Annotated in this window: 38 protein-coding genes and 1 other annotated feature (2 of these 39 cut by a window edge); of the genes, 37 read left to right on the top strand and 1 reads right to left on the bottom strand. The window is 42.4% G+C overall.

Annotated features, from left to right (window positions below):
- From G586_RS0101835 to G586_RS0101960, 25 genes are all read left to right on the top strand, one after another.
- A protein-coding gene (locus G586_RS0101835) for a response regulator (RefSeq protein ID WP_035772177.1) crosses the window boundary here: on the top strand, positions 1-28 show its final stretch. The gene continues 1,577 nt to the left of window position 1, outside the view; only the last 28 of its 1,605 coding nucleotides appear in the window; its start codon lies beyond the left edge, outside the window; its stop codon occupies positions 26-28.
- On the top strand, positions 28-1,347 hold the full coding sequence (locus tag G586_RS0101840) for a sensor histidine kinase (RefSeq protein ID WP_026526319.1): 1,320 nt from the start codon (positions 28-30) through the stop codon (positions 1,345-1,347). The genes G586_RS0101835 and G586_RS0101840 overlap by 1 nt, the downstream gene beginning before the upstream one ends.
- Before the next feature lie 163 nt (positions 1,348-1,510).
- Positions 1,511-2,596 carry an ABC transporter substrate-binding protein gene (locus tag G586_RS0101845; protein ID WP_026526320.1) on the top strand — a complete coding sequence of 362 codons (1,086 nt, stop codon included), beginning with the start codon at positions 1,511-1,513 and terminating at the stop codon, positions 2,594-2,596.
- Positions 2,597-2,752: 156 nt separating this feature from the next.
- A complete protein-coding gene (locus G586_RS0101850; RefSeq protein WP_035772179.1) occupies positions 2,753-4,279 on the top strand; it encodes a sugar ABC transporter ATP-binding protein in 1,527 nt (508 codons plus the stop codon).
- Between the two features lie 3 nt (positions 4,280-4,282).
- Positions 4,283-5,371: an ABC transporter permease gene (locus tag G586_RS0101855; protein WP_026526322.1), complete on the top strand. Its 1,089-nt coding sequence runs from the start codon at positions 4,283-4,285 to the stop codon at positions 5,369-5,371.
- Positions 5,372-6,412 carry an ABC transporter permease subunit gene (locus tag G586_RS0101860; protein ID WP_026526323.1) on the top strand — a complete coding sequence of 347 codons (1,041 nt, stop codon included), beginning with the start codon at positions 5,372-5,374 and terminating at the stop codon, positions 6,410-6,412.
- Between the two features lie 102 nt (positions 6,413-6,514).
- Complete coding sequence (locus G586_RS0101865; RefSeq protein ID WP_026526324.1) at positions 6,515-7,549, top strand: ABC transporter substrate-binding protein; 1,035 nt, start codon at positions 6,515-6,517, stop codon at positions 7,547-7,549.
- Positions 7,550-7,699: 150 nt separating this feature from the next.
- Positions 7,700-13,630, top strand: a complete 5,931-nt coding sequence (locus G586_RS24505) for a leucine-rich repeat protein (protein ID WP_196811528.1) — start codon at positions 7,700-7,702, stop codon at positions 13,628-13,630.
- Positions 13,631-13,642: 12 nt separating this feature from the next.
- Positions 13,643-19,312, top strand: a complete 5,670-nt coding sequence (locus tag G586_RS0101880; RefSeq protein ID WP_026526327.1) for a leucine-rich repeat protein — start codon at positions 13,643-13,645, stop codon at positions 19,310-19,312.
- 200 nt (positions 19,313-19,512) lie between these two features.
- Positions 19,513-22,083: a preprotein translocase subunit SecA gene (secA, locus tag G586_RS0101885; RefSeq protein WP_026526328.1), complete on the top strand. Its 2,571-nt coding sequence runs from the start codon at positions 19,513-19,515 to the stop codon at positions 22,081-22,083.
- 143 nt (positions 22,084-22,226) lie between these two features.
- Positions 22,227-23,369, top strand: a complete 1,143-nt coding sequence (gene prfB, locus G586_RS0101890) for a peptide chain release factor 2 (RefSeq protein WP_026526329.1) — start codon at positions 22,227-22,229, stop codon at positions 23,367-23,369.
- Between the two features lie 49 nt (positions 23,370-23,418).
- Positions 23,419-23,543: a sequence feature (ribosomal protein L10 leader region), on the top strand.
- A 23-nt stretch (positions 23,544-23,566) separates the two neighbouring features.
- The gene (rplJ, locus tag G586_RS0101895) at positions 23,567-24,157 is read left to right on the top strand and encodes a 50S ribosomal protein L10 (RefSeq protein ID WP_026526330.1); all 591 of its coding nucleotides are present in this window, start codon (positions 23,567-23,569) and stop codon (positions 24,155-24,157) included.
- A gap of 46 nt (positions 24,158-24,203) precedes the next feature.
- On the top strand, positions 24,204-24,581 hold the full coding sequence (rplL, locus tag G586_RS0101900; RefSeq protein WP_026526331.1) for a 50S ribosomal protein L7/L12: 378 nt from the start codon (positions 24,204-24,206) through the stop codon (positions 24,579-24,581).
- Between the two features lie 231 nt (positions 24,582-24,812).
- A complete protein-coding gene (rpoB, locus tag G586_RS0101905; protein WP_026526332.1) occupies positions 24,813-28,673 on the top strand; it encodes a DNA-directed RNA polymerase subunit beta in 3,861 nt (1,286 codons plus the stop codon).
- Positions 28,674-28,741: 68 nt separating this feature from the next.
- Complete coding sequence (gene rpoC / locus G586_RS0101910; protein ID WP_051204450.1) at positions 28,742-32,437, top strand: DNA-directed RNA polymerase subunit beta'; 3,696 nt, start codon at positions 28,742-28,744, stop codon at positions 32,435-32,437.
- Positions 32,438-32,658: 221 nt separating this feature from the next.
- On the top strand, positions 32,659-33,078 hold the full coding sequence (gene rpsL / locus G586_RS0101915) for a 30S ribosomal protein S12 (protein WP_026493590.1): 420 nt from the start codon (positions 32,659-32,661) through the stop codon (positions 33,076-33,078).
- 165 nt (positions 33,079-33,243) lie between these two features.
- Positions 33,244-33,714 carry a 30S ribosomal protein S7 gene (gene rpsG, locus G586_RS0101920; RefSeq protein WP_026526334.1) on the top strand — a complete coding sequence of 157 codons (471 nt, stop codon included), beginning with the start codon at positions 33,244-33,246 and terminating at the stop codon, positions 33,712-33,714.
- A gap of 51 nt (positions 33,715-33,765) precedes the next feature.
- Positions 33,766-35,883: an elongation factor G gene (gene fusA, locus G586_RS0101925; RefSeq protein WP_026526335.1), complete on the top strand. Its 2,118-nt coding sequence runs from the start codon at positions 33,766-33,768 to the stop codon at positions 35,881-35,883.
- Between the two features lie 166 nt (positions 35,884-36,049).
- Entirely contained in the window at positions 36,050-37,240 is a 1,191-nt protein-coding gene (tuf, locus tag G586_RS0101930) for an elongation factor Tu (protein WP_026525924.1), read from the top strand.
- 239 nt (positions 37,241-37,479) lie between these two features.
- Positions 37,480-38,955 (top strand): methyl-accepting chemotaxis protein, encoded by a 1,476-nt coding sequence (locus tag G586_RS0101935; RefSeq protein ID WP_026526336.1) that lies wholly within the window; start codon positions 37,480-37,482, stop codon positions 38,953-38,955.
- Positions 38,956-39,119: 164 nt separating this feature from the next.
- Positions 39,120-40,334 (top strand): LL-diaminopimelate aminotransferase, encoded by a 1,215-nt coding sequence (locus G586_RS0101940; protein WP_026526337.1) that lies wholly within the window; start codon positions 39,120-39,122, stop codon positions 40,332-40,334.
- An 85-nt stretch (positions 40,335-40,419) separates the two neighbouring features.
- Positions 40,420-42,018: a CTP synthase gene (locus G586_RS0101945; protein ID WP_026526338.1), complete on the top strand. Its 1,599-nt coding sequence runs from the start codon at positions 40,420-40,422 to the stop codon at positions 42,016-42,018.
- Positions 42,019-42,092: 74 nt separating this feature from the next.
- Complete coding sequence (locus G586_RS0101950; RefSeq protein ID WP_026526339.1) at positions 42,093-43,739, top strand: glycosyltransferase; 1,647 nt, start codon at positions 42,093-42,095, stop codon at positions 43,737-43,739.
- Between the two features lie 408 nt (positions 43,740-44,147).
- Positions 44,148-44,480 (top strand): hypothetical protein, encoded by a 333-nt coding sequence (locus G586_RS0101955; RefSeq protein WP_022760825.1) that lies wholly within the window; start codon positions 44,148-44,150, stop codon positions 44,478-44,480.
- 197 nt (positions 44,481-44,677) lie between these two features.
- Positions 44,678-45,946, top strand: a complete 1,269-nt coding sequence (locus G586_RS0101960) for a UDP-galactopyranose/dTDP-fucopyranose mutase family protein (protein WP_026526340.1) — start codon at positions 44,678-44,680, stop codon at positions 45,944-45,946.
- Between the two features lie 124 nt (positions 45,947-46,070).
- On the opposite strand, the gene fliD is transcribed toward G586_RS0101960, so the two are convergent.
- Complete coding sequence (gene fliD / locus G586_RS0101965; protein ID WP_026526341.1) at positions 46,071-47,366, bottom strand: flagellar filament capping protein FliD; 1,296 nt, start codon at positions 47,364-47,366, stop codon at positions 46,071-46,073.
- A 282-nt stretch (positions 47,367-47,648) separates the two neighbouring features.
- Here fliD and rpmG point away from each other — a divergent pair, with 282 nt between their 5' ends.
- The 12 genes from rpmG to G586_RS0102025 all read left to right on the top strand — a co-directional run.
- Positions 47,649-47,798, top strand: coding sequence for a 50S ribosomal protein L33 (rpmG, locus tag G586_RS0101970; protein ID WP_022760828.1), 150 nt, complete (start codon positions 47,649-47,651; stop codon positions 47,796-47,798).
- A 52-nt stretch (positions 47,799-47,850) separates the two neighbouring features.
- A complete protein-coding gene (gene secE / locus G586_RS0101975; RefSeq protein ID WP_026526342.1) occupies positions 47,851-48,072 on the top strand; it encodes a preprotein translocase subunit SecE in 222 nt (73 codons plus the stop codon).
- Positions 48,073-48,231: 159 nt separating this feature from the next.
- On the top strand, positions 48,232-48,756 hold the full coding sequence (gene nusG, locus G586_RS0101980) for a transcription termination/antitermination protein NusG (RefSeq protein ID WP_026526343.1): 525 nt from the start codon (positions 48,232-48,234) through the stop codon (positions 48,754-48,756).
- A 158-nt stretch (positions 48,757-48,914) separates the two neighbouring features.
- A complete protein-coding gene (rplK, locus tag G586_RS0101985; protein WP_026526344.1) occupies positions 48,915-49,340 on the top strand; it encodes a 50S ribosomal protein L11 in 426 nt (141 codons plus the stop codon).
- A 14-nt stretch (positions 49,341-49,354) separates the two neighbouring features.
- Entirely contained in the window at positions 49,355-50,044 is a 690-nt protein-coding gene (gene rplA / locus G586_RS0101990; RefSeq protein ID WP_026526345.1) for a 50S ribosomal protein L1, read from the top strand.
- 134 nt (positions 50,045-50,178) lie between these two features.
- Positions 50,179-51,594, top strand: coding sequence for a CapA family protein (locus G586_RS21430; RefSeq protein ID WP_051204404.1), 1,416 nt, complete (start codon positions 50,179-50,181; stop codon positions 51,592-51,594).
- 183 nt (positions 51,595-51,777) lie between these two features.
- Complete coding sequence (locus G586_RS0102000) at positions 51,778-52,806, top strand: glycosyltransferase (protein ID WP_026526346.1); 1,029 nt, start codon at positions 51,778-51,780, stop codon at positions 52,804-52,806.
- A gap of 126 nt (positions 52,807-52,932) precedes the next feature.
- Positions 52,933-54,066 (top strand): YncE family protein, encoded by a 1,134-nt coding sequence (locus G586_RS21435; RefSeq protein WP_051204406.1) that lies wholly within the window; start codon positions 52,933-52,935, stop codon positions 54,064-54,066.
- Positions 54,067-54,228: 162 nt separating this feature from the next.
- Positions 54,229-55,293 carry a histidinol-phosphate transaminase gene (hisC, locus tag G586_RS0102010; RefSeq protein WP_026526347.1) on the top strand — a complete coding sequence of 355 codons (1,065 nt, stop codon included), beginning with the start codon at positions 54,229-54,231 and terminating at the stop codon, positions 55,291-55,293.
- Positions 55,294-55,440: 147 nt separating this feature from the next.
- Positions 55,441-55,935 carry a COG2426 family protein gene (locus G586_RS0102015; RefSeq protein WP_035772188.1) on the top strand — a complete coding sequence of 165 codons (495 nt, stop codon included), beginning with the start codon at positions 55,441-55,443 and terminating at the stop codon, positions 55,933-55,935.
- A gap of 218 nt (positions 55,936-56,153) precedes the next feature.
- Positions 56,154-57,017, top strand: a complete 864-nt coding sequence (locus tag G586_RS0102020) for a class I SAM-dependent DNA methyltransferase (protein WP_026526349.1) — start codon at positions 56,154-56,156, stop codon at positions 57,015-57,017.
- A gap of 52 nt (positions 57,018-57,069) precedes the next feature.
- Positions 57,070-57,671, top strand: the 5' portion of a protein-coding gene (locus G586_RS0102025; protein WP_026526350.1) for an NAD(+) synthase. Its footprint extends 1,495 nt past the window's final position; the window shows 602 of its 2,097 coding nt (coding positions 1-602); its start codon is at positions 57,070-57,072; its stop codon lies off the right edge, out of view.

Below are 57,671 nucleotides of genomic sequence, written 5' to 3' on the forward strand. Positions count from 1 at the left end.
GGGCGGAGTTCGCACGGAGGAAGGCTGATGGAGTTCAAAGAAAGCAGGAAATCCAAAAAGGATAAATCCAAGCTTGCCACTCAAATAAGAATTTCATATGTTATATTGCTGCTTCCGAGCATAATTTTCATAGTATATGCTTTTTATAATCTGTGGAATGTCAATGAGCGTTACAATGATATGCTTAGTTCTGTTGTTGCAGCAAGTGAGTTCAGCCTTGATTTCAAGGAGGACTTTGATTACGAAACCTACCTTCTGATAGTTGGTAATGTGACACTTCAGGAATCCAAAATTCCCGGATATCTTTCCGATGCGAATGCAGTTGTTGACAGACTTGAGGATTATACTGATAACAAGGAGAACAGGGCACGTCTTGAGAGTGCAAAAAAATACCTGAACAATCTGAAGGTTTATATTGATCGAATTGAAGACAATATGAACTATGAGAACAGATACGAGGCGAACATCACTATCTGGGAAAATGACGTTCAGATAGTGACATCGCTACTGCAGGAGACAATAAATGAGTATGTTTATTATGAAAACAGGCAGCTTCAGACTGCTCAGCAGGAGACGAGAGCGTTCTATCTCGATATCATAAAAATCTCAACCGGTTTATTTGCATTTATTGTAATTTTCATTATGGTACTGTCTTTTTGGGGACCATTGTGGATTACAAGGCCTATCGAGGAGCAGGTAAAAAACGAGCAGAAGCAGCTGCGAAAGGCTGAGTTCGAGCTTTTGCAGGCACAGATAAATCCGCACTTTTTATACAATACGCTTGATGCCATCGTGTGGTCCGCTGAAGCCGGCAATCAAAAGCAGGTCGTAAGCATGGTCGGAAGTTTGTCCGACTTTTTCAGAAGCTCACTTAACAAAGGAAAAGAGATGGTCACCATCAGGGAGGACCTTCAGCATGTGAGAAGTTATCTGGAGATTCAGCAGATAAGGTATCAGGATATCCTGTCTTATGAGATAGATGTTCCGGAATCTATTTTTGATTATCAGATTCCCAAGATAACAGTGCAGCCTGTTGTTGAAAATGCTCTTTATCACGGAATAAAGAACAGACGCGGAGGCGGTAAGATCATAGTGACAGGCGGGGACCTCGAAGACCATATCCAGATAACCGTGAAGGACGACGGAATGGGAATTCCTGAGGACAGGCTTTCGGAGATAAGGGAAAATTTAAAACGCGATAAGCCTGAGGACAACACTATTTACGGACTCTACAATATCAATGAGAGAATCAAGCTCTCATTCGGCGATGAATATGGGGTTGGCATAGATTCCACTGTGGGAGTTGGAACGGTAGTAAATATACGTCTGCCGAAAATCTTAACTTAAATCATAAAAATCTTAACTTAAATAAAAATTACATAAAAAAATCAACTCAGGTGCATGTTTTTTTCAATGGTTTTTTTCTGCGGAAAAATTAAAATGTAATCATGTCGGGGACAGAGTGAGCCCCAAAGAGAAACTTTTTATTTTTTTTAGGAGGAAAAAAATTATGAAGAGGAAAGTATTGTCAATGATTATGGCATCTGCAATGGCACTTAGCCTTGTAGCATGTGGTGGCGGCGCTAAGACAGAAACAGCACCTGCAGCAGAGCCCGCAGCAGAGGAGAAGGCTGAGGAGCCCGCAGCTGAAGAGCCTGCAGCTGAAGATACAGCAGCAGAGGATACAGCAGCAGAGGATACAGCAGCTTCAGGCGACCTTATCAAGGTTGGTATCATCAATAACGACCCTAACGAGTCTGGTTATCGTACAGCTAACGATGCAGACCTTAAGGCTAAGTTCTCCAAGGAGAATGGCTATGATGCATCATTCGCATACAGCTTAAAGAACGACGAGCAGATCGCAGCAGCTCAGACATTCATTCAGGACGAAGTTGATTATCTTCTTCTTTCAGCAGCTGATACAGCAGGCTGGGATTCAGTTCTTCAGGATGCTCAGGCAGCAGGCGTAAAGGTAATCCTTTTCGACCGTACAATCGATGCAGATCCTAGTCTCTATGAGGCTTCAATCGTATCTGATATGGCTAAGGAAGGCGAGACAGCAGTAGAATGGCTTGCAAGCCAGGGACTTGATGAGTACAACATCATCCACATTCAGGGTGTTATGGGTTCAGCAGCTCAGCAGGGACGTTCAGGCGCACTTAGCGACAAGGCAGCAGCAGAAGACAACTGGAACATCGTTACACAGCAGACAGCTGAGTGGAACGCAGAGAAGGCACAGCAGATCGTTCAGTCAGTTATCGACGCCGGCACACCTTTCAACGTAATCTATGCAGAGAACGACGATATGGCTAAGGGTGCTGTAGCAGCACTTGATGCAGCTGGTATCTCTCACGGCGTAGGCAAGGACGTAATCATCATGGGTTATGACTGCAACAAGTGGGCACTTGAAGAGCTCCTTGCTCAGAACTGGAACTATGATGGACAGTGCAATCCTTTCCAGGCTAGCTACATCGACGAGATCATCAAGACTCTTGAGAGCGGCGGCACACTTTCTGAGAAGACAATCATCATGGATGAGAAGGGCTTCGACGCTACAACAATTACTCAGGATGACGTTGATAACTACGGAATTTAATCAACAAGAATAAAAAATATAAAATCTAATAAAAGCCTTCCCCCTCTGGTGGAGGGTGTCAGCGGAGCTGACGGATGAGGGTTTTGTATTCAGGTAAGGCGCGGTGCGGAATGTCCGCATCGCGCTATTCTTATAGAAAAAACAATGTATTAAAGGATGGAAAGAGGTAAGCCGGTGGAAGAAAACAGAGTTTTGGAAATGCGGGGCATAGTTAAATCCTTCCCGGGAGTTAAGGCTTTGCAGAATGTGGACTTTTCTCTGAATAAAGGCGAGATTCATGCACTCATGGGGGAAAACGGTGCAGGAAAATCAACTCTTATAAAGGTTCTCACAGGTGTTTACAGTAAGGACGCAGGTACGATCACTCTTGAAGGCCAGGGTGAGGTAGCAATTCATTCTCCCCAGGATGCTCAGAGATTTGGCATCAGTACTGTGTATCAGGAGATCACACTTTGTCCCAATCTTACTGTTGCTGAGAATATGTTTATAGGACGCGGAGAAGGTAAGATAACAAATTGGAAAAAAATGAACGAAGATGCTGATAAGCTTCTTCAGTCACTTGAAATCCCTGCGAAAGCAAACCAACAGCTTTCAAACTGCTCAATCGCAGTTCAGCAGATGGTTGCTATTGCAAGGGCAGTAGATATGGATTGTAAGGTACTTATCCTTGATGAGCCTACTTCATCACTGGATGAGCAGGAAGTTGAGAAGCTTTTCGGTCTCATGAGAGATCTTAAGGCAAGAGGAGTAGGTATCATATTTGTAACACACTTCCTTGATCAGGTTTATGAAGTCTGCGATAAGATCACAGTTCTTCGTGACGGTCAGCTTGTAGGTGAGTATGAAATCAAGGATCTGCCCAGAGTTCAGCTTGTTGCCAAGATGCTTGGTAAGGAGATGGATGACCTTTCAGATATCAAGGGAGAGGGCGGAAGCTACGAAGGCGCTGACGCTGACGAGCGTGTGTTTGAGGCTTCCGGGCTTCAGAGTAATGCAGGAATCAAGCCCTTTGATTTCTATATTAAAAAGGGTGAGGTTAACGGATTCACCGGACTTCTTGGATCAGGTAGAAGTGAGTGCGTAAGAGCTATTTTCGGAGCAGACAGAGTTATCAATGGTTCTGTCAAGATGCACGGAAAGGACGTTAAGATCAGTAAGCCGCTTGAAGCTATGAAGCACGGTATCGCTTATCTTCCTGAGGATAGAAAGGGCGATGGCATCATCGGTGATCTCTCTGTAAAAGAAAACATAATCCTTGCACTTCAGGTGCTTACAGGATTTTTCAAGCCCTTCAGCAAGGCTCAGGTAAATGCTTTTGCTGAGGAGTACATAAAGAAGCTGAATATCAAGACAGCTTCGGTTGATACACCTATCAAATCTCTTTCAGGTGGTAACCAGCAGAAGGTTATCCTTGCAAGATGGCTGCTTATGCATCCTGAATATCTGATTCTTGATGAGCCTACCAGAGGTATTGACGTAGGAACAAAGGTAGATATCCAGAAGCTTGTTCTTGAGCTTGCTAAAGAGGGTATGAGTGTAACATTCATTTCATCAGAAACGGATGAGATGCTCAGAACCTGCTCAAGACTGGTTGTCATGAGAGACAGAAAGGTAGTAGGGGAGCTCTCCGGAGATGACCTTACACAGAACAAGATAATGAGTACAATCGCGGGGGATAAGTAAGAAATGAGTAAACAAATGACAAAAAATGATGAGAGTTTCATCAAGAAGCTCGTTGGAAATCAGCTGTTTATTCCTGTCCTGGCACTTATTCTCCTGGCAGTAATAAACCTGATAAATGATCCTGGATTTTTCAAGATCACATTAGGAACTAACAATGCAGGTAATCCGGTTCTTTCAGGATACCTTATAACAATTCTGGATTACGGCTCAGAGCTCGGAATCCTGGCTATCGGTATGACACTTGTTACTGCTGCTTCAGGCGGACAGGATATTTCCGTCGGAGCTACAATAGCAATCGCAGGTTCAGCTATGCTGAGAGTTCTCTGCGGCGGTGTTTCAAGACCTACAGAGCTCGCAGCTCCTATCTTTGTTGCATTTATCGTAGCTTGCCTTGTTGGTATGGCTTGTGGTGCTTTCAATGGTATGCTGGTAGCGGTGTTCAAGATACAGCCAATGATTGCGACTCTGATACTGTTTACAGCAGGTCGTTCCATCGCAGCATGGATCAACAACAATGAGCTTCCTATCGTTCCGGACCCCAAGTTCGCTTACTTCGGAAGCTTCATTCCCGGAATACCGGTTCCGACAACAGTTTTCATAGTTATTGCATGCATAATTGTTATTTCGCTTGTTCTTAAGTTTACAAACCTCGGACTTTACACACAGGCTGTTGGTATCAATGAGAATTCTTCAAGACTTAACGGTATCAACCCTACATTCATAAAGTTCCTCAGCTTTGTAATCCTTGGACTTTGCGTAGCAGTTGCAGCACTTATCAAGGTCAGCAGACTTTCAACCATCAACTATTCAGTTATCGCAAAGGATATCGAGATGGATGCAATCCTTGCAGTAGCTCTTGGTGGAAATGCACTTTCAGGTGGTAAGTTCAACATGTGGGCTTCAATACTCGGTGCTTATGTAATTCAGTTCCTGACCACAACACTTTACAAATTCAACGTTCAGTCAGATGCACTTGCAGCTTACAAGGCAGTAGTCGTTATTATCCTTGTTGTATTCTCAGCTCCTACAGTAAGAGATTACATGAAGCAGCTTGCAAAAAAGGTCGCACCTGCTAAGAAGGAGGTGGCCTGAATGACTAACTCAAATGAAAAGAAAAGTATTTTCGGCAAGATGAATGATACCAACCTTCTTCTTACGATCACCATAGTTATCTTTTTCCTGATGTACATTGGTGCTATCGTATTCCAGGGCGGTGCATTCACAAAGCCTCAGATGTTCTTTAACATCTTAAATGCAAACGCAGCTCTTATAATTACAGCATGCGGAATGAGTATTGTAATGATCTCCGGCGGAATTGATATTTCAGTCGGTGGTGTAGTTGCACTGGTATCCATGTGCTGTGCGGTTTATCTTGATCACCACAATGGTAGTATTTTCGGATCAATCCTTATTGCACTTGGTATAGGTATCGCATATGGTCTGGTTCAGGGGTTCCTTGTAGCATATCTTGATATCCAGCCCTTCATCGTATCACTTGCAGGAATGTTCTTTGCAAGAGGTATGACCACAATCGTTAACACAGCACCTTTCAACGTAGCCAATGAGCAGTTCAATGCATTAAAGCTCACAAGAATCATTATTCCCGGTATGGGAACTACCAATAAAAAAGGTATCTATGTACCTGCTTATGTTGAGATCGGTGTTATCGTTGCTCTTTTAATAGTAGTAGTAATGTTTGTTGTTCTTCGTTGGTCTAAACTCGGACGCAGCTTCTACGCTGTGGGCGGCAACAAGCAGAGTGCACTTATGCTCGGTATCAATGTAAAGAGAACAAAGTTCCTTTCACACATGATCTGCAGCGTACTTGCTGGTATTGGCGGATATGTTTACTTCCTCCATGTTGGTTCAGGTTCAGCCAGCCATGCAATGGGTATGGAAATGAACGCAATCGCTTCCTCCATCATCGGTGGCACAATGCTGACAGGTGGTGTAGGAAACATCATCGGAACACTTTTCGGAGTGCTCTCACTTAGTACAATTCAGAATATTGTTTCATCAGCCGGTCTTGACCAGGCTTGGTGGACAGGTATCACAATCGCATCAATGTTATGTATATTCCTTCTGATTCAGTCAGTTGTTATGGCTCAGAAGAAAAAAGCGCTCAAGGCTTGAATATTTATAAGTTTGATTATTCAATAGTTGAAAGAAATAAATCATCTTATGCCTTCCCCCCAGGGGGGAAGTTGTCAGCAAAGCTGGCGGATGAGGGGTATCATGAAAAAGATTGCCACACTACTTACCTTACTGCTCCTGCTCCCGGTATTTTCCGGCTGCGGGAGCAGTACCATTAAAGAAGAAATTACAGAGAAGACCGTGGATGAAAATCTCATAACTGTGGGATTTTCTCAGCTTGGTGCGGAATCCGACTGGAGGAATACCAATACTGCCTCCATGCAGGAAGCTTTTACCAGAGAAAACGGTTACGATCTTATATATAAAAACGGACAGCAAAAGCAGGCTAATCAGATTACAGCTGTTAGAATGTTCATTCAGCAGGGAGTGGATTATATCGTCCTTGCACCCGCGACTGAGGCGGGCTGGGATTCTGTTCTCGCAGAGGCGAGAGATGCGGACATCCCGGTTATTCTGGTGGACAGACGAGTGGATGTCGCTGATAAGAGCCTTTATTCCTGCTGGGTTGGTTCTGATTTTGAGCTTGAAGCCAAGAAGATGACGGAATGGCTAAAGCAATTTACACAGGTCAGGAATATTGATCCCGAGGAGCTTCACATCGTTAATATCCAGGGCACCTCAGGTTCAACCGCGCAGATTGGCAGAACCAGAGGTCTTGCCAATGCCTGCAGAGAGAACGGCTGGGATCTGATGACTGAGGTTGATGGTGACTTTACTGAAAACAAAGGAAGAGAAGTCATGGCTGCCATGCTAAAGGGCTACGATAATATCAACGTTGTCTATTGCGAGAACGACAATATGGCAATAGGTGCGATAGATGCTCTGGAAGCTGCCGGAAAAAAAGTCGGTTCCAATATTAAAAATGGCGAAGTTATGGTTGTCTCTTTTGATGGTGTAAACGAATTATCCAGAGAGTATTGCAGAGAGGGTAAAATATCCTGCATAGCTGAGTGCAATCCACTCCATGGTCCGAGGGTGAGTGCTCTTATCGAGTCTCTTGAAAGAGGTGAGACACCTGAGACATTTAACTATGTTGATGAGAAAATTTTTAGTTCGCTGAGTACTGTAAAAAGCATCACAGTAGATGGTGTTACATACGAGGTTGAGAAACCCTAAAAAGTCGCTTGGTTTCTGAAAAAATTTACATTTTTCTGATGTGAATTAATTATCTTTTCGAACATAAAATAGTGTATACTAAATACGTGGTTTTCATGGAAAATCACGGGGTTACATATTATTTGTTGTAGTATTTTCATGGGAGGAAAGATGAAGAAAAAGCGGTTATTTTGGGGGCTGCTGTCAGCGTCGCTGATATGCATGACTTCTCTTGGGCCTGTCCATGCCCAGGAACAAAGTAATGAGCCTGTTCCCAGAGTTCTTCTGGACGAGGGCGAAACGGAGAATCCCACTGAAGGTCAATGTGGAGATGACCTGACGTGGAAATTGTCGGAAAATGGTACGCTGACAATAAGTGGAAGCGGATCGATGACTAACTATAGTTGGTATACGACGGCTCCGTGGTCTGCAAGTAAATCCGAGATTAGTTCAATAGTTGTTGAAGATGGCGTTACTTCTATAGGAAGCAGGGCCTTTTTCGAGTGCACTAATCTTAAGTCGTTTACGATAGCAGACAGCGTGACGGAGATTGGAGAGAGTGCCTTTAATGCCACCGGCATTGAGACTCTGGTGATTCCGGCTGGCGTAACTACCATAGGTAGCTATGCATTTAGTCAGTGTGAACAGCTTACTACAGTTACTTTTTCTGACAGTGTAACGGAAATAGGCAGTTATGCATTTAATGGTTGTACTGCTCTGACAGCTGTAACTCTTTCTGATAGTGTAGAGAAAGTTAGCAGCTATGCATTCCAGAACTGTAGTGCAGTTACTGATTTGACTTTGAATGAAGGCCTGCAAACTCTGGATTATTATGCGTTTAGAGGGTGTGATGGACTTACAGAGATAACAATTCCCAAATCATTAAAGAACGCAGGGAGTGCATTTATTGATTGCGAAAATATTGTAAAGGTCAGCTTTGCTGATGGGACAGAATCTATACCAAATAGTATATGTGAAAGCATGAAAGGACTTAAAACTGTCGCTATGCCTGATTCTGTCACAGAGATAGGTAGCTATGCGTTCAGGTATTGTAATGCTTTAGATAGTATTGAACTAAGTGATGGAATCACGAGCATCGGATCATATGCATTTGATGGCTGTGAGCTGATTACGAGTATTACATTTCCGGAGACTATTGAGAAAATAGGCTACTATTCCTTTAATGCCTGCAAAGGACTTACAGAGATAAAAATTCCTAAATCTGTAAAGGAAGCGGGAAATGCATTTGTTAATTGTGAGAATATTGCGCAGATAAGTTTTGCTGACGGAATAGAAACTATACCGAGCAGTATATGTAACAGCATGAAAGGCTTAACAACTGTCACCATACCCGATTCAGTAACAGGGATAGGAGACTATGCATTCTATAATTGTGTAGCACTGGAAGCCATTGGGCTAAACGATGGAATCACGCGCATTGGATCCTATGCTTTTGAAGGATGCGAGCTTATTGCGAGTATTACGCTTCCGAAAAATATCGAGGAAATTGGATACCATGCTTTTAGGGGATGCAAAGGTCTTACAGAGATTACTATTCCGAAATCTGTAAAGGATGCAGAAAATGCATTTACTGATTGTGAAAATATCGCAAAGATAACCTTTGCCGATGGAACAGAAACTATCCTGAACAGCATATGTGCCAATATGAAAGGCCTTACAACTGTTACAATACCTGATTCTGTAACAGGGATAGGAGACTATGCATTCTATAATTGTGTAGCACTGGAAGCTATTGGGCTGAACGATGGAATCACGCGCATTGGATCCTATGCTTTTGAAGGATGCGAGCTTATTGCGAGTATTACGCTTCCGAAAAATATCGAGAAAATTGGATACCATGCTTTTAGTGGATGTAAAGGAATTACAGAGATAACCATTCCGGGCTCATTAAAAGAGGCAGGAAGTGCTTTCAATGGCTGTGAGAATCTTACAAAAATCAGTTTTGCGGATGATACAGAAGTTATTCCGGCTGGAATTTGTTCACAGATGACTGGACTTACTTCTGTAACAATTCCTGAATCAGTTAAGGAAATAGGGGAGAGTGCATTTTATGGCACAGGTATCACCGAAGTAACAATACCTGCAGGGGTTGAGGTGGTTCCCAGATTCTGCTTCCAAAACTGTAATCAGCTTAAAAAGGTAGAAATTCTTGGTACCCTTACCGATATTGGGGAAAGAGCATTTAATGATTGTGTATTACTTGAAGGGATTGAATTTAAAAAGGGACTAAAAAATATTGGCGCCTATGCGTTTAGCGGCGATGTGCTTATCGCCGAAGTTATTCTTCCTGATGGAATAGAAAGTCTGGGTAGCAATGCTTTCAGAAGCTGTAATGCTCTTACAGAGATAACAATTCCGGGATCGTTAAAGGAAGCTCAGAGTGCTTTTGCTGATTGCGAAAATCTTACAAAGATTAATTTTGCGGAAGGTGCGGAAGTTATTCCGGCTGGAATTTGTTCACAGATGACCGGACTTACAGCTGTAACTATTCCTGATTCAGTTAAGGAAATAGGAAAAGAGGCGTTTTCCGGCACCGGTATCACTGAAATCAAGATACCGAAAGGTGTAGAGACAATTTCTGCAAGCTGTTTTAATTCATGTAAACAGCTTAAGAAGGTCGAAGTTCTTGGTGCACTTAGTACTATCGGTGATAGCGCCTTTTATGAATGCGAATTACTTGAAAGCTTTGTATTCAATGATGGTCTTAAGACTATTGGATCTTATGCTTTCTATAACAATTATCAGCTTGCAAGCATTGATCTTCCTGAGGGTCTTGAGAAAATTGGCTCCTATGCTTTTAGTGGTTGTAAGGAACTTAGTGAGGTTACAATACCCGCATCACTTTTGGAAGCAAGCAGTGCATTTAATAATTGTCAGAATCTTTCAAAGATCAATTTTGCAGAGGGAACGGAACAGATTCCAAGCGGAATGTTCGCTCAGATGAAGTCTCTTACCTCAGTTGAAATTCCGGCTTCGGTTAAGACAATCGGAAGAGAAGCTTTTGAATATTCAGGCCTTACAGAGATTACGATACCTACAGGCGTAGAGACGATTTCAGAATATGCGTTCCGTGGTTGTCAGGATCTTGAAAAAGCTGAAATTTCCAATACCGTAAAGACTATCGGATATATGGCATTTGCAGATAATAAGAATCTTGCAAAGATTTCACTTCCGGATTCAATAACTGAAATTGGCGGATATGCTTTTTCGGGTGATGCGAATACGATAATAGAAAGATTGCCTCAGAATCTCGTGACACTTGGAGAATATGCATTCAACAATTGTGAAGGTCTTCTTGAGGCTGAGTTTGGAAGCGAAATAACAGAAATTCCAAGAAACGCGTTCAATGGTTGTAAGGCATTAAAGAGAATTTTTATTCCGGATAATATTACGACCATTGGAGATCAGGCTTTTGTGAATTGCGAAAACGTCGCATCCATAACTCTTGGAAATGGTGTTACAAAGATCGGATCCTACGCATTTAACGGATGCTCTAAGGTTACAACAATCACGATTCCTAAGAACCTTACATATGCAGGTGGTAGTGGATCAAAGGGCCCCTTCGCTGAGTGTGTGAGTCTTAAGACAGTTAAGTTTTCAAATAATGCGAGAGTTATTGCTGCTAATATCTTAAGCGGTTGTGAAAATATCACATCAGTTGAAATACCGGAATCTGTAGCAGAGATCGGAAACAATGCATTTTATGGCTGTACAGCTCTCGAAAGTGTGACATTCCCTTCAAAGCTTCGCAGCATTGGAGAATATGCATTTTATGGTGATACAGCATTAAAAGAAGCGATTCTTTCGGATAAGATAACTGAGATTGGAAGATACGCATTTAGTGATTGCAGCGCTCTTTCTCAGGTGACGCTTGGTTCGTCTTTGACAATGATTCCTGAAAGATGCTTCTATGGAACAGCAATTGAAAAGGTTGAGCTTCCATATTGTGTGAGATCCATTGAAAGATATGCTTTTGCCAATAATGAGGCACTAAAAGAGGTTACAATCTACGGATTTACTTCATCTATAGATGAATCAGCTTTTGACCAGAGCGACCTCACAATTACTTGTGCGGCAGGAAGTGCTGCCAGCGCGATGGCTGAGGAAAAGGGATACACGGTTGTAACACTTACGAATGTTGAGGGAGTAGATCTCAGCGTGGATACACTTTCCCTTAATGTGAACAAGTTTAGTATGATCCATGCAATCATTAAGCCTAAAGATGTCATTGATCTGGTTACATGGGAAAGCAGCGACAATGATGTTGTCAAGGTTGAACAGGATTCAATGAGTCCTTCGGTAGCAAAGGTGACCGGTGTAAATCCCGGAGAAGCTGAAGTCACTGTAACTGTTGGAACGTATTCCAAGAAGTGTAAGGTTACGGTCGAGAATAGTGTAGATTCAATCGAGCTGAGTCCTCAGATGTACACATTCGATAGCCTGGAATGGCCTTGCAGAATATATGCAAGTGTATATCCTTATGACGCAGCGGATAAAACAATTACCTGGAGTAGTACTGATGAATCGGTTGTTACTGTCGATGAGGAAGGTAATATGACTCCTGTAGGTAATGGTAATGCGAGAATTGTTGCATCAAGTGCCAACGGAAAAGTGAAAGCATACTGTTTTGTTACAGTAAATGCACCTATTCCGGCTACCGGAATTCAGTTTACTGATAAAGAAATTACTCTTACCAATACAAGCAGACAGCTTAGTGCTGCTCTTATACCTGCAAATACTACACAGAGAGATATTACCTGGACATCCTCTGACGAAAGTATCGTAACCGTTGATAGCAAGGGTGTTGTAACTCCTGTAGGAGCAGGAACAGCAACAATCACCGCTTCCATTGCAGAAGGAAGCACCTCGGATGAATGCACGGTTAAAGTTATTCAGGTAAGTGTGCCTGTAACAGGAATTACACTCAATGAAAGTCATGTTGAGCTTAATAAAGCAAACGTATCTGTCAGACTTACTGCAAATGTTATGCCTGCTGATGCTGATGTGAAGGATGTAATCTGGAGCTCAAGTAATCCTGAGATAGCTACTGTTGACGCGGATGGTCTTGTACAGGGTGTAAGCGGCGGAACAGCTACTATTACAGCAGAGACACTCGATGGCTCATTTAAGGCAATCTGTCATATAACAATGAGTAGTCTCATAGAGACGGTTAAGCTTGACAAGAACGAAGCTACCATGCTCGAAGGCAGCACATTACAGCTTAATGCAACTATCGTACCTGAGAGTGCAACAGATACTACATACAGATGGTATTCGTCAAACAGCGAGATAGCTACTGTTGATGAAAACGGAGTTGTAACTGCCGTAAGAAAGGGACTTACATATATTCGCTGCCAGGCTAATGATGATGGTGGAGCAATTGCTTCCTGCAAGATAATAGTTGTAGATAGCATTACTAATGACAATCCGGCACCCGGGCAGTCTTCGCCTGCTCAGGTAGAAGATACGGAACCTCCGGTTATAGGAAAAACGAATCTGATTCAGGTTTCACCTTTACCCGAGGCATTGCAAGTTACGTGGCAGGCAACGGCAGGAGCAGAAGGCTATGAGATACACTATGGCAGAGCAGCAGATCTTTCTGATAAGAAGAGCATCTTCGTCAATGGTGGATCTGTCACACAGATGACCATCAATGCACTTGATGCTGACGCTACTTACTATGTAAGAATTCGCGCGTATAAGAATGCAGCTAATGGTGCAGCAACTACTGTTTATTCGGGAGAGTGGTCAGCAACACTTAGCGGAAAGACAGACTATACAAAACCTGCTTCCTGTAAGATTAAGAGCCTTAGTGCTTCACATAAAAAGATTACCGTCAAGTGGAAGAAGGCTGCAGGAGTGGATGGATATGAGATCTGTTACTCTACTTCAAACAAGTTTAGTAAAGCGAAAACTGTAACTGTTAATAAGGGTAAGACTGAGAAGAAGATTCTTTCAAAACTGCAGAGCGGCAAGAAGTATTACGTAAAGATCCGCAGCTTTAAGAAGGTTAAATCAAATGGTCAGACACAAAAGGTATATAGTGACTGGTCTTCAGTTAAGAGTAAGAAAGTAAAGTAGGGGGAGAGAACCATGAAGTTAAGAAAACGTTTACTGGCATGGACAATGGTAATGGCTATGTCCGTATCTATGATTCCTTCACTCGGCATGACTACCAGGGCAGAAGCTCCAAGTGAGTCGATCGAGGCACAGTTCATGGAAATAGGAGCTGATTCGGATAGTGGATCAAATGAAGCTGCTACAACTGCAGATCAGACTGAGACAGAGCAGGATCAGACTGAGCAGGTGCAGGCAGAACAGAATCAGGAAAACCAGAGCGAAACAACTCAGGAAGCAAATTCAGATGCTTCCGATAATGCGTCAGTACCTGCTGATGCTAATAATGAGAGTACTGCTGTCACGGGTGATGAACCTGCGGCAGCTCAGAGCTCTGAAAATACCGGTGCTACAGAGGCTTCATCAGAGAATAGTAGCTCTGATGAAGTAGGAAGTGCTGAGCAGAGTGATGCTGAAGTGGCAGAAGATTCCACAGGCACAGATGAAGCGACTGACGAAAATTCAACAGATATTACTTCTGTCAAGTCAAATGAGGAACTCACGGATGAAGAGATAGAGAGACTTCATGCTACAGATGTACCGCTTGAAGATGCTGAGATTCCTGTAAATTATGTCGAGGTTACAGAGCAGAGCTGGGCACAAAGTTCCGGAATTACTCCCAGGGTGAGAAATGCAGGCTCCGAAGGTTCTGTAGCTGAAGGATCTCATCAGATTGTTCTGCTTCTTGATGTTTCGGGTAGTATGGCAGGAAAAGCCATGACTGAAATGAAGAAGGCATGTAACAACTTTATCGGAGACATTCTTTCAGAGGATCCGAACGCCGGAATATCTATCGTGACATTTGCGAACAGTGTAACTTCGTATATGTTTTCCGGTGAGTATTTTTCAAGTGACCAGGGCGAGCTTTGCAGTATCATAAGTCAGCTTAATGCAAGCGGTGGTACAGGCATGTATAACGGAATGGTTGAGGCTGACGAGATTTTATCCCAGTTTGGAACCGCCGATCATAAATTCATCATTACCATGGCAGATGGTCTTCCCAACCAGGGCGGAACATATTATGGCAGTGATGCCAGGTTTTCAGATGGCTATGAAGCAGGTGTTTATAAGGTATTCTCCGAAATAGAGAGTAACTACGAGATGTACTCGCTTGGATTTTTCCACAGTATGTCAGACTATGAGAAACAACATGCCGGAGAGTTCATGAGCTCACTTGCAAACAGAGCTTACTTCGAAGTTACTGACGCGGATTTGATTTCTTTTACCTTTGAAGAAATCGCAAGTAACATTAATTCCGATATGTTAAAGCTCAGTCAGGAAAGCGTTGCAATGGTTGTCGGAGATGTCCATGTACTGACTCTCGATTTTACTGACAGCTATACAAATCCTGACAGGACAGTTACCTGGGGAAGCAGTAATACAACTATTGCGGTAGTTAATGAGGGTGTAGTCACTGCTGTTCATGAAGGAGAATGTGTGATTACAGCTACAGCAGGCGGATATGCTGCAGTCTGCAAGGTAGTTGTAACAGGAGCACCTGAAAAGCTTAGTAAAAAGATATTTACTGTTTATAAGAACAAGAATGATCAGACAAAAGCTGCAGATTATGAGATAGCTAAAGATGCAAAGATTATCTATGGTACCCGCACTATAACAACTAATGCAAGCGGTAAGGCAACTGTTGACAATGTATCAACAGGATCACTCACTGTTGCGCTTGACGGATATCGTTCAAGGACATTTGATGTTACGGAATTGGGTGACACAGTTGATGTTTATCTTCAGAAGGAAACAGATAATCCTGTAATTAATGCAATTTATATCGGCTCCACAGATGTACTTATTGATGAACTTGCGATTGCATTGGGAGAAACTGCTGAAACTACTATAGTTGCCGATATCGATTGGGGTGCCAGTGAATACAAGAGCATAAGAATTGCCCAGAACATGAGCGCTATCAATTTCACAGGCAATTCCATGACTGCGGTACTTAAGGATCAAGGATTCAATGTATCCAAGGATATCTATCTTATTGCCACGAACAAAGAGGATAAATCTACAAAAGTTAAGCTTGAGATTGTGGCTGATTCAAAACTGAATGGATTGGAAAAGCTTAAGTTTGGAGTAGGTAACGGAGATCTAAGCATTACCTGCCCTAAAGACTGGTTTATTATAGGTGGGCAAAAGATTAAAATCGATGTCGATGCACTTGATCATTTTAATTTTCCTGTTAGTGCTTCTGTTGAAGATGGAATTGTTATGGTCACAGGTGGTATTGACATAGCCAAAGTAAAGACAAATCAAGTTGAAACAAGATACTACAAGAGTGGCAAGAAAAAATATAGTAAGGATGATGTAAATAAGGGCTTATTCTATGACATAAAGAAAGGCCTGACTGAAGGTAATGATGAAACAAAAAGAAAATATGTAAAGAGCATCAGACAAAAATATAAAGAGGCTATAACCAGACCTTCCGTGAAGTTTGGAGTGGATGGCGATTTTTCTGTAATCTTCTATATAGAAGGATACCTTGATAATAACAATCAGGTTCAATTTGTAGAAGGAAAGGTTTGCCTGATGCCTTCTGTTGGTGTCAACTGGAGTGGTCAGTTTGCCATCGGACCTGTTCCATGCTACTGGGAAGCTGCAATTAAGGGAGAGGTAGAAGCTGTCCTTAATTTAAGGAAAGGAAAGAATTTAGAAAAGGTTATACCTGACGGTTCATTGAAGGTGACAATAAAGGGAGAGGCAGGCGCAGGTGTAGGTGTAAATACAGTTGCAACTGTCGGAGGCGGAGCATCGCTAAAGATTATTCCCGAAGTCACGTTTTATCCGGAAAAAAATCCCGGAGGACAGTTGACCGTCAGCCTGAATGGATACTTTAAACTAAAAGTCTTTGCATTTGAGTATAGGCATGATTTTGATCCGATAAAGACGGATCCACCGATTAAGTTTAACAGCCCTGAAAATGTTAAAAACGCAGCATTTAAGTCTGTAATCAACGGGGCTTATGATACCGGCTCGTATACACTTGCCGATACTTCATACCTGCGGAACAGTGAGATGAAGGTCAAAGTGCTTAACGATGGCCCTTCTGAAGAAGTGCAAAACGATGCTTACGCTAAGCTGATCGGTGCGCTTCATGAGAATTCATATGAAAACGCGCAGCCTCAAATAACTGCTCTTAGCGGAAATACCAAGCTTGCTGTATGGATTGATGGAGAGAGCAGTGATGTTAATAAGCTTCAGCTTCATTATTCATATTTTGATGGTGAAGCATGGAGTGAACCTGCTGTTGTTGATGATGACGGAACTCCTGACAATGCACCGCAGTTATGCGCAAGCGGCAACAGAGTATTTGTAATCTGGCAGAATGCAGAGCGTGCACTTAAAGATACCGACACTCTTGATGCAATAGCATCAAATATGGGAATTAAGGTTGCAGAGTTTAAGCCTGCCAAGCAGGAATTTGAAGTATCTGAGCTTTCTAAGGATTCAGGACACCTTGATATGATGCCTGCTATCCAGTATGCAGGTGATAAAGTTGTTGCTGCCTGGGTTGAAAATACCAACAATAACTGGTTTAGCACCGCTGCAGACAACACTATTATGACTAGTGTTTATGACGGAACGGCATGGAGCGTACCTGAAAGCAAAGTTGAGAGCGCAGGACCTGTGAATTCTCTTGCAGTAGATTATAAGGATGATACTGTATTTGCAATTTACAGCACAGATACAGATGGCAATCTTGAAACCGTTGAAGACCTTGAACTCTATGTTAATGAGAAGAATGTTTCAAATAACGATAGCGTTGATTCAGCTGTTTTCGTAAAGGATCACGTAGTTTACTGGTATAACAATTCAAAAATAATGGTATCCGAAGTTGGGGCAACACTATCAGCTCAGGAATACATGGGCGGCGATATCACGATTCCTACAGACAGATATCGTATTGTGGATTATGGTGAAAACAAGGCAGTTCTTTTTGCAAACTCAGATAACTCAGTAAGTGAGATTTATGCAATTTTCAAACAGGATGGTAAATGGGGTTATCCTATCCGCCTTACAGATCGAAAGAACTCAATCCAGCAGTTTGATGCTATCTGGGAAGGTGAAAATCTGGTACTTATGGCCAATGAAGTAAAAGTCATTGATCCTAGTGCTGAGCCTTCAGAAGCTAATTATGGACAGAGAGATATGATACTCATGGAGTATGAAGGTGTTCCGTCTATAGTACTGGATGACATCGCATATGATGAAGAAGCAATTGTTCCCGGAGTTGCACTTCCTATTACTCTGTCTGTAACAAATAACGGCAGAAAGCCTGTAAACGGAATCCGGGTTGAGATGCTTGATGAGTCCGGCGCTGCTGTTGACGAGCTCGAAATCGGCACAGACATTATGTCGGGAAATTCTGCTGATATTGACTATGGATATGTAGTTAAAGATGAGAATATAGGTAAAACTTATTCCATCAGAGTAACTCCTGCCAGTGTAAGTAAGGATGCTGCTTTAGGAAATACCAATACTGCACCTATAAGCTTTAGCTTTGAAGATCTTAAGCTTGATGGAGTACAGTGGGGAATTGCTCAAAAAGAAAATAGTATCGATGAATCGGAAATAATTATCAGTGCTGCGATTCAGAATCTTGGTTACAGTGAAAAGCAGGATGTAAAAGTTACTCTGTATGAAGTTCCTGTAAATGCTACCGAAGATAGTACAGAGAAGGAAACTCATCCCGAGAATATGGAAATGGTGACAGAGACTACGATTGGAAATATAAGCAGTCTGGATCAGCAGCCTGTAGAATTCCATGTTCCGGTTCCTGTAGAGAATGATTATGAGAAGCTCTACTATCTTGAACTTACATGTGAAGGTGAGAGCGGAAGCACCGGAAACAACAGTGGTTATGTCTGTGTAAAGGAGGCACATAACTATGCTGTCGGAAGAACTATTGTTGACCTTCTTGTATACAATTTGGAAACAGAGTTTACGGCAGGTTCCAATTGGAATTATCAGAATGTCTCTGTAGCAGCAAAGTATGACGATGGCACTCTTGCTGATGTTGATGCGCAGATAAACGCATCAGGTGTGAATACAGCAGTGCCCGGAATTTATACGGTTTATGTTACAGCGGATGACTTTACTAAACCTATTGGCATTAATGTAAAGGCAAAACCGGCTGATCCTTCCAGTATTACAGCCGCAAGCGGACAGGCTGTAGGCAATACCGTAGCAGTAGGTGATACTACAACTGAGGACGGCATAATTTATGAAGTAACTTCAGTAGGTGATAGCCTCACGGTTAAGGTTTCCAAGCCTTCTGACAAAAACATCAAAAAGGCTGTTATAAAAGGCTCTGTTACAATACAGAATGCTGCATATACCGTAACTGAAATCGGTGCTGAAGCATTTAAAGACTGTGATGCACTTACAAATGTTACGATCCCTGCAGAAGTAAACAAGATTGGCAAGAAAGCATTTTATAATGCAGAAAAGCTAAAGAAGATAACCATCAAGTCAACAAGTCTGACATCAAAGACTGTCGGATCCAAGGCATTTAAAAATGCAGGTAAGAATAACTTTAAGAAGCTGAAAGTAAAAGTACCTAAGAAACAATTAAAGGCATACAAGAAGCTTTTAAAGAAAAAGGGCTTGTCTTCAAAGGCAAAAGTTTCCAAATAATGTAGATAAAGTGGCTGGCATCATTTTGCCAGTCACTTTTGTTTTCTTCCTTTACCGCCGTTATCATCATGATTTATGAGGCTTGATAATATCACTGTTATTTGCTAGAATGTCATTTGAGATTTTGTCTTTATTATAGGGTAGGAGGCGAATCAGCTTCCTACTTTTTACATGCAAATATTTATACGGAGCGTTAAAAAATGAGCATTATTGATAAGATTATCGGTACACACAGCCAGAGAGAACTGAAGCGTATTCAGGGAACGGTTGACAAGATTGAGAGTTACCAGCCTGAAATGAAGAAGCTTTCTGATGAAGAGCTCAAGGCTAAGACCGATGAATTCAAGAAGAGACTTGAGAGTGGGGAGACACTGGATGATATTCTGCCTGAGGCATATGCCACAGTTAGAGAGGCAGCAAGCAGAGTACTTGGAATGGAGCACTTCCGTGTTCAGCTTATAGGTGGAGTTATCCTGCATCAGGGTCGTATCGCTGAGATGCGTACCGGTGAAGGTAAGACACTGGTAGCCACACTTCCTTCATATCTCGATGCGCTTGCAGGCAAGGGCGTTCATGTCGTAACAGTTAACGACTACCTTGCTAAGCGTGATGCTGAGTGGATGGGAAAAGTTCACGAATTCCTGGGACTTACTGTAGGTGTTGTTCTTAACAGCATGAACAGTGAGGAGAGACAGGCAGCATACAATTGTGACATCACATACGTAACAAACAATGAGCTCGGTTTTGACTATCTTCGTGACAATATGGCTATTTATAAAGAGCAGTGCGTTCTTCGTGGCCTTAACTATGCCATCATCGATGAGATTGACTCAATTCTTATTGATGAAGCTCGTACACCTCTTATTATTTCCGGTCAGAGTGATAAATCTACTAAGCTCTACGAGGCATGCGATATTCTTGCAAAGCAGATGACTCGTGGTGCAGATATGGAGGAGTTCTCCAAGATGGATGCCATCATGGGTATCGAGCAGGAGGAGTCTGGAGATTTCATAGTTAATGAAAAGGATAAGCTCGTTAACCTCACAGCACAGGGTGTTGCAAAGGTTGAGAATTTCTTCAGAATAGATAACCTTGCTGATCCGGAGAATCTTGAAATTCAGCACAATATTATCCTTGCTCTTCGTGCCAACAACCTTATGGCAAAAGATCACGATTATATCGTTAAGGATGATGAGGTACTTATCGTCGATGAATTTACTGGACGTGTAATGCCCGGACGTCGTTATTCAGATGGCCTTCACCAGGCTATCGAGGCTAAGGAGCATGTAAAGGTTAAGAGAGAGTCCAAGACCCTTGCAACCATCACTTTCCAGAACTTCTTTAATAAGTTTGAGAAGAAGTGTGGTATGACAGGTACAGCTCTTACAGAGGAGCGCGAGTTCCGTGATATTTATGGAATGGACGTTATAGAGATTCCTACCAACAAGCCTGTTATCCGTAAGGATCTTCAGGATGCGGTTTATAAGACCAAGAAGGAAAAGTTAAATGCGGTTGCCGATGCAGTTCAGGCAGCTCATGAAAAAGGTCAGCCCGTTCTGGTTGGTACAATTACAATTGAGTCCTCAGAGGAAGTAAGTAAGCTTCTTAAGAAGAGAGGAATTCCTCACAACGTACTGAATGCTAAGTTCCATGAGATGGAAGCTCAGATCGTCGCTGAGGCAGGAAAACATGGTGCTGTTACCATCGCTACCAACATGGCTGGTCGTGGTACCGATATCAAGCTTGACGATGAGGCACTTGCTGCCGGCGGTCTTAAGATCATAGGTACAGAGCGTCACGAGAGTAGACGTATTGATAACCAGCTCCGTGGACGTTCAGGACGTCAGGGTGATCCCGGTGAATCCAAGTTCTATCTTTCGCTTGAGGACAACCTCCTTAGATTGTTTGGTTCAGAGAGACTTATAACCATGTTTAATTCCCTCGGTATTCCTGAGGGTCAGGAGATTGAGCATAAAGCTCTTTCCAAGGCTATCGAGTCAGCCCAGAAGAAAATTGAGGATAACAACTATGGAATCCGTAAGAACCTTCTTGAGTATGACCAGGTTAACAATGAACAGAGAGAGATCATCTATGACGAGCGTAAGCGAGTTCTTAACGGAGACAGTATGCGCGATACAGTTTACAAGATGATTACAGATATAGTTGAGGAGTCTGTTGAGACAGTAGTCGGAGAGGTTACAGATTCAGATGAGTGGAATCTTTCAGAGCTCAATGAGCTTCTGCTTCCTACTATCCCGCTCAAGAAGATCAACCGCGGACGAATCAATAAGCTTACCAAGAATGGCCTCAAGCAGCAGCTTAAGGAAGAGGCTGTGAAGCTTTACGAGGAAAAAGAGGCTGAGTTCCCGGAACCCGAGACAATCCGTGAGATTGAGCGTGTCATTCTCCTTAAGGTAATCGATAGAAAGTGGATGGATCACATCGATGATATGGATCAGCTCCGTCAGGGTATCGGACTTCAGGCTTTTGCTCAGAGAGATCCCAAGATCGAGTACAAGCTTGCCGGATTTGAGATGTTCGATGAGATGACCCGTAACATCAAGGAAGATACAGTAAGACTTCTCTTCCATGTTCATATTGAGGAGAAGGTTGAACGTGAACAGGTAGCCAAGGTTACAGGAACCAACAAGGACGACAGTGTTGCCAAGGAACCTGTTAAGCGTATGGAAGCCAAGGTTTATCCCAATGATCCTTGCCCGTGCGGAAGTGGTAAAAAGTATAAGAACTGCCACGGCAAAGGCCAGGGTTGACAGAGTATGTATAATTAAATTACTTGCTTGGCAAAAGAATGCCTTCCCCATAAAGGGGAGGGTATTTGCGAAAGCAGCCTGACGAGGTTGTTCTTGGATAATAAAATGATTATTCCAAGCTTTTTTTATGGAAGGAATGCAAAATGGTAATTTTAGATCAGATGAAGGTTGAACTCTCTAATCTCAGAGGAACTCTTGATGAGGTTACGAGCTCTCTTGACCTTGATTCCAAAAAGAAAATGATAGAAGAGCTTTCTCGTGAAATGGAAGAGCCCACATTCTGGGATGATGCTGAGAAGGCTAATAAGAAGACAAGAAATCTTAAGAATATGCAGGATCTTGTTGCAGAGGTTGAAGGCCTTCACAAACAGTACGACGATATGATGGATCTCATCGACCTTCAGAATGAAGAGGGTGTTGATGATGATGATATGGCTGCAGAGATCAGATCAGAGCTTGATCAGTTTGAGGATACGCTTGAGAAAATCCGTATCAGTAATCTTTTGAACGGACCTTATGACAAATATGATGTAATCCTCAGACTCAATGCAGGTGCAGGCGGAACAGAGGCTTGCGACTGGGCGTCAATGCTTTACAGAATGTACACCAGATGGGCAGAGAGAAAGGGCTTCACAACAGAGGTTCTTGACTACCTCGATGGTGACGAAGCGGGAATTAAGTCAGTTACATTCCAGATTTCAGGAACTAATGCTTATGGACTTCTTAAGTCAGAGCACGGTGTTCACAGACTTGTTCGTATCAGTCCCTTCAATGCACAGGCTAAGAGACAGACTTCATTCGTTTCCTGTGATATCATGCCTGATATTGAGGAAGATGTAGATATCGACATCAATCCTGATGATCTTAGAATTGATACATATCGTTCAAGTGGTGCCGGCGGACAGCACATCAATAAGACATCATCTGCCGTACGTATTACACATATTCCTACAGGTGTTGTAGTTGCTTGTCAGAATGAGCGCTCACAGTTCCAGAACAAGGATAAGGCTATGCAGATGCTGAAGGCAAAGCTCTTTATTATGAAGCAGGAAGAGCAGGCAGCAAAGCTTGCAGGCATCAGAGGTGAGGTAATGGATAACGCATGGGGAAGCCAGATCCGCTCTTACGTTCTTCAGCCTTACACAATGGTTAATGATACTCGTACAGGTTTCAAGGCTTCTAACGCTGATGGTGTTCTTGACGGAGAACTTGATCCTTTCATCAATGCATATCTCAAGTGGCTCGCAACCGGTGGTAAGCCTGTGGGCGATACTGAGGAAGAATAAATTAAATAAAAAAGTTGTTGACATAGTTTACAAACTGTGTTAATCTACTCAAGGTCGTTATGACCAGCCGAAGACAGTAGGTGTCATTTGATGACGTAAGCTTAGCGCCTACCGAGGAAAAGTTTGATAAGACTTTTATGCCTCTCGTCTTCGAGAGGCTTTTTCTTTGGCGGTAAATTCTATAAGGAGGTAAAAAGATGGCAAAGGTTGATTTAAAACAGCCCATAGTAAAAGAGATTTCTGATAAGATTCAGAACGCTCAGGCACTCGTACTTGTAGATCACCGTGGTTTAACTGTTGCTGAGGACACAGAGCTTCGTAGAAAGCTTCGTGCTGAGAACGTCAGCTACAAGGTTTACAAAAATACGATGATGAACTTCGCATTCAAGGGTACAGACTTCGAGCAGCTTTCAGATCTTCTTAACGGACCTAGCGCACTTGCTATTTCCGAGACAGATCCTGCAGCTCCTGCACGTGTACTTGTTGAGTTCGCAAAGAAGGCAAAGGCACTTGAGGTCAAAGGTGGTGTGATCGAGGGCAAGCTGTATGACGCAGAAGCACTCAAGGAGATCGCAGCAATCCTTCCCAAGGATCAGTTGCTTTCCAAGTTGCTTGGTTCTATGCAGTCACCTATCGCAAACTTCGCTCGCGTTATTAAGCAGATCGCTGAGAAGAAGGAAGAGGGTGGCGAGGCAGCACCCGCAGCAGAGGCAGCTCCCGCAGAGGCTCCTGCAGCAGAGACAGCTGAGGCTCCTGCTGAAGCAGCAGCAGAGACAACAGCTGAGTAATTTTTAAATTTTGAAACAAACTAATTTTTAATGGAGGTAAATAATAATGGCAAAGTTATCCACAGCAGAGATTATCGATGCAATCAAAGAGTTATCCGTTCTTGAGCTGAACGATCTTGTAAAGGCTTGTGAGGAGGAGTTCGGCGTATCAGCAGCAGCTGGCGTTGTTGTAGCAGCAGCAGGCGGCGCAGCAGCAGGTGCTGAGGAAGAGAAGACAGAGTTCAACGTAGAGCTTACAGAGGTTGGCCCTAACAAGGTTAAGGTTATCAAGGTTGTTCGTGAGATCACAGGTCTTGGACTTAAGGAAGCAAAGGATCTCGTAGACAACGCTCCTAAGATGATCAAGGAAGGCGCTTCTAAGGAAGAGGCTGATGACATCAAGGCTAAGGTTGAGGCTGAGGGCGCTAAGGTTACTCTTAAGTAAGAAATCGCCAAACATCAAGTTTTCAGAGGGAGAGATGCGAAAGCATCTCTTCTTTTTTGCTTTATGTGGGAATTCCCACTTTGATTTATACTTGTTTAAAATAATACTTGACTTAAATTTTTGTTTGTTGTATCATGGATGATGCACTATTGTGGAGTGGTGGGCTTTTGCGCGCTTTTTTAGGTAAATGCCTTAACTACTAAATAAAAAATAAGAACGGGGTGAATGTCAATGGAAAAAAACAGATTGCATCCTAGTGGCACTGGTAAGAATGTACGTATGAGTTTCCAGCGCCAGAAGGAAGTCCTGGAGATGCCGAACCTGATCGAAGTTCAGAAGAACTCCTATCAATGGTTCCTTGACGAGGGCCTTAAAGAGGTCTTTGACGATATCTCTCCTATTGAGGATTACAGCGGTAAGCTGAGTCTTGAGTTTGTTGATTTCAAACTTTGTGAAGATGAGATTGACAAAAACAAGAACACAATCGAGAAGTGTAAAGAGAGAGATGCGACCTTTGCAGCACCGCTGAAGGTTATGGTTCGCCTTAATAATAAGGAGAGCGGAGAGATTGCAGAGCATGAGATTTTCATGGGTGATCTTCCTCTTATGACAGCAACCGGAACATTTGTTATCAACGGAGCAGAGCGTGTAATTGTCAGCCAGCTGGTACGTTCCCCCGGTATCTATTATGATATAACTCGTGATAAGATCGGTAAGAAGCTGATAGCATGTACTGTTATCCCTAACCGTGGAGCTTGGCTTGAGTATGAGACTGATTCCTATGATGTATTTTATGTAAGAGTAGACAGAACCAGAAAGGTACCGGTTACTGTTCTCATTCGTGCACTCGGAATTGGCTCTAATGAAGAGATTCTTGAACTCTTTGGCGATGAGCCCAAGATTCAGGCAAGTTTCACAAAGGATCCTTCAACTGATTATCAGAGTGGTCTTCTTGAATTATATAAGAAGATTCGTCCCGGTGAACCTCTCAGCGTAGAAAGTGCAGAGAGCCTTATCACCGCTATGTTCTTTGATGCAAGAAGATATGATCTTGCTAAGGTTGGACGTTATAAATTTAATAAGAAACTTCACTTCAAGAACAGAATTAATGGACATGTTCTTGCAGAGGATGTAATAGATGAAAACACAGGCGAGATGATCGCAGCTGCAGGTACTAAGGTTAACCGTGCACTTGCTACTGAGATTCAGAACGCAGGTATTCCTTATGTACTCATCCAGGGTGAGGAGCGTAATATCAAGGTTCTTTCTAATATGATGGTTGATATTACAAGCTTTATCGATTGTAATCCTGAAGAGCTCGGAATTACTGAGGATGTATACTATCCTGCACTCAGAGATATTCTTACAGAGTGTGCTGATAAGGATCCTGAGAGTCTTGCTGATGTTATCAGAAAGAATGTTAATGAGCTTATTCCTAAGCACATTACTAAGGAAGATATTCTTGCTTCCATTAACTATAATATGCATCTTGAAGCCGGAATCGGTCATGACGATGATATCGATCACCTTGGAAATCGTCGTATCCGTTGTGTTGGTGAGCTTTTACAGAACCAGTACAGAATCGGTCTTTCAAGACTTGAGCGTGTTGTTCGTGAGCGTATGACTACACATGATGCTGATGAGATCTCTGCACAGAGCCTTATCAACATTAAGCCTGTTCAGGCTGCAGTTAAGGAGTTCTTCGGATCTTCACAGCTGTCACAGTTCATGGATCAGAACAACCCTCTTGGTGAGCTTACTCACAAGCGTCGTCTTTCAGCACTTGGTCCCGGCGGTCTTTCACGAGACAGAGCAGGATTCGAGGTTCGAGACGTACACTATACTCACTATGGACGTATGTGCCCTATCGAGACTCCTGAAGGTCCTAACATCGGACTTATCAACTCACTTGCAAGCTACGCAAGAGTTAACCAGTATGGTTTCGTAGAGGCTCCTTATCGTAAGGTAGACCGCACAGATCCTCAGAATCCTCGTGTAACAGATGAGGTTGAGTATCTTACAGCGGATGAAGAAGATAATTACCATGTAGCTCAGGCTAACACTCCTCTTGATGAGGAAGGCCATTTCAAGAAGAACAACGCTTCCGGACGTTTCAGAGAGGAAACATCTGAGTATCCGAAGACTATGTTCGAGTACATGGACGTATCTCCGAGAATGGTATTCTCAGTAGCTACAGCACTTATTCCTTTCCTTGAGAATGACGATGCTAACCGTGCTCTTATGGGATCAAACATGCAGCGTCAGGCAGTGCCGCTTCTTACAACAGAAGCTCCTGCAGTAGGAACAGGTATGGAGCAGAAGGCAGCTGTTGACTCAGGTGTCTGCGTAGTTGCCAAGAAGGATGGTGTTATCGATTTCGTTGATAGCAAACTTATCCAGATGACATACGATGATGGTGGCAAGGAAGAGTACCATCTCATTAAGTTCCAGAGAAGTAACCAGAGTAACTGCTACAACCAGAGACCTATTGTCTTCAAGGGCGACCACGTTAAGGCTGGTCAGGTTATAGCTGATGGTCCTTCAACATATATGGGTGAGCTTGGTCTTGGTAAGAACCCTCTTATCGGATTTATGACCTGGGAAGGTTATAACTACGAGGATGCTGTTCTTCTTAGTGAGAGACTTGTTCGCGACGATGTTTTCACTTCTATTCATATTGAAGAGTATGAGGCAGAAGCTCGCGAGACAAAGCTCGGACCCGAAGAGATTACAAGAGACGTTCCCGGTGTCGGAGATGAAGCACTTAAGGATCTTGATGATCGCGGAATTATCCGTATCGGTGCTGAGGTTCGTGCAGGTGACATTCTTGTTGGTAAGGTTACTCCTAAGGGAGAGACAGAGCTTACAGCAGAAGAGAGACTCCTTCGTGCTATCTTTGGTGAGAAGGCACGTGAGGTTAGAGATACATCACTCAAGGTTCCTCATGGTGAGTACGGTATCGTAGTTGATGCTAAGGTATTCACAAGAGAGAATGGTGATGAGCTTAGCCCGGGGGTAAACCAGGCAGTTCGTATTTATATTGCACAGAAGAGAAAGATTTCAGTCGGCGATAAGATGGCTGGTCGTCACGGTAACAAGGGTGTCGTTTCCCGCGTACTTCCTATCGAGGATATGCCTTATCTTCCTAACGGTCGTCCGCTGGATATCGTGCTTAACCCTCTGGGCGTGCCTTCACGTATGAATATCGGACAGGTCCTTGAGATTCACCTTTCACTTGCTGCTAAGGCTCTTGGCTTTAACATTGCAACACCTATTTTCGATGGTGCAAACGAGAAAGATATTCAGGCAACACTTACCATGGCTAATGATTATGTAAACAGCACATGGGAAGAGTTTGAAGAGAAATATAAGGATTCTGTTGATCCTGATATTATGAAGTATCTGTATGACAACAGAGATCACAGAGAGCTTTGGAAGGGTGTTCCGATTCACACAGATGGTAAGGTACAGCTTCGTGACGGACGTACAGGAATTCCGTTCGATTCACCGACTACTATCGGACACATGCATTACCTTAAGCTTCATCACCTTGTTGATGATAAGATCCATGCTCGTTCAACCGGCCCTTACTCACTGGTTACACAGCAGCCTCTTGGTGGTAAGGCTCAGTTCGGTGGACAGCGTTTCGGAGAGATGGAAGTTTGGGCCCTCGAGGCTTATGGTGCAGCTTATACATTGCAGGAGATCCTGACTGTTAAGTCTGACGATGTAGTTGGTCGTGTTAAGACCTACGAAGCTATCATCAAGGGTGATAACATTCCTGAACCCGGAGTACCTGAATCCTTTAAGGTTCTTTTGAAGGAGCTCCAGTCACTTGGTCTGGATGTACGTGTACTTCGTGAGGATAATACAGAAGTTGAGATCATGGAGTCAGTTGATTACAGTGATTCTGACTACCGCTATGAGATTGAAGGTGAGGTAAATCGTGATTATGATCGTGAGAACCTCGCTGAGAATGGCTATCAGACACAGGCATTTGATGAAGATGGTGAGCTTGTGACTGAGGACGAAGACGGAGCAGCTTTTGAAGAAGAATTTGATGCTGCAGACGGTCTTGATGATAACTTTTAATATGCGGTAATAAAGTAACTGCAATCATGTAAACAACAGAAAAGAGGTTACGAATGTCTGATTCTACAATGAATAAAGCAATAAACGATGCTTCAAGCGGAAGAACTTCAGCAGCACCGACATATCAGCCAATGACTTTTGACGCAATTAAGATTGGTCTCGCTTCTCCCGAGAAGATCAGAGAGTGGTCACATGGAGAAGTATTAAAGCCTGAGACCATTAACTATCGTACGCTTAAGCCGGAGAGAGATGGTCTTTTCTGCGAAAAGATCTTCGGACCCACAAAGGATTGGGAGTGTCACTGCGGAAAATATAAGAAGATTCGTTACAGAGGTGTTATCTGTGACCGTTGTGGCGTTGAGGTAACTAAGAGCAGTGTTCGTCGTGAGCGTATGGGCCACATCGAGCTTGCTGCTCCTGTATCACATATTTGGTATTTCAAGGGTATCCCCAGCCGTATGGGTCTTATCCTTGATCTCTCACCCAGAGTACTTGAGAAGGTTTTATATTTCGCTTCTTATATAGTACTTGATCCCGGTGAAACTAACCTCGAGTACAAGCAGGTACTTTCTGAGAAGGAGTACCAGGATGCACGCGAAGAGTGGGGCGGAAAATTCCGTGCCGGTATCGGAGCTGAGGCTGTAAAAGAGCTTCTTATGAGCATCGATCTCGAGGCAGAGTATCAGGAACTTAAAGAGGGTCTTGATACATCAAGCGGACAGAAGAAACAGCGTATTATCAAGAGACTTGAGGTTGTTGAATCTTTCCGTGAGTCAGGAAATGATCCTTCATGGATGATCCTTGACTGTATTCCGGTTATTCCTCCGGATCTTCGTCCTATGGTTCAGCTTGATGGTGGACGTTTTGCAACATCAGATCTTAACGATCTGTATCGTCGTATCATCAACCGTAATAACCGTTTGAAGAGACTTCTTGATCTTGGTGCACCGGATATCATCGTTAGAAACGAGAAGCGTATGCTTCAAGAGGCAGTAGATGCCCTCATAGATAACGGTAGACGTGGAAGACCTGTTACAGGACCCGGTAACCGTGCACTTAAGTCACTTTCAGACATGCTTAAAGGTAAGGGTGGTCGTTTCCGTCAGAACCTTCTTGGTAAGCGTGTTGACTATTCAGGACGTTCAGTTATTGTCGTAGGTCCTGAGCTTAAGATTTATCAGTGCGGACTTCCTAAGGAAATGGCTATCGAGCTTTTCAAGCCCTTCGTTATGAAGGAACTTGTTTCCAGAGGAATCTCACAGAACATAAAGAATGCCAAGAAGCTTGTTGAGAGACTTGACGAGCAAGTATGGGATGTACTTGAGGATGTTATCAAAGAGCATCCTGTAATGCTTAACCGTGCTCCCACACTTCACAGACTTGGTATCCAGGCATTTGAGCCCATCCTCGTTGAAGGTAAAGCTATTAAGCTTCATCCTCTTGTATGTACACCTTTCAACGCCGACTTCGATGGTGACCAGATGGCTGTACACCTTCCTCTGTCAGTTGAGGCACAGGCAGAGAGCCGTTTCCTTATGCTGGCTCCTAACAATCTGCTTAAGCCTTCAGACGGTGGCCCTGTAAACGTTCCTACACAGGATATGGTACTTGGTATCTACTATCTTACACAGGAGCGTGAAGGCGCTAAGGGTGAGGGTAAGTTCTTCAAGAATATAGACGAAGCAATCCTTGCTTACGAGAATGACTACATTACTCTTCAGTCCAAGATTACTATTCGTGTGGATCGTAAGGATGAGAATGGCAACAAGATTTCCGGTCTTGTTGAGTCAACACTCGGAAGATTCCTGTTCAATGAATTCATTCCTCAGGATCTCGGATTTGTTGATCGTTCTATCGAAGAGAACAGATTTAAGCTTGAAATCGACTTCATGGTTGGTAAGAAACAGCTTAAGAAGATCGTAACTAATATGATCAATACTCATGGTACTTTTGCTACAGCAGAGGTACTTGATAAGATCAAGTCAACAGGTTATCACTATTCAACAAGAGCTGCTATGACTGTATCTATCGCAGATATGACAGTGCCTCCGCAGAAGCAGGAGATGCTGGACAAGGCTCAGGCAGTTGTTGATGAGATTGCAACAAACTACCGTCGTGGTCTTATGACAGACGAAGAGCGTTATCGTCTTGTTGTTGAGACTTGGATGGAGACAGATAAACAGCTTACTGAAGTACTTCTTAAGGGACTTGATAAGTACAACAATATCCACATGATGGCAGATTCCGGTGCCCGTGGTAGTGATCAGCAGATCAAGCAGCTCGCAGGTATGCGTGGACTTATGGCTGATACAACAGGTCGTACAATCGAACTTCCTATTAAGTCAAACTTCCGTGAAGGTCTTGACGTTCTGGAGTACTTTATGTCAGCGCATGGTGCTCGTAAGGGTCTGTCTGATACAGCGCTTCGTACAGCCGATTCCGGATACCTGACACGTCGAATGGTTGATGTATCTCAGGAGCTTATTATCCGTGAGCTTGACTGTAGCGTAGGAAAGGCTACAATCCCTGGAATTACCGTTAAGGAATTCAAGGATGGTAAGGCTATGATCGAGCCTTTAGAGGATCGTATCACCGGAAGATATACATGTGAGGATATCAAGGACAAGGATGGCAACATTATTGTTAAGAAGAATCACATAATCACCCCCAGCCGTGCTAAGAGAGTTCTTAGTGATGGTGTTAACAGTAAGGGTGAGCCGGTTACAGCTGTTAAGATTCGTACAATCCTTACATGCCGTTCACACATTGGAATCTGTGCTAAGTGCTATGGCGCTAACATGGCTACAGGTGAGCCTGTACAGGTAGGTGAGACAGTTGGTATCATCGCCGCTCAGTCAATCGGTGAGCCTGGTACACAGCTTACAATGAGAACATTCCATACCGGTGGTGTTGCCGGTGGAGATATCACACAGGGTCTTCCCCGTGTCGAAGAGCTTTTCGAGGCAAGAAAACCTAAGGGACTTGCTATTATTTCAGAGCTTGATGGTACAGCTACCATTAAGGATACAAAGAAGAAGCGTGAGGTTATCATCACAAATGATGAGACCGGAGAGTCAAAGGCATATCTCATTCCTTACGGATCCAGAATCAAGGTTATGGATAACGAACAGGTTGAGGCCGGTGACGAGCTTACAGAAGGTAGTGTAAATCCTCATGATCTTCTTAAGATCAAGGGTATCCGTGCAGTACAGGATTATCTGCTCCGCGAGGTTCAGAGAGTTTATCGTCTGCAGGGTGTTGATATCTGTGATAAGCACATCGAGGTTATTGTACGTCAGATGCTTAAGAAGGTTCGTATAGAGGAGAGCGGAGATACAAACTTCCTTCCCGGAACACTTGTTGACGTGCTCGACTTTGAGGATGACAATGAGAGACTTCTCAGCGAAGGCAAGAAGCCCGCTGAAGGTAAGCAGGTTATCCTTGGTATCACCAAGGCAGCTCTTGCTACAAACTCATTCCTGTCAGCTGCTTCATTCCAGGAGACCACAAAGGTTCTTACTGATGCAGCTATCAAGGGTAAGGTTGATCCGCTTATCGGACTTAAGGAAAATGTCATCATCGGTAAGCTGATTCCTGCAGGTACAGGTATGAAGCGTTATCGCAACACAGCTCTTAATACAGATGCTAACTTCAAGGATCCCGAGAAGCTCATCTTAAAGAAGCGCTTTGATGATGACGATGACATAATCACTGATCTCGATACTGATATAGAAGAAGTTGTTGTATCAGATGATGAGGAGTAAAACTTTTCATAATTATGAAAAGTTCATAAAATAGTGCAATTTTAATTAGATTGTGCTTGACAAGGCAAATTCAAATATTTATACTTAAAAACTGTGCGACGAGCGAGAGGGCAACTATGCCCTTTCGCTTGATGCATGTCGGTGATTACAGGTTATTTCATGTCAGGATTTAGCCTGTTTATCATAAATTGTTTTACCAATTAATACAGGAGGTGAAAGGAATGCCAACATTTAACCAGTTAGTTCGTAAAGGTCGTCAGACTTCTGAGAAGAAGTCTACAGCTCCTGCGCTTCAGAAAGGATTCAATTCTCTTCATAAGAAGGCAATTGATACTGCTTCACCGCAGAAGAGAGGCGTATGCACAGCTGTTAAGACTGCTACACCTAAGAAGCCTAACTCTGCTCTTAGAAAGATCGCCAGAGTACGTCTTTCTAACGGTATTGAGGTAACAAGCTACATTCCCGGAGAAGGTCACAACCTTCAGGAGCACAGCGTTGTTCTCATCCGTGGCGGAAGAGTTAAGGACCTGCCTGGTACAAGATATCACATTATCCGTGGAACTCTTGATACAGCAGGTGTTGCAGACCGTAAGCAGGCTCGCTCCAAGTACGGCGCTAAGAGACCTAAGGCTGCAAAATAATCTAAGTAACTATCATTACAAGATCTAATTTTTTTAATAGTGTTGGTGTTTCTTTTTTTATAAAGTAAGAAAACCGCACGTACACTAAAATTAGTGAGTACCTATGATCTATAGTAAACAGATGAAGACTGACACTCATCTGCGATTCTAAAGGAGGGAAGAACCGTGCCGCGTAAAGGACATATTGTAAAACGTGACGTATTAGCGGATCCTTTATACGATAACAAGGTTGTAACAAAGCTTATCAACACAGTTATGCTTGATGGTAAGAAGGGTGTTGCACAGAAGATCGTATACGGAGCATTCGCACAGGTAGAGGAGAAGGCTGGTAAGCCTGCTCTTGAAGTATTCGAGGGTGCTATGAACAACATCATGCCCGCTCTCGAGGTAAAAGCTAGACGTATCGGTGGTGCTACATATCAGGTGCCGATCGAGGTTCGTCCGGACAGACGTCAGGCTCTTGCACTTCGCTGGCTTGTAACATTTTCTCGTAACAGAGGCGAGAAGACCATGGTTGACAGACTTGCATCAGAGATTCTTGATGCATATGGCAACACAGGTGCATCTGTAAAGAGAAAAGAAGATATGCACAAGATGGCAGAAGCAAACAAGGCATTCTCACACTACAGATTCTAATTATAGAATTTTGGTGTCAGAAACGTCGATTATTATTAGGAGGATAAACCTTTGGCTGAAAGACAATATCCATTGGAGAGAACCAGAAACATTGGTATTATGGCTCATATCGATGCCGGTAAGACTACACTTACAGAACGTATTCTTTACTATACTGGTGTTAACTATAAGATTGGTGAGACCTATGAAGGTACTGCTACCATGGACTGGATGGAACAGGAGCAGGAGAGAGGTATCACAATCACATCTGCAGCTACAACATGCCATTGGACACTTCAGGAAAACGGAAAGGTTAAGCCCGGTGCACAGGAGCATCGTATCAACATTATCGACACTCCTGGCCACGTTGACTTTACTGTTGAGGTTGAGCGTTCACTTCGTGTACTTGATGGCGCAGTAGGCGTATTCAGTGCTAAGGAAGGCGTTGAGCCTCAGTCTGAGAACGTATGGCGTCAGGCTGATGGATTTAATGTTCCTCGTATGGCATTCATCAACAAGATGGATATCATCGGAGCAAACTATTTCGGAGCTGTTGAGCAGATCCGTAATAGACTTAAGAAAAATGCTATTATGATCGAAATCCCGATCGGAGCTGAGGATCAGTTCCAGGGTATTATCGACCTTTTTGAGATGCAGGCTTACATCTACAATGATGATAAGGGTGAAGATGTAACAATCGGAGAGATCCCTGCTGATCTTAAGGACGATGCAGAGCTTTATCGTGGTGAGCTCGTAGAGAAGATCTGCGACCTCGATGAAGATCTTATGATGAAGTACCTCGAGGGTGAGGAGCCTACAAAGGAGGAGCTTAAGGCTGCTCTTCGTAAGGCAACTTGTGAGTGCAAAGCTTTCCCTGTTTGCTGTGGTTCTGCTCATAGAAACCGTGGTATCCAGAAGCTTATCGATGCTGTTATCGAGTTCATGCCTTCACCTGTTGATATCCCTGCTTGTAAGGGTACAGACATGGATGGCAATGAGGTTGAGGTTGAGTCAACAGATGATGGCCCCTTCGCAGCTCTTGCATTCAAGATTGTCAGCGATCCTTTCGTAGGAAAGCTTGCATTCTTCCGCGTATACCGTGGTACTGCAAATTCAGGTTCTTATGTACTTAATAGTACTAAGGACAACAAGGAACGTCTTGGACGTATCCTTCAGATGCACGCTAATAAGCGTTCAGACCTTGATAAGGTTTACTCAGGTGATATCGCTGCGGCTGTTGGTCTTAAGAACACAACTACAGGTGATACACTCTGTGATGATAAGAACCCCGTAATCCTTGAGTCTATGGAGTTCCCGGATCCCGTTATCGAGCTTGCTATCGAGCCTAAGACTAAGGCTGGTCAGCAGAAGCTTGATGAAGCTCTTATGAAGCTTGCAGAAGAGGATCCTACATTCAGAGCACATACTAACCCTGAGACAGGTCAGACAATCATCGCTGGTATGGGTGAGCTTCACCTTGATATCATCGTTGACAGACTTCTTCGTGAGTACAAAGTAGAAGCTAACGTTGGTGCACCTCAGGTTGCATACAGAGAGGCTCTTCTTAATGCTTGCGATATCGAGAGTAAGTATGCTAAGCAGTCTGGTGGACGTGGTCAGTATGGTCACTGTAAAGTTCGTTTCGAGCCCATGGATGCCAACGGAGAGAACCTTTACCAGTTCGACAGCGAAGTTGTCGGCGGTTCTATTCCTAAGGAATACATCCAGCCTATCAGCGAGGGTATCGAAGAGGCTATGAAGGCAGGATCTCTTGGTGGATTCCCTGTTGTTGGTGTACATGCTACTGTATACGACGGATCATATCATGAAGTCGATTCATCAGAAATGGCATTCCACATTGCCGGATCAATGGCATTTAAGGATGCTATGGCTAAGGGCGGAATGGTTCTCCTTGAGCCCATTATGAAGGTTGAAGTTACTATGCCTGAAGAGTACATGGGTGATGTTATCGGTGACGTTAACTCACGTCGTGGACAGGTTGAAGGTATGGATGACATGGGCGGCGGCAAGATCGTTAGAGCACATGTTCCGCTTGCTGAAATGTTCGGATATGCTACAGACCTTCGTTCAAGAACACAGGGTCGTGGTAACTACTCAATGTTCTTTGAGAAGTATGCTCCTGTTCCGAAGAACATCCAGGAGAAAGTACTTTCCAACAAAAATGCTTAATAAATAAAGGGAGTGGCAACAATTTCTAATGGAATCGTGCCACAATGCCCTTGTTTATACTATTTTATGCTTGATTTCAAGCTAAAATTCTAATATAATCGGTATAGTCGGTTATTATGAGAAAAAATGTTGATGTAACATTTTTATTTAAGGAGGATATTTAAAAATGGCAAAAGCTAAGTTTGACAGAAGTAAGCCGCACGTTAACATCGGTACAATCGGACACGTTGACCATGGTAAGACAACTCTTACAGCAGCTATCACAACTGTTCTTGCAGACAGAGGTTTCAGCCCTGCTGTTGCTTTCGATCAGATCGATAAAGCACCCGAAGAGAAAGAGCGTGGAATCACTATCAACTCTGCTCACATCGAGTATGAGACAGCTAGCAGACACTACGCACACGTTGACTGCCCTGGCCACGCTGACTATGTAAAGAACATGATCACTGGTGCAGCTCAGATGGATGGTTCTATCCTCGTTGTTGCTGCTACTGATGGTGTTATGGCTCAGACAAGAGAGCACGTTCTTCTTGCTCGTCAGGTAGGTGTTCCTTACATCATCGTATTCATGAACAAGTGTGATATGGTTGACGATCCTGAACTTCTTGACCTCGTTGAGATGGAGATCAGAGACCTTCTTACAGAGTATGAGTTCCCTGGAGATGATATTCCGATCATCCGTGGTTCTGCACTTAAGGCTCTTGAGGATCCTAAGTGTGAGTGGGGCGACAAGATCATGGAGCTTATGGATACAGTTGATTCATATATTCCTGAACCTACTCGTGAGACAGATAAGCCTTTCCTTATGCCTGTTGAGGACGTATTCACAATCACAGGTCGTGGAACAGTTGCTACTGGCCGTGTAGAGAGAGGTCACCTCAATCTTAACGACGAAATCGAAATCGTTGGTATCAAGGAAGAGACAGCTAAGTCTGTATGTACTGGTATCGAGATGTTCCGTAAGACAATGGATTACTGCGAAGCTGGTGACAACGTTGGTCTTCTTCTTCGTGGTGTTGACCGTGATGGTATCCAGAGAGGTCAGTGTATCACAAAGCCCGGTTCTGTAACTTGCCACAAGAAGTTCACAGCAGAGGTTTACGTTCTTACAAAGGACGAGGGTGGACGTCATACACCTTTCTTCAACAACTACAGACCTCAGTTCTACTTCAGAACAACTGACGTTACAGGTGTTTGCAACCTTCCCGAGGGAACAGAGATGTGCATGCCTGGTGACCACGTAACAATGTCTATCGAGCTTATCCACCCCATCGCTATGGAGCAGGGTCTTAAGTTCGCTATCCGTGAGGGTGGTAGAACAGTTGGATCAGGTAAGGTTGCTACAATCGTAGAGTAATCTTTACTGAATAGGCTGACTATTAGTAATATAAAGGCTTCCGAGGATTTCCTCGGGAGCCTTTTTGCGTCTCTAAAGAAGAACTATTGTGAATGAGGAATGGTGAAGTATTTCAGCTTTTGTGCATATCTTTGTTTAATGTAAATATAGTATTTTTATTAAAATTTAATTGGATATCCTAAGATTTTTGCCAAATAATATAAATGTAGCAATATGGATATTTTTATGAGGGAAAATAAATGGATATTCATGAAAGACATATTTATGAAAGTAATCTTTTGGCATTTAGATTTGCGTGTGTAGTACAAGCTTTTGAAATGATCTCTACTGTAGTGTATGCAAGAGACAGAGTTGGTTTTATAAATACCGCTGGAATGCTGGTATTTCAGGTTATCGGGCTTATAATCACAATTGTAGCCTTTGCTGTTTACAGTAAAAGGACAAGAGGAAAATATATCCTAATGGCGGGTATGTGCTTTGGATATTTTTTCCTGATGCTTGGTATTGTGCATGTGCCGTATCTTTATGCATTCGGACTGGGACTAATGGTCCTTGTATTACTTTATAATGACAGAAGACTAACGTTAATTGTATGTGTATTTGTAGTGGCAATGAATTTTCTTTATATTCCTTTGTTCAGGACTTATTCCGAAGAGGTGGAAACCAGAATAAACAGTGTTATGACTGACGCAGTATTTTGTCTGCTTTTGGCTTTGATGGCAATATTATATGTGAGGTTAAATAGCAAACAGAATTCTGAAACGGTAGATGAAATCCAGACAGCTGCCAAGAGGCAGGAAGAGGATGCAGCAACTATGCTCAGGATTGGTGAGGAGATTGCTGCTAAACTTGTTGATGCCAATGAATCCATGGAAGCTCTTTCTGATAAAGTAATATCAAGTGCTGATTCTTCTGAACAGATTGCGGATTCTGTTACGCTGACTGCAGAGGCAATTCAGACTCAGACAGAGATGAATTCCAACATTACAAGCGCTTTGGAGGATATAGCACATCAATCACGTGCAATGAGATCAAATTCTGATGAGGTGTCGGATAACGTCAATGATGGTAACTCTCTTGTAAAACAGTTGAGAGCAAAATCTGAAGAATCCTCGACTATTAATGCTGAAACAGCAGAGATGACATCAAATCTTCAGCAGTCAGCAGGAACTGTAAAGGAAATTGTAGATACAATCTTAAGCATATCAGGACAGACTAACCTACTGGCGTTAAATGCTTCGATAGAAGCTGCAAGAGCAGGAGAAGCCGGAAAAGGCTTTGCAGTTGTTGCAGATGAGATAAGGGCTTTATCTGAACATACTAAGGAGTCTGCAGAACAGATAGCAGCGACAATTGATGACCTGATCAATAGGGTTAATACGGCATCTGACAATATGCAGCTTTGTGTAGATTCGGCTAATCAACAAAGTGAGATTATCGTTCAAACCGGTGAGAAATTTGAAACGATTCTTGAGAAGGTTACCGATTTGAATAAAAGAGCAGTTAAAATAGCAGAAAATGTCGAAGCATGTGTGGATGCTAATACAAAGGTAATGGATGCGATAAGTAATCTTTCGGCGACATCTGAAGAGGTGGCGGCATCATCGCAGTCCAGCATAGAGATTAGCAAGCAGTGTGAGCAGGATATGGAGAATACCAAAGAAATACTTCATGAAATACTAAAGATCAGTAATAGTACTAAAAAAAGAGACTGATGTTTACCTTGACAAGTCCTCGAAACAGTTGTAAATTTAATCGGTAAAGGCAAAGGCGTCTTGGAAGTGTGTTCCGAGACGCCTTTTTTCTATTTATACGATAGTAACCAGGAATTTCGAGAGCGAAATTCTATTTTAATTAATAAAAGAATAGTGAGGACGATATGGCTAGGATCAATGAGAATTATTTAAAGCTTCCCGGAAGCTATCTGTTTTCTACAATTGGTAAAAAGGTTAAGGAATATTCAGAGAATAATCCGGATGCAGAGATCATCAGACTTGGAATAGGCGATGTTACACAGCCGCTTGCTCCTGCAATTATTTCCACACTCCACAGTGCGGTTGAAGAAATGGGTGATGCAGCAAGATTTAAAGGCTATGCGCCTGACCTTGGATATGATTTCTTAAGAAATGCAATCTCAGAAAAGGATTATAAAGCACGCGGATGTGATATTAGTCCGGATGAAATATTCGTATCTGATGGAGCTAAGAGTGATTGTGGAAATATTCAGGAGATTTTCAGTACAGATAATAAGATAGCTGTATGTGACCCTGTATATCCTGTTTATGTTGACTCGAATGTAATGGCAGGAAGAACCGGTGAATATGATCCTCAGACTGAGCGTTTCCGTGATGTTATTTATATGAAGTGTACTAGGGAGAATGATTTTGCTCCTGACCTTCCCAGTGAAGTTCCGGATCTTATATATCTTTGCTTTCCGAATAATCCTACCGGAGCTGTGATGAATAAGGAAAGACTCCAGGAGTGGGTTGATTATGCGCGTAAAAACGGCTCAATAATTCTTTATGATTCAGCATATGAAGCATATATTTCTGATGATGATGTACCTCACAGCATTTATGAATGTGAAGGTGCAAAGGAATGTGCAATTGAGTTTAGGTCATTTTCAAAAACAGCCGGATTTACCGGATTAAGACTTGGATATACTGTAATACCCAAGGAAATAAAGGCAGAAGGGCAGTTACTGTGGCCTCTTTGGGCAAGAAGACATGGCACAAAGTATAACGGAGCACCTTATATTGTACAAAGGGCTGGTGAAGCTGTTTATTCCGAAGAAGGAAGAGCTCAGGTGACTGCACAGATTGCTTACTATATGGAAAATGCAAGAATAATCAAGGACGGCCTTAAGGATGCAGGATATGAGGTTTACGGTGGTGTAAATGCACCTTATATCTGGATGAGAACACCGGGCGATATGACTAGCTGGGAGTTCTTTGATCATCTGCTTGCGAAAGCAAATGTGGTTGGAACTCCGGGATCGGGATTTGGGCCTTCCGGTGAACATTATTTCAGATTGACAGCATTTGGAAACAGAGAAAATACAATAAAAGCAGTAGAGCGCTTTAAGAATCTTTGATTTTGAGAGAGAACATTAACGATACACCGATGATACAGTTCAGGCTGATACTTCGGTGTACTGTATTTTATGGAAGGGAGAGGATATGGCAAAGTACATTTTTGTAACAGGGGGAGTTGTTTCAGGACTTGGAAAAGGGATAACCGCTGCTTCGTTGGGCAGACTTTTAAAGGCAAGAGGTCTTAAGGTTGCAGCTCAGAAGCTTGATCCATATATCAATGTTGACCCTGGAACCATGAGTCCGTATCAGCATGGAGAGGTATATGTAACGGAGGATGGAGCAGAGACAGATTTGGATCTGGGACATTACGAAAGATTTATTGATGAGGATTTGAATAAGTATTCAAACCTTACATCAGGAAAAGTGTACTGGAATGTACTTAACAAGGAGAGACGCGGAGAGTATTTGGGATCTACAGTTCAGGTTATCCCTCATATAACGAATGAAATCAAAGATTTCGTTTATCGTGTGGGAAGAGAATCTGATGCGGATATCGTTATAACAGAGATTGGTGGAACAATCGGTGATATCGAGTCTCAGCCATTCCTAGAGGCGGTCAGACAGATATCTCTTGAAGTAGGCAGAGAAAACAGTCTTTTCATACATGTTACTCTCGTGCCTTATCTGCATGGTTCCGAGGAACATAAATCCAAGCCCACACAGCATTCTGTAAAGGAACTTCAGGGAATGGGCATAAATCCGGATATTATTGTTCTTAGATGTGATGAGCCCCTCGAGGAGAGTATTTTCCAGAAAATATCACTGTTTTGTAATGTTAAGCAGGACTGCGTAATTGAAAACCGCACTCTTGGAAGTCTCTACGAGGCACCACTTATGCTTGAACAGTCAAATTTCTCAGGCGTTGTATGCCGTGAGCTTGGCCTTGATGTTCCTGAACCGGAGCTTGATGAGTGGAAACAGATGGTCAGCATGATTAAGAACAGGAACAAGGAAGTTAACATTGGACTTGTTGGAAAATATGTAAAGCTTCATGATGCATATCTGTCTGTTGCGGAGGCACTTACTCATGCCGGATTTGCATGTAATGCGCATGTAAATATTTCTTGGATTGATTCAGAGGAACTCGATGACAGTAATTATGAGGAAAAGCTGAAGAATATAGATGGTATTATTGTACCCGGTGGCTTTGGAGACAGAGGAATAGGTGGAATGATCCTTGCAGCTAAGTATGCAAGAACCCACAATGTACCGTACTTTGGTATTTGTCTTGGAATGCAGATTGCAGTTATTGAGTTTGCCAGAAATGTTGCAGGTATTGAAGATGCCTGCTCGGGAGAATTTCAGCATGCATCAGAGCATAAGGTTATTGATTTTATGCCGGGACAGTCTGATGAGGTTGATAAGGGTGGTACGCTTCGTCTTGGAAGCTATCCCTGCTGCATTGTAGCCGGAACCCTGATGGAGAAATGTTATAAGGAGAGCCTTATAAACGAAAGACATCGCCACAGATACGAGTTCAATAATGATTATAGAGAGATTCTCGCGGGAGCAGGACTTTGCCTTTCCGGTTTTTCGCCGGATGAGAAGCTTGTTGAGACTGTGGAGATAAAGAATCATCCTTTCTATATCGGAGTTCAGTATCACCCTGAATTTAAGTCAAGACCTAACAGGCCACATCCTATCTTCAGAGAATTTATCAGAGCTTCACTTGAAGAAAAGTAAATATCTTGAAAAAAGCTTATCACTTTAATATAATTATTTTAACTATTTATCGTGATTCGCTTTTGGAGATATATATGGAAACTCATATTAGACAAAAAGAACATGAATCTGCGGAATCCTATATACTGCGCGCCGGTGCATTTGAACAGGAAGGCAGTAGCGTAGATGAGTATGCTGTTTTAATAGAGGGGCTCAGAGCTCACTATGATAATTATGAGTTGTATTTTATGCTTGGTCTGTATTACAGATATCGTAATGCAGATCAGGCATTTTTGTGCTTTGAAAACGCTATCAGGTACTGCGAAGAGCCGGAGGATGAGAAGATTATCCGTGATGCCATGGATGGCCTAAGAGATAGAGCGAGGGTTCGCGGAACGTCAATTGTGATAGTTTCCTACAATGATCTCGAACTATGCAGAGAATGCATCAGGTCAATCAGGAGATATACAAGTGAGGACCGCACGGAAATCATTGTTGTTGATAACGCTTCAACTGATGAGGAATTGCTTAGGTTCTTAAGAGAACAGAACGAAAAAAGTAAGGGCTTCAAACTGATAGAAAATAAGAAAAACGAAGGGTTTCCGGCAGGATGTAACGAGGGACTTGACGCTGCTAATCCGGATAATGATGTATTTTTCCTGAATAATGATGCTATTTTAATGCCTAATGCACTGTTCTGGCTGAAGATGGGGTTGTATGCGGATAAAAGAAATGGGGCTGCAGGTGCGGTGACAAATTGTGCGCCTTCACAGGAGGTCTCCATGGAATCACTTTCGCCGTACATGCAAAAAGCGCCTATGGACGAGGCCAGACCCCTATTTAGTATCAACGACGGAACGAAAGAAAAAAGATGGTGGAGAACGATCAGTCTTGATTCAGCGCTGGAGACGGCCAAAAGCTATGCCAAAGACCACAATGTACCTATGTGGAATCCCTATGAAGTCAGATGCAGACTTACAGGATTTGCGGTTCTTATGAGAAGAGAAGCAGTTAATGATGTAATAATGATGGGACGTGAGGCCGGCTTTGAGGGAAACAAGGCAAATCTTTTTGATGAGCGCTTTTCTCCGGGATACTTTGAAGATGATGATCTCGGCATTCGTCTTTGCCTTGGAGGCTGGAGGCAGATATTATGCCATAACGCTTTTATTTATCATCATGGCGGGGATGGTTTTGCTGAAAAGAATGATGCAATGGAGGTTTCCAGAGGAAAATTCAAAGAAAAATGGGGTTTTGATATCTGGAATTACATTCTTTTTGAAGATGAGAAGATGACTGCTCTTATGAATGCTATCTCTGAAGGGGATAAGAGAACGAAGCTTATTGCCGGTAAAGGAAAAGGTGAAAGCGAAGGCCTGATAGGAGAGAGTTCTTCTGAAGTTGATAATCCTGCAGGGAGACTAAAGCTTTATAACAGAGTTTTAAGAATACTTGATATTTGTGCCGGAATGGGTACGACGCTTTCTGCTATAAAATATCAGATGCCGGACAGTTTTACTGCGGGAATCACAAATGTTGACGTATTCGCAGGTCTGTCAAAGTATATGGCGGATGATATGATATCGGGAGATCCTGAATTGGTCACTTTTCCATGGCCCGAGCATAGCTTTGACTATATTATTGTGGGAGATGCAGCGACGTCAGCGGCAGATCCTGAGGGCCTGCTTAGGAAACTTAAAACATACTTAAAAGATGATGGCCAAATAGTTAACGTAATCTAGGAAACCGTATTTTTTCTAATACAAAATAGCGAAAAAATATTTCACACTATTTTCAAAAATTTGTATGTAATTTCGTTAAATATTTTGAAATTATCAAATTATTCTAAAAATACATTTCAGTTATTGTCGAATGAGAGAAATGTCAGAAACGAAAAAATGTGTATTGGTTTTATCTGGGCCACATCTAGTTCAGAATCTATGCACTTTTTGGCAACATGACCAAAAAACGCTGATAAATTTATTTAATTTTATCACAAGATTTAAGAAAAAAATAAGTGACGAAAAAACGTTCATACGTTATACTTGTAAATGCTACAGAAGTACGCAATTACATAAAAAGAAATGCTGCTCACTGTAGATGGGAGGGATTCCCGGATTTAAAAAGAAAGTAGATAGGAGGTATATGTGATGACTAAAGCTGAGATACTTAAGAGAGAAATTCTAGCACAGTATAAGAGCGTCAGACAATTTGCGATTGATATGTCGATTCCATATAGCACACTGGTAACAGCACTTGACAGAGGTATCGAGGGCATGGCCTATGGTACCGTTATTCGCATGTGCGATAAGCTTAATCTTAATCCTGTTGATTTCAGCACTCTTGAAAAGGGCACAGATTTAGGAAACAAAATCGTTGAGAACCGCGTAATGCAGCAATATGTCAAGCTGAATAAGGTAGGCCGCAAGAAGGTTCTTGATTATATGAGCGATATGACTGCACTTGAGAAATATCAGGCATAATGTCCTGTTATTTAAATATTGATGATGAAAACACAACCCGGAAGGTTTAGACTTCCGGGTTTCTATTTGTGCTTAAGTATGTTACTATTTCTATTGTGTTGGAACTGGAGCTATAAGCAGATTATAGGTGTGATAAAGCACTTTTGCTGTTGCGGATGGCTTGGCTCGGCACGTGGATTATATAGTTGGAGGGAAAAATGAAATACGATTATCTGGTAGTTGGAGCGGGTTTGTTTGGCTGTGTTTTTGCACATGAGATGGCAAGAGCAGGAAAAAATGTCCTGGTTATAGATAAAAGAGCTCATATAGGCGGAAATATATATACGGAAAACAGAATGGGAATTAACGTCCATATGTATGGCGCCCATATTTTTCATACATCTGATAAGAGGGTGTGGGAATATGTCAATCGTTTTGCGGAGTTTAATCAATATATAAACTCTCCTGTTGCTGTTTATCATGATGAGCTTTACAACCTGCCTTTTAATATGAATACATTCAGTAAGCTTTGGGGAATAAGAACACCCGATGAGGCCAGAGCAATTATAGACGAGCAGGCTAAAAAGGAAGTAAAGCGTATCCTTAAGGAACGCGCAGCTAATGGAGATGAGGATGCAGCGGAAGCACTCGATGTGGCTGCAGCCAGTGGCCAGGATATCCGCGAGGGCTTTGAGGCAGCTAACCTCGAAGAGCAGGGGCTTTCTCTTGCAGGAAGAGATGTATTCGAGAAACTTGTGAAGGGCTACACTGAAAAGCAGTGGGGTAAGGATTGTAAAGAGCTTCCTGCTTTTATTATAAGAAGACTTCCGTTCAGATTTATATATGATAACAATTATTTCAATGACAGATACCAGGGAATTCCCATGGGAGGATATACACAGATAATCAGCAAGCTCCTTCTTATGGAAAATGCTGATTCTGAGCTTGAAAAAAACATATCCGGAACAATAACGGTTAAAACCGAGACTGAATTCAAGGAATTTATGAAGATGGATGGAAATGTTCCGGCAAAACCTTTTGAGTCAATGGACGGAGATTGCTTTGATAAGATTCTTTTCACAGGTATGATTGATGAATTCTTTGGTTATAAGCTTGGCAATCTTGAGTACAGATCGCTGAAGTTTGAGACAAAGGATCTTCCGGATACAGATAATTATCAGGGTAATGCAGTAGTTAATTATACTGAGCGTGATATTCCATACACAAGAATTATCGAGCACAAGCATTTTGAGTTTGGCACCGGAAAGGGAACTATCATCACAAGAGAGTATCCTGCAGACTGGAAGCCCGGAGATGAGCCTTACTATCCGATGAACGATGAAAAGAACAACAAGCTTTTCGCGGACTATAAAGAGCTTGCGGATAATTTTGGAGATGTTCTTTTCGGTGGACGCCTCGGTCAGTACAAGTACTACAATATGGATCAGGTCATCGCCGCCGCCCTGGATATGGTTGACACGCTTTGAATTGCTGAATTTATAGAAATAACGTAAGTGAAAAAAATAAATAGACCGAATAAATCGATTATGTGTAGGCAACGAGATTTATTCGGTCTATTTTATTTTTGAACGTCTTATTCTATAAAAAGGTTCAGCAGTAATTGTTAAACATCATTCCGCTGTATTCACTTGTGATATATGGTGACGGTGCGTTTTGTCCATGCGGATCCTTGTAATTGAAAATCGGTCTTTCTACATATTTCATAGGATCTACAGATATTTCATCTGCTTTATCAAGCAGGTCCTTTGCAAACTCTTTAAGTGGAGTGATTGCCTCCTTGGGTGGTCCATCCGTGGATTTATCACGCAGCATACCGGCATTATAGTCGATATGGCCGTCTTCCTTAAGAGTAATTCCGTAATCATCTATCTTATTAATATGCTTCTCTGCTATAGAAACTGTTTCACCTACGAGCTTGGAACTCTTAAATCCGTCGTTGTGAACGTTGCTAACACTATCGATGAAATCATTGTAGCCGTTTATCAGTGAACGAACATTTTCTATAAGAGCATCACTCTCGTTTTCAATACTGATAGTTACGGGATTATCAGGTTCTGTAGCGGCTCGTAGCGTAATGTCAAATTCATTTCCTACTGTAAATCTGTTGGAAGAGGAGTTGTGCTCTGTTCCATTCAGATAGAAGTGTGCATTTTTGGGTTCCTGCGCTATAAGGTTAAGTCCAAAATAGGAAACGCTTTGAGGGTTCTCTGATGTAGGAGACTCACTTATTTCAAATCTGTGGGTCTGTCCGGGTTTTGTTCCCGTATCACTTGATCCAATGATTAGTGTACTTCTTCCGTCTGCATCTTCCTGCATTCCGGCTATGAGGCCGATTCCTGCTTTATTAATAAGGCGGGATAACTTGGCCTGAACATCATGATTTGTATTACCCTCTCTGATACTGTATTGGAATTCATAATCATGACCGTTAATTCCTACATTAAATGCATAACTTCCTTTAGGAAGAGATACTTCTTCGTCGGGTGCAAGAAAATGTCCGGCATTGATTTGACTTATTGCCAGATTATCAACTGCTATGGTAAACTCAGATGTGTTTCCCGAGCCTTTTCCTACATATTCTACTGAGATTTTATCGGGATCTGATGAAACAGCGGATTTTTTGCTGAGAGCAGAATCTTCTTCACCGTTTACTGCTTCGAGCTGACTGCGAAGTGTGCGGGCATGCTCTTTAATACCCACGGCCTCAGCCTGGGCATTATCATCCTGCTTTAAAACATGAAGAGGGGATTCTTTATTGATCTTAGCGATAGATTTGTAGACATTTTGCAGTTCGCTTTTTTTATGCTTGTCTACATGTGCATTTTCTTTTGCGACGTATGTTGATGCGAAATGATTATAAGCTTCATTGATGCTAATGCCTGCCATGTTGCCCCTCCTTTCTTCCTTGATGTCGTGCGAGTGCTCCTGCCATTCCTTTGGCAACCGACACGAGGGCATACAAAGACATGTTTTATTACCTTAACATTATCATTTACAAGTCAAGAGCGTCAATTAAATAAGTATAAACATATTATTAAATGTGAAGAAAAATCTTGACGTAGAAATTGACCTATGCTATATTATACAAGCGACAGAAATTTTAGGTCTTTTTTTTATGCCTTAAAACAGGCGGTAAACCTTATAGAACAACGCACGGAGGAATGAACAATGCGTACAAGAATCACACTTGCTTGCACAGAGTGCAAGAACCGTAACTATGACACAACAAAGGATAAGAAGACACATCCTGACAGAATGGAAATCAAGAAGTACTGCCCTTTCTGCAAGAAGCACACACCGCACAAGGAGACAAAGTAATCCTATTATAATAGGTAGATGATGTCCTTGAGTTGAAGGGAGTTTAGTTGATATGAGCGAAAATAATGCTGCAAAGAAAGCACAGGAAAGCAAATTATCCGCATTTATCACAGGGGTTAAGGCTGAGTTCAATAAGATCAAGTGGCCTTCCAGAGAAGATATTTACAAGCAGACAACTGCTGTGGTTATCATTTCTGTTATTGTTGGTGCGATTATTGCTGTGTTTGACTATGCTTTTGGTTATTTAGTTAACTTCATCACCAAGATTGGATAAAGGAGTGTTATGGCAGAAGAGATGCAGAATGAAAATGAACTCGATCTGACTATGGGCGCTGCTGAAGAGAGCAACAACGAAGTCGCTGAAGCTGATACTGAGGCTACAGAGACTGTAGATGTGGCTGCTCAGAGTAGTGAGGAATCCACAGAGGCTCCTATACATGAGAATGCCCATTGGTATGTTGTACATACATATTCAGGCTATGAGATGAAGGTAAAGGCAAACCTTGAGAAGACAATAGAGAACCGTCATCTGGAAAATCAGATTTTTGAAGTTCGTGTACCGCTTCAGGATGTAGTAGAAATGAAGAATGGTGCGCGTAAGACAGTAAGTCGCAAAATGTTTCCCGGTTATGTCCTTGTAAACATGGATATGAACGATGAGACATGGTATGTAGTACGTAATACCAGAGGTGTTACGGGCTTCGTTGGACCGGGGAGTAAGCCGGTACCGCTGTCAGATGCAGAGATTAAGCCTCTTGGAATCAAGACAGAGAATATGACTGTAGATTTCGCAGTAGGCGACGAAATAGCTGTTGTTGCCGGTGTATGGAACGGTACAGTAGGTATTGTTCAGCGTATGGACTTTGGTAAGCAGAGTGCAACTATCAATGTAAATCTCTTTGGTAGAGAGACACCTGTTGAGATAGGATTCTCAGAAGTTCGTAAGGTAACAAGCTGATTATTTGTGCTTGCACAATATAAATTTGTTAGGTATATCGTAGATTTATCTACTATATATAGATGGGTTGGAATTAGGATATTTCAATTCATGGGAACTGGAGTGGGAGCGTTCCTATAGGAATGCGCCTGACCACATTATTTCTAGGAGGTGCCATTATGGCAAAGAAAGTCGAAGGATACATTAAGTTACAGATCCAGGCTGGTAAAGCAACACCAGCACCCCCGGTTGGACCGGCACTTGGTCAGCATGGTGTAAACATCGTTGAATTCACAAAGCAGTTCAACGCTAAGACAGCTGACAAGGGTGATGTCATCATTCCTGTTGTCATCACAGTTTATGCAGACAGAAGTTTCACATTCATCACAAAGACTCCGCCTGCAGCAGTTCTTATCAAGAAGGCTTGCAACATTCAGAAGGGTTCTGGTGTTCCGAACAAGAACAAGGTTGCAACAATTTCTAAGGATAAGATCAGAGAAATTGCAGAGACAAAGATGCCTGACCTGAATGCAGTAGATATCGAAGGTGCTATGAGCATGATCGCTGGTACTGCACGCAGCATGGGTGTTGTAGTAGAAGACTGACGGAGGGCTAAGAGATGAAACACGGAAAGAAGTATGTTGAAGCTGCTAAGCTCATTGATAGAGCACAGCAGTATGAAGCTGCAGAAGCAATCTCTTTAGTAAAGAAGTCTGCTACTGCAAAATTTGATGAGACTGTTGAAGTACACATTCGTACAAGTTGCGACGGTCGTCATGCGGATCAGCAGATCCGTGGTGCGGTTGTTCTTCCGCACGGAACAGGTAAGACTGTAAAGGTTCTTGTATTTGCAAAGGGAACAAAGCTTGACGAGGCACAGGCTGCTGGCGCTGACCACGTAGGTGGCGAGGAGCTTATTCCTAAGATCCAGAACGAAGGATGGCTTGATTTTGACGTTGTAGTTGCTACACCTGACATGATGGGTGTTGTAGGACGTCTTGGTAAGGTTCTTGGACCTAAGGGTCTTATGCCTAACCCGAAGGCTGGTACAGTAACAATGGACGTTACTAAGGCTATCAACGATATCAAGGCTGGTAAGATTGAGTACCGTCTTGACAAGGCTAACATCATCCACTGCCCTATCGGAAAGGCATCTTTCTCAGAGGATCAGCTTGAGCAGAACTTCACAGCTCTTATGGATGCTATCGTTAAGGCTAAGCCTTCAACTGTTAAGGGTCAGTACCTTAAGAGCATCTCACTTGCTACAACAATGGGCCCTGGTGTCAAGGTTGTATCAAACAGATATTAATTTAAATATCAATATGATGTTATTAAAAGCACAAAATCGCAAGATTTTGTGCTTTTTTTCTGCTTTTTAAACTTAAATGTGATATTCTATAAACGAGGTGACTAGGCGGAAATAGGTTCTTTCCGCATTAAATTATGAAAAAAGAGCAGTATGATAGTAATAATAAAGGATTCTTTTCAGGTGTAAACAAAGCTGTAATAGCTTTTGTCTGCACTTTTCTTATAACTGTTTCTGTTGGAGCAGTTATACTTCTCGGGGTACAGTCGAGGAATGCTTCTCATGATGAAGTTGAAAATAATCAGGTTTCACAGGAAGAACAAGTCTCATCCAGGCTTCCGTTTTCAGAAAAAAATCCGGATTCAATCGGTGATACTTCAAGTCTGATCAGTTCTTCAGAAGAGGCCGGAGGTGATACAGATAGTTCCGACGCTGAAATGACAGGTGAGGAACAGGCGGAAGCTACCGAAGAAGACGCTGATGGTGCAGATAGTGAAGAAGCCGATGTGGATGCAAGTGAAGAAGGCGAGAGCGTCGAAGAAAGCGGTGAAACATATATATCCGGTGCAAATTGGGAATATAGTATCACGCCTGCCAGTGGTGATCATGTTTCTCTTGCGTTTGCGGGGGACATTCTGTTTGACCCGGGCTATGCAATAATGAATAAAATACGCCAGAACGGCGGAGGAATAGAGGGAGTTATTGGCGGAAGTCTTCTTTCATATATGAGAGATGCTGACATTATGGTTGTTAATAATGAGTTCCCTTACTCTAACAGAGGAACTCCGACTGAGGGTAAAACCTTTACCTTTAGAGCTGATCCGTCATCCGCTGCACTTCTTAATCAGATGGGAGTAGATGTTGCAACCCTTGCCAATAATCACGCTTATGACCACGGAGAGGTGGCTCTTCTTGATACATTAACTGCAATTGATAGTGTAGGAGTGGCCAGAATCGGAGCAGGAACCAATATCGAAGAAGCGTCTCATCCGGTTTACTATACGGCTGATAATGGGATAAAAATAGCGATTATAGCAGCAACAGAGATAGAGAGACTTGATAACCCCGATACCAAAGGGGCAACAGATACATCTCCCGGAGTTTTCAGATGTCTCGATATAACCAGATTACTCAGCAGAATAAGAGAGGCGAAGGCAACTGGGGCATATGTAATTGTATGTATCCACTGGGGAACAGAGAATGATGAGTCAATAGACTGGTGGCAGCAGAAACAGGGAGCTGAGATTGCTGATGCAGGTGCAGATTTGATCGTAGGTGCGCATCCACATATACTTCAGAAAATCGGCTACGTCAACGGCGTTCCTGTAATATATAGCTTGGGGAATTTTCTCTTTAACTCTAAGGATCTTGATACAGGTCTTTTGAGGGTGAATATTTATACTGATGGTCATACAGGGCTCCAGTTTATTCCATGCGTCCAGAGCGGCTGCACAGTATCTGAGGCAACAGGTGAACGTAAGGCATCGATACTTAATCATATGCGAGCCATGTCTGATGGAATAAGTATTGATGATGAGGGAAATGTTCAGTGAATATCATATTTATTGACACTATTGCGCTTTTTAAGTAATATATAAGTGACTAATTGTCGGTTTTTCGATGATTATTCATATATGAGTTATATGGTAAGTTGCAATTTTTCATGATTACTATATAAAAGATGATTTGGCGATAACTTTATAGTGGGATAGAAAAGAAATGATGAGGGGTTTTCTATGGTTACAGTAAGTTTATGCATGATCGTTAAGAATGAAGAAGACAAGCTGGCAACATGTCTTGATTGTGTTAAGGACCTGGTAGACGAAATGATAATTGTAGATACAGGGTCTACAGACAAGACTATTGAAATTGCCAAATCATATGGTGCAAAGGTATTTAACTTTGAATGGACCGGAAGCTTTTCGGATGCCAGAAACTATTCCTTTGAGCAGGCAACCTGTGATTTTATCTATTCGGCGGATGCAGACGAGACGATAGATGAAGAGAATCAGGAGCGGTTCAGGCAATTAAAAGAGGATATTGATGAGCTGAATATCGACGTAGTTCAGATGTATTATTGCAATCAGCTTAGTCATAATACCGTTTATAATTATGACCGTGAATTAAGGCCCAAGCTTTTCAGAAGAATCCGCAAGTATGTATGGCATGATCCGATTCATGAGATGATCAATCTGGATTCTACTATCTGCAACAGTGAAGTTGAAATAATGCATAATCCTACGGAGGATCACGGAGAAAGAGATCTGTCAGCTTTTAGAAGAGCCATCAGAGAGGGTGAGTACATCAGTAAGCGCCTGCATAATATGTATGCCAGAGAGCTTTTCATGGTTGGAACGGATGAGGATTTCATGCTGGCGAAGGAGTTCTTCGAGGAGTCCATAGAGGATAATGGTAGAGATCTTGATCAGATCAAGGAAGCAGCCTGTGTGCTTGCACATGTAGCGGTTATAGATGGAAAGACTGAGGAAATTTTAAAGTATTCCCTTAAGGACCTGACTACTATTCCTTCAAGTGAGATGTGCTTTGAACTGGGTAACTATTATAGGAACAAGGGCGATCTTGTTGAGGCGATTGTCTGGTACTATAATGCGGCATATGAGACTACTCCTATTTTGGATATCCATAGAGGCGGTGATATGCCACTTCATAAGATATCGGAATGTTATCGTGAGATGGGCAATCTGGAGCAGGCTGAGGATTATGAAAATGAAGCTAACCACTGGGTAGTTCCGGACCCTAACTGAGAATATGTGCCATGAGATGAAGCTTCATCTCATGGCTTCTAAAACTATCAATTATTGGTAAGCAATACGAATGAGGCTGCTGCAAGACGGCAGCTTTTATTTGTGTAAGCCAGGAAAGTGTTGTTAATGAGTAATAATAGAGCGACCAGGAATAATTACATAAAAAGAAAACTTCATAAGGCATTGTCTATGCTGTCAATGACTCTTATTGCGAGTGTATTAGTATTTGGAACTGCCGGATGCGGCATTAAAAATGGCGCGGGAGACGGAAATTCAGATGGGAGTAATTCTAAGAACTCCATATCTGGAACAAATGACACGGTGCAGGATTTTCATCCCGAGGACGGTTTCATCAGAGAGTCTGAGGATATAACCGCCAGCGGTGAAGGGAATATTCTAAACACCGAGTTTTCCCTAAGTGTACCAACATACGTCACAGAAATAGACGGTATGTGGTTTATTGTTGATTGTTATCACGATCAGATCATATACAGCGAGAATATGGGAGCACCTCTTAATGAGTGGAAGGTTCTTACGAAAGATGCCAAGCAGCCGCATACAATTGCCGGAGATGGGGAAGTGATCCTTGTGGATGATACCGAGAACAACAGAGTTCTTGTATTTGAAAAAAGTGAGCAGGGGTATGTGAACACACAGCTTTTCAGTGATATAGGTAAGAGGCCTCATTACACGGTTTATGATGAGAAGGATAAGGCCTTTTATGTCTGGAGCTCGACAACGGGAGAGATGTACATTTTCAGACATGAGACAGGATCTGCAAAAATGTATCTCACGGAGATAAGGGACGCTGGCACAAAGGATACATATATAAGGTCATTTTACATGGATGGGGATGAGATTTACTTTGTGTCAGGCATAGGTGCTGATGGTCAGTCATCTGGAATTCTTATCTGCGATAAACATACATTTGAGATAAAGGAAAAAATAGATGTTCCGGCAGAGCTTGCCGGAATGGTAGCTTTAAGGAAGGACGGAGGATATTATTATCTGACGATTTCCACAGATATAACAGGTAATCAGGATGCTGCAACCATGATAAGGACAAAGGATCTGCACAACCTTATAAAAAACGATTATGAGGACGTTTACGCAACTTATTTTGTAGGTGGTGGAACGCCTTACAATATAACTGAAGTTGATGGGACACTATATCTTACCGAACACCGGGTTCCGGGGCATTCTATTTGGAGTTACAGGATTGAAAATGACGGGATTGTGGATGTACAGGCTTTATATTGAGGTTTTCCGTAGTTTATGAATATTAGGGGTTGCACTTTAGCACATTAGCGTGATAATATGTTGAAGTAATTTGAAAATGACAATGTCCGTCAGAGTGAAATCTGCAGTGCATTGACCTCTGAGAAACAGCGTTTAATAGATGTGAATTATGGAGATAAGAATATGAGTTGGGAAAAAATAGTACGAAAAGTAAGTCCTTATGTTCCCGGTGAACAGCCTAAGGATAAGAATATAATTAAGCTTAATACAAATGAATGTCCTTACCCGCCGGCACCGGGAGTCAGAAAGCTTCTTGAGAATCTTAAATACGAGGATATGAGACTTTATCCTGATCCGGAAGCAAGTGTTCTGGTGGAGGCACTTTCAAAGTATTATAAGGTGCCTAAGGATCAGATATTTGTGGGAGTGGGGTCTGATGACGTGCTTTCTATGGCATATCTGACTTTCTTTAACTCGGATAAGCCAATCCTTTTTCCGGATATAACCTACTCATTCTATGATGTATGGGCAGAGCTTTATAAGGTGCCCTATGAGAGAATTCCGCTTGATAAAAACTTCAAAATTCGATTTGAGGATTACTATGAAAAGAATCATCCGAACGGAGGAGTGATCATTGCAAATCCTAATGCGCCGGTAGGTATATATGAGCCTGTGGACAAGCTGGAGCAGGTTGTTAAGAATAATCCTAATTCGGTTGTCATAATCGATGAGGCATATATTGATTTTGGCGGTGAGAGTGCACTTCCTCTTATTGGAAAGTATGACAATGTACTTGTGGTGCAGACATTTTCAAAATCAAGAGCGATGGCTGGAATGCGTATAGGCTATGCATTTGGATCAAAGAAACTCATTAAATACATGCAGGATGCGAAGTTTTCGTTTAACTCATACACCATGAACAGACCTTCACTTGAACTTGGTGTTGCAGCGATAGAAGACGATGAGTACTTTAAGGAGACTTGTGCAAAGATAATAGCTACAAGAGAGAGGGTAAAGAAGGAACTGTCAGAGCTTGGCTTCACTTTCCCTGATTCTAAGAGTAATTTCATTTTCGCTAAGCACAATACTGTCAGCGGAGAAGAGTTTTTTCTTGAGCTAAAAAAGGCAGGAATCTATGTCAGACACTGGAATGCGGACAGAATTAGTGATTACCTCCGGATAACCATAGGAACCGACGAGGAGATGGATAAACTCATTGAATTCTTAAGGAAATATTTAGCCGGATAAGCCCACTGCCTTTAGACGTTAAGCTTAACTTTTCAGTTGATTTGGATTATCACACAGATTAATTTTTCTTGAGAAAAAAGCGTTCTTCTGATAAAATGATGCCTTGTAGGCAATCACATAATGAGTTTTTTCAGAGAGGCTATATTAATGTTAAAGAAGTATTTATTTGTGTTTTTGTGGTCTATGGTTCCGCTTGTAGAGCTCAGAGGGGCAATTCCGATCGCACACGGTATCAAGGTAGCAGCGCCGGAGTTTAACCTGGTTTGGGCATATATAATAATTGCTATAGGTAATATGATCCCCATGCCTTTTATTTTCTTCTTCGCAAGAAAGGTTCTTGAATGGGGAAAGGACAAGCCTGTAATTGGTGGCTTTTTCAGATTCTGCCTTGAAAAGGGTGAAAAGGGCGGAGTTAAGCTTCAGGAGAAGGCCGGTAAGGGTCTTTACTGGGCATTACTACTGTTTGTAGGTATTCCTGTTCCCGGAACAGGTGCATGGACAGGCACACTGGCAGCAAGCATTCTTGATATGGATTTCAAGAAGAGCGTTCTTGCTGTTATCGGTGGAATTGCACTTGCAGGTACCATCGTAGGTCTTGTATGTCTTCTTGGATTTGGTGCCGTTCTTGGCATTGCAGGTTAATAAAATGATAAAGCTCCTTTGCTATGTTAGTCATAGTAAAGGAGCTTTTTTAATCATACGAGGAAAATTGCTTTTTCGTGATTAAAAAAATAGCGAAGCTTGTTAAGGTTGCGCTAAATAGATTAAATACTTAGAATAGGTATAGGGTTGTTCGTGTGAACTTTTTCGCATAGAGTTTATTACGTGAAAAAGCCGGACATTTATATCAGGAGATGCTAATGGAAGCCTATACCGATTTTGCAAAAGTTTATGATGAGTTTATGGATGAAACCCCATATCACGATTGGGCCGCGTATGTATCGCAGCTTATTGCCGGATATGGGATTTCTGTTCCTTGTAAGAAAATTGGTGACGATGTGGAGTCTGAAGTCCCCGAGGAAGATCAGGATGAGAGTGAAGAGGATCTTTTATTACAGGAGCAGAATCTGGTCGTTGAGCTTGGATGTGGAACAGGCAGCTTTACCGAGGAAATGGCAAAGCTTGGCTATGACATGATAGGAATAGATAATTCTGGTGATATGTTGGGCATAGCCAGGAAAAAGATGGAGGAGCAAGGACTCGACATTATGTACCTTGAGCAGGATATGTGTGAGCTTGACCTTTTCTGCACAGCGGGAACTATTGTAAGTGTCTGCGACAGCGTAAACTATCTTATAGAGGACGAGCAGATAAGGAAGGCCTTTACGAAGGTTAACAATTATCTCTATCCGGGAGGCCTTTTTCTGTTCGATTTTAATACGCTATATAAATACAGGGATGTTATAGGGAACACGACTATAGCTGAGAACCGTGAGGATTGCAGCTTTATATGGGAAAACTTCTTTGATGTTGATACCAATATAAATGAATATGATCTCACAATTTTCGTAAAGCAAAAGGAATCCGGTTCGGATGAGTTGTTTGTACGCTCGATGGAGACTCATCTTCAAAGAGGCTATACCTTAGATGAGATGAAAGCCTTTATAGAACAGGCTGGAATGACCTTTATAACCGCGATTGATGCGGAGACAAAGGAACAACCGACCGATGAGAGTGAGCGAATATATGTCCTTGCAAGAGAGCATGGAAAATCAATGAAATAGGATAATACGGGCAATAAAACGTGCTCAGATTATCATCAGGAGATTAAAGAATATGAAAGATGGATTTATCAAGGTGGCGGCTGCCACACCAAAAATCAGAGTTGCAGATCCTTTCTATAATGCTGACAGGATTATGGAGCAGATGGACGAGGCAGTTAAAAAGGGAGCGAAAATAGTTGTATTTCCGGAGCTTTGTATAACGGGCTATACCTGTGGAGATCTTTTTTTCCAGGAAGCACTTCTTAAAGGAGCACTGCAGGCTCTTGGAAAAATCGTTAAGCACAGCAGAAATAAGGATGCATTGTTCTTCGTTGGCCTTCCCTATGAATACGATGGAAAGCTCTATAACTGCGCGGCTGTTGTTAACGGAGGGGAGTTAAGTGCCTTGATTCCCAAGATCAACATCCCGAATCATGGAGAATTCTATGAAAAGAGATATTTTGAGAGCGGAAGTAACCTTGATGATTCCGTATTCTTATCAGCGGATAGTCTGTTTGTGAAAAGTAATTCCAAGAAAAAGTCTAGTGATGACGATGATGATGACGATGAATGCGAGTATTTCGATTTTGGCAGAGAGATTATTGACTTATCGGAAGTGATGCACGGACTTAAGATCGGATGTGAGATTTGTGAGGACCTGTGGGTTCCTGATAC

Source organism: Butyrivibrio sp. VCD2006, from assembly GCF_000423925.1.
GTDB lineage: Bacteria > Bacillota > Clostridia > Lachnospirales > Lachnospiraceae > Butyrivibrio.

What these genes read in the sequence shown, in the direction of transcription:
- G586_RS0101840 (WP_026526319.1), top strand. Translation starts at nt 28, where the DNA reads ATGGAGTTCAAAGAAAGCAGGAAATCCAAAAAGGATAAATCCAAGCTT.
- G586_RS0101845 (WP_026526320.1), top strand. Translation starts at nt 1,511, where the DNA reads ATGAAGAGGAAAGTATTGTCAATGATTATGGCATCTGCAATGGCACTT.
- G586_RS0101850 (WP_035772179.1), top strand. Translation starts at nt 2,753, where the DNA reads ATGGAAAGAGGTAAGCCGGTGGAAGAAAACAGAGTTTTGGAAATGCGG.
- G586_RS0101855 (WP_026526322.1), top strand. Translation starts at nt 4,283, where the DNA reads ATGAGTAAACAAATGACAAAAAATGATGAGAGTTTCATCAAGAAGCTC.
- G586_RS0101860 (WP_026526323.1), top strand. Translation starts at nt 5,372, where the DNA reads ATGACTAACTCAAATGAAAAGAAAAGTATTTTCGGCAAGATGAATGAT.
- G586_RS0101865 (WP_026526324.1), top strand. Translation starts at nt 6,515, where the DNA reads ATGAAAAAGATTGCCACACTACTTACCTTACTGCTCCTGCTCCCGGTA.
- G586_RS24505 (WP_196811528.1), top strand. Translation starts at nt 7,700, where the DNA reads ATGAAGAAAAAGCGGTTATTTTGGGGGCTGCTGTCAGCGTCGCTGATA.
- G586_RS0101880 (WP_026526327.1), top strand. Translation starts at nt 13,643, where the DNA reads ATGAAGTTAAGAAAACGTTTACTGGCATGGACAATGGTAATGGCTATG.
- secA (WP_026526328.1), top strand. Translation starts at nt 19,513, where the DNA reads ATGAGCATTATTGATAAGATTATCGGTACACACAGCCAGAGAGAACTG.
- prfB (WP_026526329.1), top strand. Translation starts at nt 22,227, where the DNA reads ATGGTAATTTTAGATCAGATGAAGGTTGAACTCTCTAATCTCAGAGGA.
- rplJ (WP_026526330.1), top strand. Translation starts at nt 23,567, where the DNA reads ATGGCAAAGGTTGATTTAAAACAGCCCATAGTAAAAGAGATTTCTGAT.
- rplL (WP_026526331.1), top strand. Translation starts at nt 24,204, where the DNA reads ATGGCAAAGTTATCCACAGCAGAGATTATCGATGCAATCAAAGAGTTA.
- rpoB (WP_026526332.1), top strand. Translation starts at nt 24,813, where the DNA reads ATGGAAAAAAACAGATTGCATCCTAGTGGCACTGGTAAGAATGTACGT.
- rpoC (WP_051204450.1), top strand. Translation starts at nt 28,742, where the DNA reads ATGAATAAAGCAATAAACGATGCTTCAAGCGGAAGAACTTCAGCAGCA.
- rpsL (WP_026493590.1), top strand. Translation starts at nt 32,659, where the DNA reads ATGCCAACATTTAACCAGTTAGTTCGTAAAGGTCGTCAGACTTCTGAG.
- tuf (WP_026525924.1), top strand. Translation starts at nt 36,050, where the DNA reads ATGGCAAAAGCTAAGTTTGACAGAAGTAAGCCGCACGTTAACATCGGT.
- G586_RS0101935 (WP_026526336.1), top strand. Translation starts at nt 37,480, where the DNA reads ATGGATATTCATGAAAGACATATTTATGAAAGTAATCTTTTGGCATTT.
- G586_RS0101940 (WP_026526337.1), top strand. Translation starts at nt 39,120, where the DNA reads ATGGCTAGGATCAATGAGAATTATTTAAAGCTTCCCGGAAGCTATCTG.
- G586_RS0101945 (WP_026526338.1), top strand. Translation starts at nt 40,420, where the DNA reads ATGGCAAAGTACATTTTTGTAACAGGGGGAGTTGTTTCAGGACTTGGA.
- G586_RS0101950 (WP_026526339.1), top strand. Translation starts at nt 42,093, where the DNA reads ATGGAAACTCATATTAGACAAAAAGAACATGAATCTGCGGAATCCTAT.
- G586_RS0101955 (WP_022760825.1), top strand. Translation starts at nt 44,148, where the DNA reads ATGACTAAAGCTGAGATACTTAAGAGAGAAATTCTAGCACAGTATAAG.
- G586_RS0101960 (WP_026526340.1), top strand. Translation starts at nt 44,678, where the DNA reads ATGAAATACGATTATCTGGTAGTTGGAGCGGGTTTGTTTGGCTGTGTT.
- fliD (WP_026526341.1), bottom strand. Translation starts at nt 47,366, where the DNA reads ATGGCAGGCATTAGCATCAATGAAGCTTATAATCATTTCGCATCAACA.
- rpmG (WP_022760828.1), top strand. Translation starts at nt 47,649, where the DNA reads ATGCGTACAAGAATCACACTTGCTTGCACAGAGTGCAAGAACCGTAAC.
- secE (WP_026526342.1), top strand. Translation starts at nt 47,851, where the DNA reads ATGAGCGAAAATAATGCTGCAAAGAAAGCACAGGAAAGCAAATTATCC.
- rplK (WP_026526344.1), top strand. Translation starts at nt 48,915, where the DNA reads ATGGCAAAGAAAGTCGAAGGATACATTAAGTTACAGATCCAGGCTGGT.
- rplA (WP_026526345.1), top strand. Translation starts at nt 49,355, where the DNA reads ATGAAACACGGAAAGAAGTATGTTGAAGCTGCTAAGCTCATTGATAGA.
- G586_RS21430 (WP_051204404.1), top strand. Translation starts at nt 50,179, where the DNA reads ATGAAAAAAGAGCAGTATGATAGTAATAATAAAGGATTCTTTTCAGGT.
- G586_RS0102000 (WP_026526346.1), top strand. Translation starts at nt 51,778, where the DNA reads ATGGTTACAGTAAGTTTATGCATGATCGTTAAGAATGAAGAAGACAAG.
- G586_RS21435 (WP_051204406.1), top strand. Translation starts at nt 52,933, where the DNA reads ATGAGTAATAATAGAGCGACCAGGAATAATTACATAAAAAGAAAACTT.
- hisC (WP_026526347.1), top strand. Translation starts at nt 54,229, where the DNA reads ATGAGTTGGGAAAAAATAGTACGAAAAGTAAGTCCTTATGTTCCCGGT.
- G586_RS0102015 (WP_035772188.1), top strand. Translation starts at nt 55,441, where the DNA reads ATGTTAAAGAAGTATTTATTTGTGTTTTTGTGGTCTATGGTTCCGCTT.
- G586_RS0102020 (WP_026526349.1), top strand. Translation starts at nt 56,154, where the DNA reads ATGGAAGCCTATACCGATTTTGCAAAAGTTTATGATGAGTTTATGGAT.